The organism is Streptomyces sp. NPDC048270 (assembly GCF_040652335.1).
GTDB lineage: Bacteria > Actinomycetota > Actinomycetes > Streptomycetales > Streptomycetaceae > Streptomyces.
Window position 1 is genome coordinate 171,029 of record NZ_JBEZLV010000008.1, and the last position, 42,220, is coordinate 213,248.

The window sequence follows — 42,220 nt, forward strand, 5'->3', positions numbered from 1 at the left end:
GGTGAGCTCCTCGGTCCGGGCCCCGCCGCCGACCGTGTCCGCGGCTTCGAAGAGGGCCACCGAGAACCCCCGCCGGGCGAGTTCGACGGCGGCTGTCAGCCCGTTGGGCCCCGCCCCCACCACGACCGCATCGAGAATCGACGGCACTTGCGACTCCTTCGTCCGGCGGCGCCACCGCCCCCAGGATATTCCGGCTTGACGCGCCCCCGGTCACGGCACCGGGGCGGCTAGCCGCGCAGCAGGTCCCGGATGCGGACCGTCGTGGCCTCGTCGCGTCCCACGGCGAACGGCAGCGCGTTGTCCCGGTCCACCCGGAAGGGGACCCCCTCGACGGTGCTCTGCGTCCCCCCGGCCTCGGCGACCAGCAGCAGTCCGGCCGCGTGGTCCCAGGCCGAGGGCCAGGTGAAGGCAAGGGCGTCCATCTCGCCGCGGGCCACCTTCAGGTACTCCAGGCCGGCCGATCCGCAGGGCCTGGCGGCCACGCCGGGCACCTCCAGCCGGCCCAGGGTCCGCTTGTCCTCCTCGGAGGTGTACAGGGGGTGCGCCATGGCGACCCGCAGCTCCGCGCCCGCCTCGGGCGAGCCGCTGCGGATGCGCTCCCCGTTGACGAAGGCGCCCTGCCCGCGCACCGCGGTGGCCAGCTCCTCCAGCGCCGGGGCGAAGGTCCAGGAGGCGAGGATCTCCCCGCGGTGGGCCAGCGCCACCAGGGTGCAGAAGGCCGGGTCGCCGGAGACGAACTGGCGGGTGCCGTCGACCGGGTCCACGATCCACACCGGGGCGTCGGCGCGCAGCGCCCCGTACACCGTCGGGTCGGCGTGCACCGCCTCCTCGCCCACCACGGCCGAGCCGGGGAGCAGCCTCTGCAGCGAGGCGGTGAGGTGCTCCTCGGCCTTGCGGTCGGCCACCGTCACCAGGTCGTGCGGTCCGCTCTTCTCGTCGACCTCGTGGTCGGCGAGCTGCCGGAACCTCGGCATGATCTCGATCGCCGCCGCCTTGCGGACGGCCTCTTCCACGTCGGACAGGCCATGGGTAAGGAACTCATCGATCATGCGCCCATCACATCACGCCCGGACGGCAAACCCCACCGACAATTCCCGACGGACGGCTGGACTCCGGGTGTATCCGGGGTGAATCGCCCCGGCGCCGCCCACCGGAAGGACGCGCACGTCCCGGTGGGCGGCCCCGCCGGAGTCAGCCGACGGGGGACGGGCTGCGGGGGTCGGCCGGGCGGGGGACGAAGACCGGGGAGTCCGACTGGTAGAAGAGGTCGATGTCGGCCTCCTCGCCGCCGACGATCAGGGTGTCCCAGGCGCCGCTCTCCCGCAGGGTGCGCAGGGTGCCCGGGGCGATCGAGGCGAGGTGGGAGCGCAGTTCCCCGTCGCCGGGCAGGCCGGGCATACGGGGCGCCAGCCGTTCGCGGATCCCGGCCATCCGGTCCAGCAGTGCGTCCAGGTCGCTCCCGTCCGCGCCCCCGCCGGTCCGGGCACCGGCGCCGGCGTCCGCGCCCCCGCCGGTCTCGGCGCTGCGCGCGATGATGTCCTTGATGGCGCGGGTGACGCCCTGCTCGTCGGTGGTCACCATGGCGTTCCAGGCCCGGCTCTTGTGCCGGTACTGGAGCATGGACATGGCCGCCTCGTGCCGGATGAAGTCGGCGTCCCGCAGCGGCTTGCCCCGCCAGGCGCGGCTGAGCGAGCGCGCCAGCGACGTGGCCGAGGCGAGGCCGCTGTTGAGGCCGCGGCCCGGCCAGAAGTGGATGGCGTTGGCCGCGTCGCCCAGCAGGAAGCCGTAGGTGCCCGGGGCGGTCGCGGTCGGCCGGTGCAGCTGTGCGGTGAACCGCGGGCGCTGCACCATGTCCAACCGGAACGAGGTGATCGCGGACAGGTCCTCCTCGGCCACCCCGAACAGGCTGAGGCCCTGCCGGATCTCCTTCCACAGCGGCGAGCTGCGCAGCAGGGCGGGCAGGAAGAGGGTGCCGTGGGTGGGGCAGCGGAACTCGTTGTCCTCCTCCTGCCGGCTCATCAGGCAGGGGCGGGCGGCGATGCACTCCTCGAAGACGTGCCGGACCGGGTCGATCCCGATGACGCTCTTGGCCTCCTCCCGGGTGAGGCGCATGTTCAAGAAGCCCTCGCCGCGCAGCGAGTTGAGCAGGAAGCGGTTCTGCGACACGGTGAGCAGCACGCTCATCGGGTCCGGCAGCCCGGACTTGACGCGCAGCCCCAGCACGATGTCCTGGAGGTGCTCGCCGTCGAGGGAGTAGATCGAGGCGTCGGCCGTGCCGAACCGGTCGGCGTAGTGCTCCCGGGTGCGGGAGCGGCCGCCCTCGGCGACCACCAGGACGTGCTCCTGGGTGATCCGGTGCTGCTCCTGCGCCGCGTCGAAGCGCCGGGGGACGAGGCGGATCGACGGCTTGCGTCCCGCCAGGTCCAGCAGCCGGTCCTCGATGTGGGCGATGCGGATGTTGCGGGGCGGGCGGCCTTCGACCGAGTCCGGGCCGACGGGCCACATCTCGGAGTAGGCGCCGCCGTCGTCGAACAGGGCGGCGAGCACCTCCTCGGGCAGGGCGAGGTACTGCCGGCTCTGGACGGTCACCACCTGCTGGCGGCGGAAGTTCCCCTGGGTCTCGTCCTTCCAGACGACCGAGGAGCCCTTCCTGGTCCAGCGCCCGTCGTAGAGGGTGATGGCGGTCCGCCCGGGCAGCATCTCGTCGAGCGCCAGGGCGAAGGCGAGGCCCACCGGGCCGCCGCCGGTGATGGTGACCCGCAGCGTGCCGGGGTCGGCGGCGCTCGGCCGCGGCACGTCCAGGAGGGAGAGGTCGATGACCGTCTCCATGGCGTCCTGGGCCTCGTAGAGGAAGGTTTCGTCGCCGATCCGGATGCAGTCGTTCGGACGCAGCACATGCCGCGTGACGCGCTGGTCGTTGACGAAGGTGCCGTTGCGGCTGTCCCGGTCGTAGAGGACGAAACCGGCGTCCTCGCCCACGATCTCGGCGTGCAGCCTGGAGGCACTGGGGCTGACGATCACGACGCCGTTGTCGCTCTTGCGTCCGAAGCTGACGGGCTCGCCGCCCAGGACCACGCTCTGCCCGGTGAAGGGGCCCGTGCGTCCAACGATGACCGAAGGCACTCCACACTCCTTGAAAAAGACGCCTGCTGACTCCTCGTAGACAGCAACACGCCGACACGAAGGTGTTCGGTTCAACCATTTCGAAAATTTCCGGGCACCCCGTTGAACCGGGGTCCCCGGTCCGTACGTGATGTTCGCGTCGGCAGGCGACCAGAGGGAGAACCGCCCCCATGCACAACGAGGAATCCGAGACCGTGACGGACGCCGCGCTCACGGCCGCCACCGCGGGCACGGCCGCGACCGGCGTCACCGTGACGGCGGCCACCACCACCCCGGCCGCCCCGGATACGCCGGCCGGGGAACGGCTGGTCGCCGGGCGCTACCGGCTGCTGTCCCGGCTCGGCGAGGGCGGCATGGGCACCGTGTGGCGGGCCCGCGACGAGACCCTGCACCGCGAGGTCGCCGTCAAGGAGGTCCGGGTCCCGGCCCACCTGCGGTCCGCCGACGTCGCGCGGATGTACAGCAGGCTGGAGCGGGAGGCGTGGGCGGCGGCCCGGATACCCGACCGCAACGTGGTCGTCCTCCACGACGTGGTCATGGAGGACGACCGGCCCTGGATCGTCATGGAGCTGGTCCGCGGGCAGTCCCTGGCCGACCTACTGCGCGCCGAGGGGCCGCTGGCCCCGCGCCGCGCCGCGCACATCGGCGCGCAGGTGCTGAGCGCGCTGCGCGCCGCGCACGCCGTCGGGGTGGAGCACCGCGACGTGAAGCCGGCGAACGTGCTGCTCGCCGAGGACGGGCGGGTGGTGCTCAGCGACTTCGGGATCGCGATGGTCGAGGGCAGCACCTCGCTGACCATGACCGGCGAGGTGGTCGGCTCCCCCGAGTACCTGCCGCCGGAGCGGGCGCTGGGCCGCCCCTCGGGCCCCGGGTCGGACCTGTGGTCGCTCGGCGTGCTGCTGTACGCGGCCGTGGAGGGGGTCTCCCCGTTCCGGCAGGACACCGCGCTGAGCACCCTGCGGGCGGTCGTGGACGAGGAGCCGCCGGTACCGACCCGGGCCGGCGCGCTCGCCCCGGTCATCGCCGGACTGCTCCGCAAGGACCCGGCCGAGCGGACGCCCGCGGCCGAAGCCGCCGCGGCCCTGCGGGAGATCGCCCACGAACCGGACGCCCCCACCGCCGCCGCACGGGTCCTGCCCGCGCCCGGGGAACCGGCCGAGCCCGCCACGGCCCCGCCACCCGTCTCCGCGGCGGCTCCGGTTCCCGCGGCGGCTCCGGTTCCCGCTCCGGCACCGGCACCGGCCGCGGCCACCACCCCCGCGGAGCCGGCCGGGCCCGGCGAGCCCGCGGAGCCCGTCGAGCCGGCGCCCGCCCCGGCCGCCGCGCACGCACCGCCCGCGACCGCACCCGCACCCGTGTCCGCGCCCGCGGCACCCGCGGCCCCGCCCCTCAAACGCCGTACGGCGGCCTTCGCCGCGGCCGGCGCGGCCGCCTGCGTCCTGGTCGCCGCCGGGCTGGTCCACGCCCTCGGCGGGAACACCGCGGACGCCGCCCCCGGTTCGGGCGTTCGGATGTCGGTGGCGGGCGAGAACACCACCTACACCGGCAGCTGCCCGACCCCCGAGAGCCGGGCCCCGTCGTTCACCGCGACGTTCACCGCCTCGGAGCCGACCCTGATTTCCTACCGCTGGGTGTCCGGCGACGGCTCGGTGGTCGATCCGCACTGGCGCACCATGTCCATCGGGGACGAGGCCGAGCCCGCCGGCCACGACACCGTGCGGCTGACGACCTACGCGAAGGTCGGCACCCTGACCACCGGGATGGCCGTGGAACTCCAGAGTCCCACCCGCACCACCTCCAACCCGGTCCCCTTCTCCATCACCTGCACCGGCTGACCCCAGGCCGGGGCCGGTCCCGGCCGTCAGCCGTTGACCGCCGGGATGACGTGCTCGCCGTAGGCGTCGATCGTGGCCTCCTTCGCGTCGTGCATGTCGTAGACGGCGAACTGGTCGACGCCGAGGGCGCGCAGCGCCCGGAGCTTCTCGACATGGGCCTCGGGCGGACCCAGCAGGCAGAAGCGGTCGACGATCTCGTCGGGCACGAAGTCCGCCGACGGGTTCCCGGCGCGCCCGTGGTGGCTGTAGTCGTAGCCCTGGCGGGACTTGACGTACTCGGTCAGCTCGTCCGGGACCATCGAGGAGTGCTCGCCGTAGCGGGAGACCAGGTCGGCGACGTGGTTGCCGACCATGCCGCCGAACCACCGGCACTGGTCGCGGGCGTGCGCCAGGTCCTCGCCCACGTACGCGGGAGCCGCCACGCAGATGGTGATCTCCGCCGGGTCCCGGCCGGCCTCCACGGCGGCCTCGCGGACCGACTTGACCATCCACTCCGTGAGGTACGGGTCGGCGAGCTGGAGGATGAACCCGTCGGCCTTCTGCCCGGCCAGGGCCAGGGCCTTCGGCCCGTACGCGGCCATCCAGACGGGCAGCCTGCCGTCCCTGATCCAGGGGATCCGCAACGGCTTGCCGTCCACCTCGGCCTCGCGGCCCTCGGCGAGGTCGCGGATCACGCCGATGGCCTCGCCGAGCCGGGCCAGGGTGTTCGGCGCGCGCCCCGCGACCCGCATCGCCGAGTCCCCGCGGCCGATCCCGCACACGGTGCGGTTGCCGAACATGTCGTTGAGCGTGGCGAAGGTGGAGGCGGTGACCTCCCAGGTGCGGGTGCCCGGGTTGGTGACCATCGGGCCGACGTGCATCTCCTGGGTGTGCTCCAGGATCTGGCTGTAGATGACGAAGGGCTCCTGCCACAGCACGGCGGAGTCGAAGGTCCAGCCGTAGCGGAAGCCGTTGCGCTCGGCACGGCGCATGAGGCTGACGACCTGTGAGGCGGGCGGGTCGGTCTGCAGGACGAGGCCGAAGTCCATACGGGCGGCTCCTTACGGGCTTACAGGTACTGGCATGTGGAGCGGGGGATGAAGACGCCGTGGCCGGGCCGGCCGGCGTACTCGCGCCGGTCGATGACGAGTTCGCCGCGCGAGAGCACGGTGTCGACGCGTCCGGTGATCCGCCTGCCCTCGTACGCCGAGTAGTCCACGTTCATGTGGTGCGTCTCGGCGGAGATGACCTGCTCGGCGTGCGGATCGTAGAGGACGATGTCGGCGTCGGAGCCCGGCGCGATGGTGCCCTTCTGCGGATAGAGGCCGAACATCCGGGCCGGGGTCGCGCAGGCGATCTCGATCCAGCGGCGGCGGCTGATGTGCCCGTCCAGCACGGCCTGATGGAGGAGGTCCATCCGGTTCTCCACCCCCGGCAGCCCGTTCGGGATCTTGGAGAAGTCCCCTCGGCCCAGCTCCTTCTGGCCCCGGAAGCAGAAGGGGCAGTGGTCGGTGGAGACCACCTGGAGGTCGTTGGTCCGCAGCCCCCGCCACAGCGCCGCCTGGTGCTCGCGCGGCCTCAGCGGGGTGGAGCACACGTACTTGGCGCCCTGGAAGTCGGGCTCCGCGAGGTTGTCGGTGGACAGGAAGAGGTACTGCGGGCAGGTCTCCCCGAAGACGGGCAGGCCCTTGTCGCGGGCGGCGGCCAGCTCGGCCACCGCCTCCTCCGCCGAGACGTGGACCACGTACAGGGGCGAGCCGGCGACCCGGGCGAGCTGGATGGCCCGGTGGGTGGCCTCCGCCTCCAGGAGCACCTTGCGGACCTCGCCGTGGTGGCGGGGGTCGGTCTCCCCGCGGGCCAGCGCCTGCTCGACGAGCACGTCGATGGCGATGCCGTTCTCGGCGTGCATCATGATCAGCCCGCCGTTGCCGGAGGCCCGCTGCATGGCCCGCAGGATCTGCCCGTCGTCGCTGTAGAAGACGCCCGGGTAGGCCATGAACAGCTTGAACGAGGTGACCCCCTCCCCGACCAGGAGGTCCATCTCCTTGAGGGTGCCCTCGTTGACGTCCGAGAGGATCATGTGGAAGGCGTAGTCGACGGCGCACTTGCCGTCGGCCTTGTCGTACCAGGTGTCGAGGCCCTCGCGCAGGGAGTGGCCCACGCTCTGCACGGCGAAGTCGACGATGGTGGTGGTGCCGCCCCAGGCGGCGGCCCGGGTTCCGGTCTCGAAGGTGTCCGAGGCGGAGGTGCCGCCGAAGGGAAGCTCCATGTGGGTGTGCGCGTCGACCCCGCCCGGGATCACGTACTTCCCGCTCGCGTCGATCGTACGGTCGGCCGTCCAGGCCGCGGCGGCCGCCGAGCCGTGCGCGGCGAGGGCCGCCACCCGGCCGTCCTCGACGAGGACGTCCGCGTGCAGTTCGTCGGCGGCGGTGACGACGAGGCCGCCGCTGATCAGGGTGCGGATGCTCATGTACGTCCCCCTACTGGATGGTGCGCAATGCCTGTTCGAGGATCTCGGCGCCCTCTTCCGCCTCCGCGACGGTGAGGGAGAGCGGCGGGGCGATGCGCAGCACGCTGGTGTTGTGGCCGCCGCCCTTGCCGATGAGCAGACCGCCCTCGCGGGCGGCCTCCAGCACCGCCGCGGCGGCGTCCGGGTCGGCCTGGTCGGTGCCGGGCCTGGTCAGTTCCAGTCCGGCCATCAGGCCCCGGCCGCGGACCTCCCGTACGGCGGGCACGTGCGCGGCGATGGCGCGCAGCCGCTCCAGGAGGAGGCCGCCGACGCGGCGGGCGTTGCCCTGGAGGTCGTGCTCCAGCAGGTACGTGAGGTTGGCGAGGCCGGCCGCCATGGTGACCGGGGAACCGCCGAAGGTGGAGATGGAGTGGGAGTCCAGGCAGTTCATCACCTCGGGGCGGGCCACGACCCCGCCCACCGACATGCCGTTGCCGATGCCCTTGGCGAAGGTGAGGATGTCCGGCGGACCGTTCTGGCCGTGTGCCTGCCAGCCCCAGAAGTGCTCCCCGGTGCGGCCCCAGCCGGTCTGCACCTCGTCGCTGATCCACAGGATGCCGTGCCGGTCCAGGACCTCGCGGAAGGCCCCGTACAGGCCGTCGGGCGGGGAGGTGAACCCGCCGACGCCCTGGATCGGCTCGGCGATGAGCGCGGCCACTCCCCCGCGGGCCTGGCCGAGGACGTCCTCGAGGTCGGCGACGGCCGCGGCGGTGAAGGCGGTGTCGTCGAGGTCCGCGAAGGGGCCGCGGCTGCGGACGGCGCCGTGGACGTAGTACGTCTGGAGCGGCGAGAGGCTGGTCGGGGACCAGCCCCGGTTGCCCGTGATGGACACGGTGGAGAAGGACCGGCCGTGGTAGCTGTTGCGCATCGCCAGGATCTGGTTGGAGCGGCGGTACGTCGTCGCGAGCAGCAGCGCGGTGTCGTTGGCCTCGGTGCCCGAGGTGGTGAAGAAGACCCGGGCGTCGGGGATGCCGGAGAGCGCGGCGACCCGTTCGGCCAGCTCGATCATGGGGCGGTTCAGGTACAGGGTGGAGGAGTGGATGATCCGCCCGGCCTGCTCGGAGACCGCCTTGGTCACCTCGGGCAGGGCGTGGGCGGTCATCGTGGTGAGGATGCCGCCGAAGAAGTCGAGGTAGCGGTTGCCGTCGGCGTCCCAGACGTGGCGGCCCTCGCCGTGGGTGAGTTCGACCGGGCGGCCGTAGTAGAGCGCGAGCCAGTCGGGCAGGACGGCGGCGTGGCGGCTGTGCAGGGGCATCGGGTTGGTCACGGCTGTACGAGCCCTCCGTAGGCGTCGGGGCGGCGGTCGCGGTAGAAGGCCCACTGGTCGCGGACCTCCTTGATCAGGTCGAAGTCGAGGTCCCGTACGAGGAGTTCCTCCTCCTTGTCGCTGGCCGGCTCCCCGACGAACTGGCCGCGCGGGTCCACGAAGTAGCTGGTGCCGTAGAAGTCGTTGTCTCCGTACTCCTCCTGGCCGATGCGGTTGATCGCGGCGATGAAGTACTCGTTGGCGACGGCCGCGGCGGGCTGTTCCAGCTGCCAGAGGTAGGCGGAGAGGCCCCGGTGGGTGGCGGAGGGGTTGTAGACGAGCTGCGCTCCGGCCAGGCCCAGTTGGCGCCAGCCCTCCGGGAAGTGGCGGTCGTAGCAGATGTACACGCCGACGCGTCCGACGGCGGTGTCGAAGACCGGCCAGCCGAGGTTGCCCGGGCGGAAGTAGTACTTCTCCCAGAAGCCCTTGACCTGCGGGATGTGGTGTTTGCGGTACTTCCCGAGATAGCTGCCGTCGGCGTCGATGACGGCCGCGGTGTTGTAGTAGAAGCCCTCGCTCTCCAGCTCGAAGACCGGGACGACGATGACCATGCCGGTCTCGCGGGCGAGCTCCTGCATGCGGCGCACGGTCGGGCCGTCCGGGACGGCCTCGGCCCAGCGGTAGTGCTCGGGCTCCTGGACCTGGCAGAAGTAGGGGGCGTTGAACACCTCCTGGAAGCCGATGATCCGCGCACCCTGGGCGGCGGCCCGCCGGGCGTGCTCCTCGTGTTTGGCGATCATCGATTCGGTGTCTCCGGTCCAGGTGGCCTGGACCAGCGCGGCGCGGACGACTTGGGCCATGAGCTGCTCCTCGCGACGGGAACGCCTGGTTCTACGCACGTAGACGGTGTCCGTAGGGAGTAGAACGTAGGCCTCGTCACAGCGCGGGGCAAGACCGCGTTGCGCGGTTGGAGTAGTCGATCAAGTTACGTCGCCCCGCGGTCGTTTGCGGTCAGGCGGCGGGCGGTTTACGCCGTGGCGAGGCCGGCCACGCGGAGGGCGTGGACCAGGTCCCGATGGTGGGCCGCGGAGGTCTCCGCGGCGGCCTGGAGCAGCCGGGGGGTGAACCACCCCGGGTCCCGGCGGGCGAGGGCTGCGGCCTCCTCCGCGGTGCGGACCCGGACGAAGGCGCCGAGCAGGGTGTCGGCCTCGCGGGTCCGGCCGGAGGCGCCGAGGGCGAGCGCCGCGTCGGCGATCTCGGCGGTGGGGCGGGCCGCGCCCTGGCGCAGCAGCCGGTCGCTGTCGGCCTCCCGGCCGGCCGCGCCCAGGGCTGCCGCGGCCGCGGCGAGCCGGACCGGCGGCAGCGAGGCCGCCTCCCACAGCAGGGTGGCCCAGTCGGCCGCGAGCCCGGCGCGGGACAGCCGGTCGGCGAGGCCGGGCAGCCGGTCCGCGGGCCAGCCCGCGATCTCGCAGAGCAGCGCGTGGGCCTCGCCGCCGCGCCCCTGCGCGCGCAGGGCGGTCAACTCCCCGACCACCGCCCGCGCGTCCTCGGCCGGGGGCTGCGCGAACGGGTCCCCGGCCGACGGGGCCGCGACCGGGACGGGGGCTTCCGGCTCCGCCGTCCCCCACCCGAAGCGGGCCCCGCGCGGCGCGGGCACGCCGAAGCCCGCACCGTCCGCCGCGGCCGGCTCCCCCGGCGGCGGCACGAAGCCCTGCGCCCCGGCACCCGCCATCCCGGCATACCGCGCACCCCCGCCCCGCCGCCCCCGCAGCCACCGCCCCTCGGCCCGCTCCACGGCCCCCCGCCGCTGCGCCGCCCCACCGCCCCCGCCCCCGTCCGACGCCGGGGCCTCGGCGGGCGCCTCCACCCAGGCGCCGGCCGGCGCCGACATCGACGCCCCGGCGTGCGGCCGGTCCGCAGCCGCCGCGGACTGAACGCGCCCCGACGCCGACCCCTCGGACAGCTGCCCCGCAGAAGCCCCGGCTCGGTACCCACCCGAAGCCTCGGCGGGTCCGGTCCCCGAAGCCTGGGCGCGGACTAATGCCGAAGGCTCGGCGCGCGGTGTCCCCGGAGCGTGGGCGCGGGCCGACGCCGAAGCCTCGGCGGGCGGCCAGGCCGAAGCCTGGGCGCGGGACTGCGCCGGAGCCTCGGCGGGCGGCCACGCCGAAGCCTGGGCGCGGGACTCCGCCGGGGCCTCGGCGTGGGGCCCGGCCGAAGCCTGGGCGCGGGACTGCGCCGGGGCCTCGGCGGGCGGCCAGGCCGAAGCCTGGGCGCGGGACTGCGCCGGAGCCTCGGCGGGCGGCCACGCCGAAGCCTGGGCACGGGACTCCGCCGGGGCCTCGGCGTGGGGCCCGGCCGAAGCCTGGGCGCGGGACTGCGCCGGAGCCTTGGCCGCGGGCCACGCCGAAGCCTGCGCGTCGGGCCCACGGGCCGACAGGCGGGTCGCCAGGTCCGCGTGGCGGGCCGCGGCGCGGGCCGCGTCGTCCTGGCTCCAGGAGAGCTCCCGGGCGAGGGCGTCCGCCTCGGCCGGGCCGTCGGCGCCGCCGAGCCGGACCGTCAGGCCCCGCACCGCCTCCCGCGCGGCGGCCTGCTGCGCGGCAGCCTCCGCGCACTCGGCCCGGAGCCGCTCCGCACCGCCCGGCAGCCCGTCCCACGCGGCGACCGCCGACTCCCGCAGCCGGGCCGCGTACACGCCCTCCCGCGCCGCGAGCTCCTCGCCCCGCAGCGCCGCCAGGTCCCGCAGGAGGGACTCGACCACGTCCCACGGGGGTATCGCGGCCCCCTCGAGACAGGCCCGCACGCCGTCCGGATCCCGGCGCAGGAACTCCCCGTACCAGCCTGCCCCGGGATCCAGTCGCCAGGTCAACCCCCGCAGGTACTCGGCGAACTGACTGATCACCAGCGAAGTCGCGGTCTCCATGACCGCATTGCACCCCACCTGTGTTACGGGCGGGCTACGGGCACCTCAAAGCTTGACGGCGATCGCGGTGTGCGGCCGCCGCCCCCGCCGCGCCAGCATCGCCGGCACGTCCACCATCCAGAACTGCCAGGTGTACTTGCGCAGCATGAGCCCGCGCACCCGCTTCAGGCCCGCCTCGTCGAGCAGCCTGGCCTCGCCCTCGTGCACGGGCGCCCCTTCCACGACCCGTCCGCGCACGTCACAGGCGGTGACGGCGACCCGTCCGCTGTTGCGGATCCGCTTGACCTTCCACGAATCGCTGCGCGTCCACACGTACAGCTCCGCGCCGTCGGCCACCGCCCACACCGGTGTCGCCACGGGCGTGCCGTCCTTGCGGAAGGTGGTGAGACTGACGTAGCGCGCCTTGCCCAGCTCTGCGAGGTCCATGCCGGAACCCTAGGTCCTGCCCGGGGTGCGACCGCGCCGGGGTCCGGCCGCGGACGCCCGCCGGCTAGCGGCCGCGCGCGCTCGCGCCGGGCGCGCCCGACGGCGACGCCCGGTCGTCGGGCGCGGCGCAGGCTGCCAGCAGCAGGCCTCCCGCGAGGAGCGCGCCGAGGAGTCCGAAACCGAGTCGCTGGGATGCGTTCGTGGCTGACACGCCCTCACGCTTGCCCCGGACCCCGGCGCCCGCACCGCCCATGGGGCCGTTCGGCCGCCGGACACTCCCCCGAGGCGGGTGTTCTCAGGCCGGTACGGGCATGGGCGCGGGCGCGCAGCGGCGCAGCACCTCGTCCAGGGAGAGCCCGAGGACCTCGGCGAGGGCCGCCACCGTGAAGAAGGCGGGGGTCGGCGCCCGGCCGGTCTCGATCTTGCGGAGGGTCTCGGCCGAGAGCCCGGCTCCGGCCGCGATCTCGACCATGCTGCGCGCGCCGCGTGCTTCGCGCAGCAGTGCGCCCAGCCGCTCGCCGCGTTCGCGCTCTTCGGGGGTCAGGGGGGTGCGGACCATGCCCTCATCCTACCCCGCCCGCCAATAAGTATCCCGTTACAGTTATACCGGTATAGTTATTGGCATGGTGGAACTCAAGACGGACCAGTCGATCGACGAGATGCGCGCCGCCGGCCGCGTCGTCGCCCAAACCCTCGCGGCCGTGCGGGAGAGCGCCCGGGTCGGGCTCTCCCTGGCGGACCTGGACGCGGTGGCCCGCGCCGTGCTCCGGGAGGCCGGTGCGGCCTCCCCCTTCCTCGGCTACCGGCCGAAGTTCGCGCCGGTGCCCTTCCCCGCCGTGATCTGCGCCTCGGTCAACGACGCGATCGTGCACGGCATCCCCGGCCCGTACCGGCTGCGCGACGGGGACCTGGTCAGCATCGACTGCGGGGCCCGGCTCGGCGGCTGGGTCGGCGACGCGGCGGTGACCTTCACCGTCGGCCGGCCCCGACCCGCCGACCTGCGGCTCATCGAGACGGCTGAGGCGGCCCTGGCCGCCGGCATCGCGGCGGCCGTGCCCGGCAACCGGATCGGCGACATCGCCCACGCGGTGGGCACGGTCTGCCGCGCCGCCGGCTACGGCATCCCCGACGGTTTCGGGGGCCACGGCATCGGCCGCCGCATGCACGAGGACCCGGGCGTGCCCAACGAGGGCCCGCCGGGGCGCGGCATGAAGCTGCGCCCCGGCATGGTGCTCGCGATCGAGCCGATGCTGACCGCGGGCGGCACCGACGACTACACGTGCGACGGGGACGGCTGGACCCTGCGCACCGTCGACGGCAGCCGCGCCGCGCACGCGGAGCACACGGTCGCGATCACCGCCGACGGCCCGAGGATCCTCACCGCCGTCTGAGCGGTCGCGGTGCGTCCTTCGGCTCCTACGGCGTGCCGTGCGGGTGGACCACCATCGCCGAGCCGCCGCCCCGGCGGCTGGTCTCCGCCGCCGCCAGCCAGCGGCCGTCCGGCAGCCGCTGCACAGCGGTCGCGGCGCCGATCTCCGGGTTCTGCCGGAAGCCCTGGCCGAGCGCCTCCAGCTCCGCCCGGACCGGGCTGTTCCACAGTCCCGGCTCCAGCTCGGTGGTGGTCTGGTTGCGCTGGCTGGCGCGCGGCGCGGCGATCGCGTCGACCAGCGGCAGGCCCCGGTCCAGGTGGCCGGTCAGCGTCTGCAGGACGGTGGTGATGATGGTGGCGCCGCCCGGGGATCCCAGGGCGAGCACCGGCTTCCCGTGTTCGAGCACGATCGTCGGCGACATGGAGGACCGCGGCCGCTTGCCGGGACCGGGCAGGTTCGGGTCCGGGACACCGGGCGCTGCCGGGGCGAAGGAGAAGTCGGTCAGCTCGTTGTTGAGCAGGAAGCCGCGGCCCGGGACGGTGATCGCGCTGCCTCCGGTGGACTCGATGGTCAGGGTGTAGGACACCACGTTGCCCCAGCGGTCGGCGACCGTCAGATGGGTGGTGTTCTCCCCCTCGTAGGTGGTGGGCGCCGCCTGGCCGGTGGTGGCGCAGGGCTCCGGACGGCGCGGGTCCCCGGGGGCCAGCGGACTGGTCAGCGCCCGGTCGGGCTTGATCAGGCAGGCCCTCGAGTCGGCGAACCGCTGGGAGAGCAGTTCCCTCGTCGGCACGTCCTCGGCGGCCGGGTCGCCGACCCAGCGGCCCCGGTCGGCGAAGGAGATCCTCGAGGCCTCGATGAAGCGGTGCAGGTACTGGGCCTCGGAGAGCCGCGAGAGGTCGGTGCGTTCCAGGATGTTCAGCGCCTCGCCGACGGTGGTGCCGCCGGAGGAGGAGGGGGCCATGCTGTAGACGTCCAGGCCCCGGTAGCCGATCCGGGTCGGGTCCTGCCGCTTGGTCCCGTACGCGCGCAGGTCCGCGGTGGTCAGGTCGCCGGGCCTGACGTTGCGGGTGGCCGCCGGGTCCACCGGGGGCTTGCGGACGGTCCGCACGATGTCCTCGGCGATCGGGCCGCGGTAGAGCGCGCCGGTGCCCTTGCGGGCGAGCTCCGCGTACGTGGCGGCCAGGTCCGGGTTCTTGAAGGTGGAGCCGACCACCGGCAGGGCGCCGCCCGGCAGGAACAGCTCCCGGGTGTCGGGGAAGTCCCGGAACCGGGCCTCGTTGGCCTCGGTCTGGGCGCGGAAGGTGGCGTCGACGGTGAAACCGTCGCGGGCCAGCTTCTCGGCGGGCTTCAGCAGGTGGCGGAGCGGGCGGGTGCCCCAGGAATCGAGGGCGCTCTTCCAGGTGGCGGGGGTGCCGGGGACGCCGACCCCGCGGCCGCTGGTCTGGCCCTCGGCGAAGGGGATGGGCTGGCCGTTCTCCTGGAACAGCTCGGCGGTGGCCGTCGCGGGGGCGGTCTCGCGGCCGTCGATGGTGTGCACCCGGCGGGACGCGGCGTCGTAGTAGACGAAGTAGCCGCCTCCGCCGATGCCCGCCGAATAGGGCTCGGTGACCCCGAGCGCGGCGGCGGTGGCGACGGCCGCGTCCACGGCGTTGCCGCCGGAGCGCAGCACGGCGATCCCGGCCGCGGAGGCGTCGGCGTCGACGCTGGCGACGGCCCCGCCGTAGCCCGCGGCCACGGGCACCTTGGGCGGGGTCGCGGCGCCCGGCGGGGCGGCGGCCCCGGTCGAGACGAGTGCGGCTGCGAGGGCCAGGAGCGGTAACGGGCGGGCGAAACGGGGCATCCGAACCTCCATCGGCAACGTGCGCCGAGCCTAGCCGCCTCCCTGTCGCCCCGTCAGGGCATCACGCCGCGGCGGGCGCTGCGCGGGGGGCGCGGGGGCGGCGCTCCACGAGTGCGGACACCGGCCGGTGAACCCCGGGAGCGGATGCCCTAGCATCCCGCGCATGAACGATGACGTGCGCAACATCGTGCTCGGGGTGATAGCCACCGCGCTCAGTGGCGGGTTCGGCTGGTTCACCCGGACCTACCAGTGGCGCCGTGCGCTCCGCCGCAAGCAGGCCTTCTTCGGGCTGCCGACCGGCTCCGACTGCCTGTTCGTGGTCAACCGGCAGATGGGCGGTACCGATTCCTCGCTGCACCGCAACGACGCCTTCGCCCTGCTGGAGATCTCCGCCCTGATCAAGGACTGCGGGGCGAACGTGCAGATCGTCACGCACGACGCGGCCCGGCAGGGCTTCGGCGAGCGGGCCGAGTTCTGCGTCGGCGGGCCGGTGTCCAACAGCCGGACGACGGCGCACCGGTCCTCCATGCTCCCGGGGGTGCGGGTCGACGTGTCCGGCGAGCCGGGTCCGGACCGGGGTGCGATCAGCGTGGGCGGGGAGGTGTACCGCTGGGAGAAGGGAATGGCGGAGTACGTGCTGCTGGCGCGGCTCACCACGGGGCGGGGCACCCGTCCGGTGTTCCTGCTGTCGGGGCAGACCGCCAACAGCAACCAGGCCGCGGCCCGCTACCTCGCGCGGCACCACCGGGAGCTGGCCCGCAGGTACGGCGCCGAGTCCTTCTGCGTCCTGCTGAAGGTGGTCAACTCCGATGCCTACGGCCCCGATGTGACCGAGCTGGTGGCGGACGTCACCCGGGCCGCCCGGACACCCGCAGCGGCAGCCGTGTGATCCCGTTGATGAAGTTGGAGACCAGCCGCCGCGGCAGCCCCTCGAGTTCGGGCGCGGGCATGGCGGCGCACCACTCCTCGTAGAAGACGCGCAGCTGGAGCCGGGCGAAGTGGGCGCCCAGGCAGACGTGCGGGCCGTCGCCGAAGGAGACGTGCGGGTTGGGCGCCCGGCCCAGGTCCAGCGCCGCGGGGTCGGTGAAGACGCGCTCGTCGTGGTTGGCGGAGGCGTGGAAGACCACGACCTTGTCCCCGGCCCGGATCCGCTGCCCGGCCAGCTCGGTGTCGGCGGCGGCGGTCCGGCGGAAGCTGAGCACCGGCGGGTGCACGCGCAGGAGTTCGTCGACGGCGCGGTCCCGCGGGACGAGGCCCCCGGCGAGCGTCCGGTAGGCGTCCGGGTCGCGGGCCAGTGCGAGCAGGCCGCCGGGGGCCGCGGCGCGCACGGTGTCGTTGCCCGCGACGGTGAGCAGGAAGAAGAACATCTCCAGCTCGGCGGGGTCCAGGCCGGCGTGGGCGAGGGAGGTCATCACGTCCTCGCCGGGGTGCGCGCGCTTGTGGGCGGCCAGTTCGCGGGCGTAGCCGAACATCTCGCCGAGCAGCGCCGGGGAGCGCGGGTTGCGCGGCTTGCCGTCGGGGCCGAGCCGCGGCGCGGGCGCGTCCTCGGGATCCTGGTAGCCGATGATCCGTACGGTCCACTCCAGCAGTAGGGCCCGGTCGGCGGGCGGGACGCCCAGCAGGTCGGTCAGGTTGAGCAGCGCGTACTCGTCGGTGACGGTGCGCACCAGGTCGGCCGCCCCGTCCTCGGCCCCGTCCCGCGCGGCGGCGAGCAGGGTCCGGGCGCGTTCCCGTACCCGCCCGGCGAAGGCGTCGACGCGGGCGGGGGTGAAGGCCCGGGAGACCAGGCGCCGCAGCCGGCCGTGGTCCCCGCAGGCCTTGTCCGGGTCCTGGTTGAGCATGGTGCTGCGCAGGAAGGGCAGGTCGGCCGGGTCGGGGTCGCGGATCTGGGTGGCGCCGAGCCAGGAGGAGTACGTGCGGTGGTCGCGCAGGACGGCCACGACGTCGGCGTGCCGGGTGACCGCCCAGAAGCCGGGGCCCGCGGGCCAGCCCTCGATCTCGGGTTCCGCCTGCCAGGCCACCGGATGCCGCTCGCGCAGCAGCCGGTACCGGTCGTGGGGGATGCCCACGGCGTAGACGCGGGGGTCGAAGACGTCGGGAACGCCATCGGCAGGGTCCATGGGACCACGGTGGGGGCCTGGCGGGCCGCTACGCAAGGGGACGTTCGCCGATGCCCTCGCATCCGACGGGCTCGAGGTCGAGGGCGGGATCGGTCCCCTTGAGGGCGACCGTGAACCGGTCCTCCCGGCCGCCGGTGGACACCAGGGTGCACACCAGCTGGCGGCGGGCGGTCGGCGTCAGGTCCGCGGCCGGGAACGGCAGCTGGACGCGCATCACGTCCCGCTGCGGGAAGGAGACCGCCGGGGGCTCCAGCCGTATGCCGTGGGTGGAGGGCACCTGGGTGGTGAGGCCGGCCGCCAGCTCCCGCTCGCCGGGGCCGTCGAGCAGCCGGTTGAGCGCCTGGAGCGGGGCCAGCCCGGGTACGTCCCGCTGCGGGGAGGGTACGAGATGGCCGTCCGGCGCGACGAAGTAGAGCACGGCGGAGCCCGCGGGGACGGGCACGGTCACGGTGGCGGCGGAGCCGCTGTCGACCGGCCCGGTCGGCTTGATCCCGCATCCGGCCAGCAGCAGCGGGCCCAGCAGGACCGCCGCCGCGGCCGCCGACCGTCCCCGGGTCGTGCTCATGGGCGGGCCTCCAGGGGCATGTCGAGGGTGAAGACCGCTCCCCCGGCGGGCCCGTTGCCCGCGCGCAGGGTGCCGCCGTGCAGGCGTACGTTCTCCTGGGTGATGGCGAGTCCGAGGCCGCTGCCCGCGGAGCGGGTGCGGGCCGCGTCGGCCTTGAAGAAGCGGTCGAAGATGTGCGGGAGCACCTCCGGGGCGATACCGGGCCCGCTGTCGGCGACCTCGATGAGCAGCCGGTCGCCCTCGCCGTCCGGCCCGGGGCGGGTCCCCACCGTGATGCGCACGGGGGCGCCGCCGTGCCTGAGGGCGTTGCCGACGAGGTTGGCGAGGACCACGTCGAAGCGGCGCGGGTCGAGCCGGGCGCGGGTCTCGGGGGGCAGGTCGGTGACGGTGGCCACCCGGCCGTCGTCCCAGTGCCGGCGCTCCAGGGTCTTGCCGACGGCCTCCGCCAGGTCCACGTCGTCCAGGTTGAGCTCGGCGGCGCGGGCGTCGAAGCGGGATATCTCCATCAGGTCCTCGACGAGGACGGCGAGCTTGCCGGTCTCGGCGCTGACCAGCCGCAGGGCCTTCGCGGTGTCCGGGTCGAGGTGCTCGGCGTCCTCGTCGAGGACCTCGGTGACGGCGAGCATGCCGGCCAGCGGGGTGCGCAGTTCGTGCGAGACGTCGGCGGCGAACCGGCGGGCCCGGGCCTCCGCTTCCTGGAGCTCGGCCACGGACTGCTCGAGGGCGCGGGCCGTCTCGTTGAAGGTGCGGGCGAGTCCGGCGAGTTCGTCGGCGCCCCTGACCTCGATACGGGTGTCCAGGCGGCCCCGGCCGAGCCGCTGGGCGGCGCGCCGCATGTCCCGTACCGGGCGGAGCACGCTGCGCGCGGCGAGCAGGGCGGGGATCAGGGCGATGGCGAGGCCGGGGACGGCGCCCTGCTGGGCGGCGTCGACCATGGCCTTGACCGTGGCCTCTTCGGCGTCGAGCGGCATGGTGGCGAAGTAGACGATGCCGGTGGCCTGGCGGACCCCGCCCTGGTTGAACACCGCCGGCATGCCGACGACGAGGTACGGGTTGCCCGACCGGTCCTCGACCCGCTGGAAGGCGCCGTGCGGGTTGGCGGTCACCCGCCGGCGGAGCGCCTCGGTGACCACACCGGAGGTGGCCGGGGTGCCGTTGGAGGAGGCGCGCAGGGTGCCGTACTCGCCGAAGATCGTCCAGGGGTGCGGTTTGCCCCGCTTTGCGATGTCGCCGACGCTCAGCTGCAGTTGCTGCTGGTCCACGGGCAGCTCCAGCTGCTGCTGCTCGACCTGGTCGCGCAGGGTGGACACGGCGGTGTCCTGGGTCTGGGTCAGGATCGCGGTGCGCGCCTTCTGGTAGGTGAGGGCGGCGGTGGTGCCCGCGCAGATCGCGGCGACCAGCAGGAAGGCCGCGATCAGCCGGGTGCGGAGCCCGAGCGGCGCCGTGCGTCTCACGGCCGCCTACAGGGGGCCGAAGCGGTAGCCGAAGCCGCGCACGGTCTGGATGTAGCGGGGGCTGCGGGCCGGGTCCTCGATCTTGTGGCGCAGGCGGCGCACGCAGGCGTCCACCAGCCGGGCGTCGGCGTGGTAGCTGTGGTCCCAGACGTACTCGAGCAGCTGCTGGCGGGAGAAGACCTGCTCGGGCGAGGCCGACAGGTGCAGCAGGAGCTTCAGCTCGCTGGGGGCGAGGGGGACGCGCTCGCCGTTCTTGGCGACGGTGAGCCCGGAGCGGTCGATGGCCAGCTCGCCGTGCTGCTCGACCTCCGGGCGGCTGCCCGCCGGGACGCTGAGCCGGCGCAGTACGGCCTTCACCCGGGCCTCTATGACCTCGGTGCGGGCGGGTTTGACGATGTAGTCGTCGGCGCCGGCCTCGAGGCCGATGACTATGTCGAAGTCGTCGCCGCGCGCGGTGAGCATGATGATCGGCACCTGGCTGGTCTCGCGGATGCGGCGGCAGACCTGCACGCCGTTGATCCCCGGCAGCATCAGGTCGAGCAGTACCAGCTCGGGGCGGAAGCCCGCCATCAGGTCGAGCCCCTCCTCGCCGGTCTCGGCGGCGCTGACCTCGTGGCCGCGCCGGCGCAGGCCGAGGCCCACGCCCTCCCGGATGGATGGGTCGTCCTCGATCAGCAGTACGCGTGGCATCCGGTCAGTATCCCAAGCTGTTTCGGTGGCCCGCCTCGGGCTATCGGCCGGTCCTGCGCCGCAGGGAGGCCAGCTGGTCGGTGATCTCCGTCAGGCGCAGCGGCCCGGCGAGGAGGACGACGACGAGCAGCAGCACGGCGGTTCCCGCCCCGACCCCGGCGAAGTCGCCGAACCGGCCGGCGGCGCGGGCGGCCGCGTACCCGGCGGCGGCGGCCGGCACGCAGGCGGCCAGCAGCCGCAGGTGCGTGCGCAGGGCGGTGGCGCGCAGCTCGGCACGGGTGCCCGTACGCGGGCCCAGCCGCCGGGCGAGGACGTACGCGGTGACGGCGGCGCCCGCGGTGAAGGCGACCGAGGAGGCTCCCGCCATCCCGGTGACCGCCCAGCGCAGGGGCAGCAGGAGGTAGGCGGCGTAGGACAGTCCGGCGTTCAGCGCGACGATCACCAGGTTCAGGAAGAACGGGGTGCGGGTGTCGGAGAGGGCGTAGAAGCCGCGGGAGAGCACGTACTGCGCGGAGTAGGCGACCAGGCCGGGGGCGAAGGCGATCAGCATGCCCGCCATGGCCTCGACGTCGGCGGCGCCGGTGCGGCCGTACCCGTAGACGGCGCCGATCACCCAGGGCGCGAGGGCGGCGAAGAGTACGGCGGCGGGGACGACGAGGGCCGCGCTGGAGCGCAGCGCGTAGGAGACGTCCCGGCGGACGCCGGCGAGGTCGCCGTCGCTCGCGGCGGAGCTCATCCGCGGCATCAGGGCGGTGACGAGGGAGACGGTGATGATGCCCTGGGGGACGACCCACAGCTGGTAGGCGTTGCTGTAGGCGGCGTAGCCGGCGCCGCCGGCGAGGTCTCCGACGGTGGTGGAGAGCCGGGTCACGACCCAGTAGGCGATCTGGTTGGTGAACACGAGCAGGACCAGCCAGCCCGCGTTGCGCAGGGGGCGGGTGAGGCCGCTGCCGCGCCAGTCGAAGCGGGGGCGCCAGCGGAAGCGGGCGGCGCGCAGCGAGGGGACCAGGGCGAGGGCCTGGATGACGATGCCGGCGGTGGTGCCGAGGCCGAGCAGCCGGGTCTCGCCGGCGGTCAGGCCGTCGGCGGCGTCGTGGGAGACGTAGAGGAAGAGCCCGAAGACGCCGATGACCACGAAGTTGTTGAGGACCGGGGTCCACATCATCGCGCCGAACCGGCCGCGGGCGTTCAGCACCTGGCCGAGCAGGGTGAAGAGCCCGTAGAAGAGGATCTGCGGGAGGCAGAAGCGGGCCAGGGCGACGGTGGTGCTCTGCTGGGCGCCGGTGTACGAGGGGGTGTACGCGCCGATGATCAGCGGGGTGGCGAGTACGGCGACCGCGGTCAGCACCACGAGCGCCACGGTGCAGGCGGTCAGCAGCCGGTCCGTGTAGGCGGCTCCGCCGTCCCGGTGCTCCTTGGCGGCGCGGACCAGCTCGGGTACGAAGACGGCGTTGAGGGCGCCGCCGACGAGCAGCATGTACAGGATGTTCGGGACGGTGTTGGCGACGGCGTAGCTGTCGCCGAGCAGGCCGGCGCCCAGGGCCGCGACGACGACGGCGGAGCGGACGAAGCCGGTGGCGCGGGACACGATCGAGCCGGCCGCCATGAGCGCGCCGCTGCGCAGCACCGAGGAGTTCCCCGGGGCTGCGCCGCTGCCGGTCTCCCCGGCGGCCGGTCTGGTGTCGGTGGCCGTCACCGGCGGGCCAGGTAGGCCTGGAACGCCTTGTAGAGCGCCGTGTTGGCGTATCCGTCCATCGGGGTCTCCCACTCGCCGAGCGTCTCGACGACCTGTCCGCCGGTGCCGAGCTTCCAGCGCAGCAGCCCGAAAGAACGTTCGTCGGGGTCGAGGGTGGAGGGTACCCCGCGCATGTCGTACTCGTCCGCTCCGAGGGCGTGGGCGTCGCGCATCATGCGCCACTGCAGGGCGTTGCTGGGCCGTACTTCGCGGCGGTGGTCGGCCGAGGCGCCGGTCTGGTACCAGACCCGGGTGCCGGCGACGATCATCGTGTGCGCGGCGAGTACCTCGCCCTGGTGGATGCCCAGGTAGAGCCGCATGCGGCCGGGCTCCTCGGCGTTGAGCACCTCGTACTGCTGCTGGTAGTACGCCAGGGAGCGGCCGAGCCGGAAGCCGTCGCGCTCCTCGGTGATCCTCAGCAGCCGGTAGAACTCGGGCAGGTCGGCGGCGCTGCCGAGGACCGTCTCGACTCCGGCCTTGTCGGCCTTGCGCACGTTGCGGCGCCACTCCTGGTTCAGGCCGGACCACAGGTCGCCCGGGGTGCGGCCGGCGAGGGGGACCCGGAAGACGTGGCGGGGCTGGGCGTCCCCGTCGTCCTCGCCCCCGCAGCGCTTCCAGCCGCGGGTGCGCAGCCGGTCGGCGAGGGCGGCGCCGACCGGGTCCACCTCGGTGGCGAGGACGTCGGATATCTGCCGGCCGGGCCCGGTGGCGGACTTGACGGTGGCCGCGTCCCAGCGCCGGTAGGCGGGGGTGGGGCCGATGCGGACGGCGAAGGCACCGGCCGTCTTGAGGTGGCGCATGAGCGGGTTCAGCCAGCGGTCGATGTGCGGGTCGGCCCAGTCGGCGACCGGCCCCTCGGGCAGGTAGGCGAAGTATTTGCGGGTGCCGGGGAATTGGCGGTAGAGCACGAGTCCGGCACCGGCCATTCGACCGTCGGGGTAGTGCCATCCGACCCTTTCCGAGCGCCAAAGGTCCTTTACCTCGGCCCATGAGGGGTACTGGAGAAAGCTGGCGCGGCCGTGCCGGGAAAGGAACTGCCGGTATTCGTGGACGGACAGGGCGCGCACCCGGAGCTCCTGGTCCTGGTCCTGCTGGGTGGGGGTCACGAGCAGTGCACACACGGCTGACGGCCTTCCTCTTCGTCCGGCGAGCGGGATGCACAGGACTCTCACAGCTGTCCATGACCGAAGTGCGCGGCGATTGTGACCGGACGATGACCGTTTCGCTGCGGTCCATGTCACAACCGAAAGCAGGATCTTTTCGGCGGTTTTCGCAACCTACAGTCGTTCCGTTCGCATCTACATCTGCGAACGATCACCTTTTCCCGCTACTCGAAGGGACCCTTCGTTGAGCCGCATACGCCGTACCGCCATGGCGAGCACCGCACTTCTGGCCGCCGCGCTGACCGCATGCTCGGGCGGGAGCGGGAGCGGAGGCGACTCGACCGGCAAGGCCGAGCTGAAGCCGAAGGCGGACATGGCGGTCTCGGTGAACCTCACGGGCGATCAGGTGAAGGCGGGCCAGCCCGTCACGGTGACCATCGCCGAGGGGAAGCTGGCCCAGGTGAAGGTGACCGACGCCAAGGGCGCCGAGCTGCCGGGGAAGATATCCGACGACGGCAGGACCTGGACCTCGGAGCGCAACGCGGCGCCCGGCGCGGAGTACAAGGTCGAGGCGCAGAACACCGAGAGCCAGAGCGCCTCGACGCAGTTCAAGACCTCCGCCGCGGACAAGGTGAACAAGGTCTCGATCAACGTGCCCAAGGGCAGCACCGTCGGCGTGGCGATGCCGGTCTCGATCGTCTTCGACAACCCGGTGGCGAACAAGGCCGAGGTGGAGAAGCAGCTCAAGGTCACCACCTCGGACAACACCGAGGGCTCCTGGGGCTGGATCAAGGACTACTCCGGCAACGACCGCGTCGACTGGCGGCCCAAGGACTACTGGAAGTCCGGCACCGACGTGAAGGTCGAGATGAACCTGAACGGCGTGGACTCCGGCAAGGGCGGCGGCCTCTTCGCCAAGGACTACAACACCGAGTTCAAGATCGGCAAGGACCGGCGGATCGAGGTCAGCCTCGACACCAAGAAGATGTCGGTGACCGAGGACGGCCAGACGCAGAAGACGATCCCGGTCTCGGCCGGCACCCCCGGCGGCAAGAAGGCCTCCTGGTCCGGGAAGATGGTGATCATGACCAAGGAGGGCACCATCCGGATGGACTCCCAGACGGTGGGCCTCGACGACGCCTACGACAAGATGGTCGACTACTCGATGCGGCTCACCTGGTCGGGCATGTACGCGCACGCCGCCCCGTGGAACTCCGGCAACTTCGGCCGCGCCAACACCAGTTCCGGCTGCGTGGGGATGAGCGACTCCGATGCCAAGGACTTCTTCGCCAAGTCCCAGATCGGCGACCCGTTCGAGGTCGTCGGCGGCGGCTCGAAGGGCAACGCCGACATCGGCAACGGCTACGGCGAGTGGAACCTGACCTTCGACCAGTGGAAGGCCAAGAGCGCACTGACCGGCACCGCGCAGAACGGCTGACCCCTCCGGGGCGGCCATTACCCCCGCCACCCCGCCCATCGATCGTTACCAGCGCGTAACTTACCGACGGGTTACCTCCAGTAACCCCCTCCCGTTACCGTCGGGTCACTTTGACAACCCCGGCGCACGCGAGGAGCGATCGATGCAGCGCACCACCACCGCCGCAGCCGTGGCGGCCCTGTTGGCGGCAGCCGCCCTGGGCCTGGCCCCCCACCAGGCCCAGGCGGCTCCCGCCGGCACCGGGGCGGGCGCCTCCGCCGCCCCTTCGCAACTGAGCTTCCACGACATCCCCGGCTCCGGCGGCATCACCCTCAAGGGCAACGTCTTCTCCCCGTCGGCCGCCGAGGCCGGCCGGAAGTACCCGCTGATCGTGCTGCCCACCAGCTGGGGCATGCCGCAGATCGAATACATCGCGCAGGCCAAGAAGCTCGCCGACTCCGGCTACGTCGTGGTCGGTTACACCTCCCGCGGCTTCTGGCTCTCCGGCGGGCAGATCGAGGTGGCCGGCCCCCCGGACGTCGCGGACGTCTCGGCCGTCATCGACTGGGCGCTGGCCCACACCGCCGCCGACCCGGACCGCATCGGCCTCGGCGGGGTCTCGTACGGCGCGGGCATCAGCCTGCTGGCCTCCGCGAACGACCCCCGCGTCAAGGCGGTGGTCTCGATGAGCGGCTGGGCCGATCTGATCGACTCGATCTACTCGGGGCGCACCCAGCACCTGCAGGCCGCCGTCATGCTCGGCGCCGCCGGCTCCCTCACCGGCCGGCCCGGCCCCGAACTCCAGCAGGTCCTCGGCAACTTCCTCGGCTCCCGCCTGGACAAGGAGCAGGAGATGATCGAGTGGGGGAAGAAGCGCTCGGTCGCCTTCTCGGTGGACAGGCTCAACGCCAACGGAACGGCCGTCTTCCTCGGGAACGCCTGGGGCGACACCCTCTTCCCGCCGAACCAGTACACGAAGTTCTTCGAGCGGCTGACCGGGCCCAAGCGCCTGGAGCTGCGGCCCGGCGACCACGCCACCGCCGAGGCGACCGGCCTGTTCGGCCTGCCCAACGACACCTGGACCAACGCCCGGCGCTGGTTCGACCGCCACCTCAAGGGCGAGCGCAACGGCGTGGACGCGGAGGCGCCGGTCCAGCTGAAGTCCCGCAGCGACAACGGGTACGAGGGCTACCCCGACTGGAAGTCCGTCGGCGCCGGCGGCAGCGAGAGGCTCGCCCTGAACGACAGCGAGCACCTCTTCGCCAACGTCGACTCCGGGGCCAACGGCGGCATCCTGCTGCTGTCCAACGTCCTGGACCAGATCGCCAGAACACCGCCGATGGCCTCGATCCCCCTCCTCCCCCGCTCCTTCGCCGCCGTCTGGCAGTCCGAGCGGTACGACGAGGACCGCCGCATCCGCGGAGCCGTGAAACTGCACACCACGCTCACTCCCACCAAGGGCGACGGCACCTTCGTCGCCTACCTCTACGACGTCGGCCCGCTCGGCATCGGCAAGCTGGTCAGCAACGCCCCGTACACCTTCCACGGCAAGACCCCCGGGCAGGCCTTCGGCGTGGACCTGGAACTGTTCTCCACCGCCTACGACGTGCCCGGGGGCCACCGGCTCGCCCTTGTCATCGACACGGTCGACCCGCTCTACATCGAGCACAACCCCACCGGTGCACAGCTGACCTTCTCCTCGCCCGCCACCGATCCCAGTTACGTCTCGGTGCCGCTGCGCGAGCAGTGATCCACGGCTGCTGCCGGACGGGGGGCTCCCCCTCGGGGCTACTCCCGTCCCGGCAGCACCACTCCCGGCTCGGGCGGCCCCACGTCCACCGCCCTGGTCTTGACGTTGCGCCGCTCCCGCCGGGCCACCCAGGTGGCGAACCAGGAGAGCAGCATGCACATCCCGATGTAGATCGGGGAGATGATCATCACGACGGGGATGAAGGGCAGGTCGTAGTCGAGGTTCGAGGCGATCAGCTTGCCCGCGTGCAGGAACTCCTCATAGGTGATCAGGTAGCCCAGCGAGGTGTCCTTCAGCGCCACCACCAGCTGGCTGATGATGGTGGGCAGCATCGCCCGCACCGCCTGCGGCGCGAGGATGTAGCCCATCACCTGTGTCTTGCGCATGCCCAGCGCGTACGCCGCCTCGCGCTGCCCCCTTTCCACCGCGTTGATGCCCGTACGGAAGACCTCGGCGAGCACCGAGCCGTTGTACAGGGTCAGTCCCGCCACCAGCGCCGGCAGCGGCTGGACCTTGAGCGCCACGAAGATGAAGAAGATCATCACCAGCACCGGCATGGCCCGGAAGAACTCCACGCACAGGGTCGCCAGCCAGCGCACCGGCCGGTGGACCGAGAGCCTGCCGGTGGCCAGCACCGCGCCGAGCAGCAGGGAGAGCACCGCGGCGTAGGCGAACGCCTTGAGGGTGTTCCACAGCCCCTTGAGCAGCAGCTCCTGGATGCCCTCGTAGGCGAAGGGACGCCACTTGGCGGTGGTGAACTGGTGGGTGTCGAAGAGCAGGTAGAGGATCCAGCCGGCCAGGGCGAGGATCGCGGCGGTCGAGGCGATCCCGTAGAAGAGGTGGCGGCGCTGGGCGCGCGGGCCCGGGATGTCGTAGAGGGCGGTGGACTCCAGGTCGCCGTGGAGCGCGTGCGCGGTCATCGGGCGACTCCGTAGCGCTTCTCCAGCACGTTGAAGACCGCGCTGATGGACAGGGTGATGATCAGGTAGCCCACGGCGATCCAGACGAAGGTCCAGATGATGCTGTAGCCCAGCTCGTTGAGGGTCTTGTAGGTGCCCAGCAGCTCGGTGACGCTGAACGCGCCCGCGATCGCGGAGTTCTTGGCGAGCGCGATCAGCGTGGAGCCGATGGGCGGGATGACGGAGCGGAAGGCCTGCGGCAGGATCACCGAGCCCAGCGTGTGGCCGAAGGTCATGCCGAGGCTGCGGGCCGCCTCGCCCTGCCCCTTGGGCACGGTGTTGATGCCCGAGCGCAGCACCTCGCAGATGAAGGCGGAGGTGTAGCAGCCCAGCGCCAGGACGGCGAAGAGCTGGAAGGGCAGGACGAGCCCGAAGCGGGGCAGGCCCAGCAGTACGGCGAAGAAGAGCAGGGTGAGCGGGGTGTTGCGCAGCACCGTGACCCAGACCGTGCCGAAGACCCGGAAGGAGCCGACGGGGGCCACCCGGAACGAGGCCATGACGAAGCCCAGGACCAGGGCGAGCAGGGAGGCGTAGACGGTCAGCTCGACGGTGCCGAGGAAGCCCTTTCCGTAGAGCGAGAAGTTCTCGGTGAGTACGTCCATGGCGGTGCCCTCTCCTTCAGCTCGCCGGGTAGCGGTCGATGGGGGGCGGCGTCGGGGCGGGCACGCCGGACAGGCCGAGCGTCGCCTCGTACGCCTTCTTCCAGTTGCCGTTCTCCTCCTGTGCCTCCAGGGCGTCGTCGAGGGCGAAGCGCAGGGCGTTGTCGCTGCGCGGGACGCCGATGCCGTAGGGCTCCTTGGAGAACGGCTCGCCGACCACCTTGAGCTCCTCGGGGACCTTGGCCGCGTAGCCGAGGAGGATGGAGTCGTCGGTGGAGACGGCGTCGACCTGGTAGGTGAGCAGGTTGTCCACGCAGGCCGAGTAGGTGTCGTAGGCGACGAGGACCGCCTTCGGGAACTCCTTCTGGAGCCGCTGGTAGGGGGTGGATCCGGCGGCCGAGCAGACCTTCTTGCCGGCGAGGTCCTGGGGGCCTTTGATGTCGTCGTCGTTCCTGCGGACCAGCAGGGACTGCCCGGCCATGAAGTAGGGGCCCGCGAAGCCGACCTGCTTCTTGCGGTTGTCGTTGATCGTGTAGGTGCCGACGTAGTAGTCGATCTGGCCGTTCTGCAGGGCCGTCTCGCGGTTGGCGGAGGCGATCGTCCTGAACTCGATGGTCTTCGGGTCGAAGCCGAGGGAGGCCGAGAGCATCTTGGCGATCTCGATGTCGAAGCCGGAGTACCGGCCGCCGGAGGGGTCCTTCTCCCCCAGGTACGGCTGGTCCTCCTTGACGCCGACCACCAGGTGGCCGCGGCGCTTGGCCTTCTCCCAGGTGCGCGAGGCGGGCAGCTGGAACCCGGTGTCGACCTGGTAGACGGGCAGGTCCTCGGGCTGCGGCCCCTTGACCGGGGGACTGCCGGACTTGCCGCAGCCGGCGGCGGCCACGGTGAGCAGGAGGACGGCGAGGGCGCGGATCGCGATCATCGTCGGCCCCCTCAGTGCTTCAGGATCTTGGAGAGGAAGTCCTGGGCCCGGGCGCTCTCGGGGGCGGTGAAGAACTCCTCCGGGGTGCGGTTCTCGATGATCCTGCCGTCGGCCATGAACACTACGCTGTTGGCGGCGGAGCGGGCGAAGCCCATCTCGTGGGTGACCACGACCATGGTCATGCCCTCGGAGGCGAGCTGCTGCATGACCTCCAGCACCTCGTTGATCATCTCCGGGTCGAGCGCGGAGGTGGGCTCGTCGAAGAGCAGGGCCTTGGGGTTCATCGCGAGGGCGCGGGCGATGGCCACGCGCTGCTGCTGCCCGCCGGAGAGCTGGGCGGGGTACTTGGCGGCCTGGTCGGCGAGGCCCACGCGCTCCAGCAGCTCCCGGGAGCGCTTGTCCGCCTCGTCCCTCTTGCGGCCGCGGACCTTCATCTGGGCGAGCGAGACGTTGGCGAGGACCGTCTTGTGCGCGAAGAGGTTGAAGGACTGGAAGACCATCCCGACCTCGGCGCGGAGCTGGGCCAGTTCCTTGCCCTCGTCGGGCAGCGGCTGCCCGTCGATCAGGATCGTGCCCGATTCGATGGTCTCCAGCCGGTTGATCGCCCGGCACAGGGTCGATTTCCCGGAGCCGGAGGGGCCGATGATCACCACCACCTCCCCGCGGCCGACGGTGAGGTTGATGTCCTGCAGGACGTGGAGCGTCCCGTAGTGCTTGTTGACGTCCCGCAGCTCGATCAACGGATCGACGGCCATGCGCTGCCCTGCCCACTTGTCGGTGTCGAGGTCTGCGCAAACTATCCAGCCCGGGAAGGGCACTTCGCCTCGACACGCCTAAAGGGGCATAAACGTCGCATAAACCTCCGCCTCGGTCAGCTTTCGGAGGCCTCGGCGTACGCCTGGCTGAGCTCGGGGGATCCGGTCATCGCCCAGGACACCCCGGACTCGATCACGTTCAGCTCGCGGCCGGAGGCCAGCCGGATCACCGGCTGGCCGTTGGGCCACACCTGCCAGCCCGTCCCCGGGATGGTGCGGACGATCACGGTGCCGAGGTAGAAGCCCGCGTCGTTGCCGAGCCACGGCACGATCTCGGGATCCCGTCGCCAGCGGGGCATCAGCTGGTCGAGCGCCTCCAACGAGGCCGGGCTCTCGTCGAGTTCCAGTCCGGCCGACCTGGCCTGGACGCGCAGCATCTCGCACTCCGAGAACAACTCGGCGATGCCCTCGGGATCATCGGCCAGGGCGGCGGCAAGACCCGCGGTCCGTTCCGTTTCGTGCCGGTTCAGCCAGTTGTCCAGGAAAGGGATGTTCATACCGCCCAGCGTCGCACCAGGATCCGCCGCTGGCCACAGGGCGCGCCTGGATCCGCGGGCCCGGATCGGGTCCCGCGGTCCCGCGGCTCCCCACCTGCCCTACCGGTCGAGGTCCAGGTCGACGACGACCGGCGCGTGGTCGGACGCCCCCTTGCCCTTGCGCTCCTCGCGGTCGACATAGGCGTCGGTGACGGCCTTGCCGAAGGACGCGTTCCCGTACACCAGGTCGATGCGCATGCCCCGGTTCTTGGGGAAGGCGAGCTGGCGGTAGTCCCAGTACGTGTAGGGCCGGTCGTACTTGAGGGGGCGCGGCAGCACGTCGGAGAGCCCGGCCGCGCGCAGCGCCTCCAGGGCGGCCCGCTCGGCCGGGGTGACGTGGGTGAGGCCCTCGAAGACCGCCGGGTCGTACACGTCCTCGTCGGTCGGCGCCACATTGAAGTCGCCGAGCACCGCGAAGGGGCGGGGTCCGGCCGCGTCCTCGGCGACGGCCGCGGTCAGGGAGCGGAACCAGCTCAGCTTGTAGCCGTAGTGGTCGTGCTCGACCTCGCGGCCGTTGGGCACGTAGACCGACCAGAGGCGGACCCCGCCGCAGGTGGCGGAGATCGCACGGGGCTCCTGGACGCCCTCGTAGTCGGGCCCGCCGGGCAGGCCCGTGACCACGTCGTCCAGGCCCACCCTGGAGACGAGGGCGACGCCGTTCCACCGGCCGGTGGCGTTGACGGCCGACTCGTAGCCGAGCTCGCGCAGCTCCGCGTGCGGGAACTGCTCCGCGGAGCACTTGGTCTCCTGGACGCACAGGACGTCCGTGCCGGAGCTCTCCAGCCAGGCGAGCAGGCGCGGCAGCCGGGCGGTGATGGAGTTGACGTTGAACGTGGCGATACGCATGCGTCCCAACCTACCGCCCGGCACCGACAGTCACAGGTCGGTGGCGTCTCCGGCGGAGAGCCGGCCGTGATCGGTGCCGCCCAGGGTGCCCAGGGCCATGTCGTAGACGGGCCGGGCGATGTCGGAGAGGTAGGCGTCGTGGATGTCGATGGCCCGCCGCGGTTTGACCTCGCGCAGGTAGTCGATCACCTCGGCCACCTTGTTCCAGGGGGCGTGCACCGGGACCATCAGCGTGTCCACGGGCGTCTCGGGCACGGTCAGGGCGTCCCCGGGGTGGAAGAGCGAACCGTCGACGAGGTAGCCGACGTTGGTGATCCGCGGCATGTCGGGGTGGATCACGGCGTGCAGCTCGCCGTGCACCTGGACGTCGAACCCGGCGGCGCTGAAGGTGTCGCCGTGGCCCACGGTGTGCACCCGCCCCGGGTAGGCCGGCGCCAGGCGGTCGGCGACGCTGCGCAGGGTCCACAGCGCGGCGGCCGGGTCGGCGTCGAGTGCGGCGCGCAGCCGTCCCTCGTCGAAGTGGTCGGGGTGCTCGTGCGTGACCAGCAGGGCCTCGGCCCCGAGGCCCGCGTCCGGTTCGCTGAAGGCGCCCGGGTCGATGACGAGCGTGCGCCCGTCCTTCTCCAGCTGGACACAGGAATGCAGCCGCTTGGTGAGCTTCATGATCCCAGGCTAGCCGGGGACCGGCCCCGGTCAGGGGGTGGTGGTGGAGACCACGTAGACCTTGGAGACCTTCGGGTCGGTGAGGTCGACCGTGATGTCGCGGGTGGGCCGCGGGTCGGCCTGTTCGAGGGTGGTGCCGAGCCAGTCGGTGCTCTGCGTCCAGTCCCACCCCGCGACCGAGGTGTCGTGGGCGGAGATGGACACCCCGGGCGTCAGCTCCTCCCGGCTGGTGCCGACCGAGGCCAGGAACGCGTCCAGCTCGGGCGGGGTCACGGCGAACTGCGTGAACAGCCGGCTCGTGCGCCAGTTGTTGGTCTCCAGGAACCCGACCCGCCAGGCCTTGGGCGGGATGGGCACCTCGTAGATGCTGCGCTGCACCCGGGAGGGCCAGCCCGGACGCACCTTGGACGCGCCGACCTTGGCCGCCTTGTCCCGGCCGCTCTCGCGGCTCTGCTGGGTGGAGATCGCCAGGTAGCCCGCGGGTACGCCGACCAGCAGCAGGATGATGATCGCGGTGATCCAGCGGCGCTTGACGACGTGCCTGCGGTCCTCGGCGGTGGGCGGCGGGCCGCCCCCCTCGGGGGACGGGGCCTGGCGGGGCAGGGAGGGCGGGGTCACGGCTGCTCGGTGTCCTTGGGGTCGGTCGCAGCCGCGGGGCCGGCGGGGTCGCGCCGGCCGAGCTGCTGCGCGTAGCGCTCGTACCGTTCGTAGCGCTCGACGCGGCGGCGGGTGGCGCGCCGGAAGCGGCGGGCGACGAGCCGGGCCAGGTCGGCGGCGCCGACCATGCCGGCCTCGGGGCCGAGCTGGGCCTTGGCGATCCGCGCCTCGGGCCGGTAGCCGCGGCCGGTCAGGTGGCGGCGGAACGCGTCCCGGGCGGGGCCGATCAGCAGGTCGTCGGCCGCGCTGACGCCGCCGCCGATGACGAAGCAGGAGGGGTCGAGGGCCGCGGCCAGGTTGGCGATGCCCACGCCGAGCCACTGGCCGATGTCCTGGAGGAGTTCGACGCACATGGCGTCGCCCTCGCGGGCCAGCTCGGTGATCAGCGGGCCGGTGATCTCGGCGACGTTCCCGCCGACCCTGGCGATGATGTTGTAGGCGACCGGCGAGTCGGCGGCGGCCAGCTCACGGGCCTCGCGGACCAGCGCGTTGCCCGAGCTGTACTGCTCCCAGCAGCCGCGGTTGCCGCAGGGGCAGCGGTGCCCGCCGGGAACGACCTGCATGTGGCCGAACTCGCCGGCGACCCCGTACCGGCCGCGCTTGACCTGGCCGCCCTCGAGGATGGCCCCGCCGATGCCGGTGCCGAGGGTGATCATGACGAGGTGGTCCTCGCCGCGCCCGGCCCCGAAGCGCCATTCCGCCCAGGCGGCGGTGTTGGCATCGTTGTCGACCATGACCGGGACCGCGAGGCGGGACTGGAGCGCGTCGCGCAGCGGCTCGTCGCGCCAGGCCAGGTGGGGGGCGAACAGGACGCGGGAGCGGTCGGCGTCCACCCAGCCGGCCGCCCCGATGCCCACGGCGTGCACGTCGTGCCGGTCGGAGAGGTCCAGCACCAGCTCGACGATGGTGTCCTCGACGACCTTGGGGCTCTTGGACTTGTCCGGGGTCTCGGTGCGGATCTTCTCCAGGATGACGCCGTCGGCGTCGACCACCCCGGCCATCACCTTGGTGCCGCCGATGTCGATGCCGACGGTCGGGACCCGCGGGGCGGTCAGGTGCGACCGGCGCTCACGGGTCCCGATGGTCCGCAGGACGGTGCCTCGCGCCGCCCCCCGGTGGGCGAGCGGGAAGTCCCGGTACGTGCTCATCGAGTCGTGTCGTCCCTGTCGGCGTCGGAAGGATCGGAAGCGGTGGAGGCGGCGGAAGCGGAACCGGATGCGGTGTCCGGACCCGATTCTGCCACCCGCTCCAGCTCGTGGCTCAGTTCGTCGAGCTCGGAGCCGCCCGCCATCTGGCGGGTGAGCTCGTCCAGGGTGATCGAGTCGCGGGTGTGGCTGCCCGCCATGGTGCCGCGCTTGAGCAGCACGAACCGGTCGCCGACCAGGTGGGCGTGGTGCGGGTTGTGGGTGATCAGCACCACCCCGAGGCCCGCGTCGCGGGCGGCGGCGACGTACTTGAGGACCACGCCGGACTGCTTCACGCCGAGGGCGGCCGTGGGCTCGTCCAGCACGAGGACCTTCGCCCCGAAGTAGACCGCCCGGGCGATGGCCACGCACTGCCGCTCGCCGCCGGACAGGGTGCCGATGGGCTGGTCTACGTCGCGCAGGTCGATGCCCATGCGCAGCAGCTCGGCGCGGGTGGTCTCGCGCATGAACGGTACGTCGAGGCGGCGGAAGGGGCCGCGGCCCCTGGTCGGCTCGGAGCCGAGGAAGAAGTTGCGCCACACCGGCATCAGCGGGACGACGGCGAGGTCCTGGTAGACCGTGGCGATCCCGCGGTCGAGGGCGGCCCGGGGGTTGGCCAGTACGGTCTCCTCGCCCTCGATCTCGAAGGAGCCGGCGTCGTGCTGGTGCAGGCCCGCAATGATCTTGATGAGGGTGGACTTGCCGGCGCCGTTGTCGCCCAGCACGCAGGTGATCTCGCTGGCCGAGACCTCCAGGGAGACCCCTTCGAGGGCGCGGATGTTGCCGTAGTACTTGCTGACGCCGGTCAGCTTCACCAGGGAGGTGGCTTCGGTCACGGTCGCTCCGGTCACGGTCACTTCGCCTCCGCCCGCTTGCGGACCCATGCGTTGAGCAGCGTCGCGAGCAGCAGCATCGCGCCGAGGAAGAACTTGAACCAGTCCGGGTTCCACTGGGCGTAGACGATGCCGTTGCTGGTCATGCCGAAGATGAAGGCGCCGACCGCCGAGCCGATGGCGGAGCCGTAGCCGCCGGTCATCAGGCAGCCGCCGATGACGGCCGCGATGATGTAGAGGAACTCGTTGCCGACGCCCTCGCCCGACTGGACCACGTCGAACGAGAACAGGATGTGCTGCCCGGAGATCCAGGCGCACAGGGCGACGCCCATGTAGAGGCCGATCCGGGTCTTCACGACGGGGACGCCGGTGGCGCGGGCCGCGTCGGCCCCGCCGCCCACCGCGAAGATCCAGTTGCCGGCGCGGGTGCGCAGCAGGATCCAGGTGGCCACGGCTACCAGGACCAGCCACCACAGGATGGTGACCTTCAGGGTGACCGAGCCGATGTTCCACTGCGAGGCGAACAGGGCGCGCGCGGAGGAGAAGCCCTCCATGTCGGCGATGCTCTTCGTGGAGACCGAGCCGCTGATCAGCTTGGTGAAGCCGAGGTTCAGGCCGGTCAGCATCAGGAACGTGCCGAGCGTGATGATGAAGCTGGGCAGTCTGGTCCGGGTCAGCATGAAGCCGTTGAAGAAGCCCACGGCCAGGGTGACCAGCAGCGACACCAGGACGCCGACCCAGACGTTGGCGGTCATCTGGTAGCTGAACATCGAGCTCAGCAGCGCCGAGGTGGTGACCATGACACCGGCGGAGAGGTCGAACTCGCCGCCGATCATCAGCAGCGCCACCGGGACGGCCATGATCCCGATCGTGGAGGCGGAGTACAGGACCGTGCTGAGGCTGGAGGCCCGCAGGAAGCTGTCGGCGGCGAAGGAGAAGAAGACGAAGACGGCGGCGGCGCCGACGACGGCTCCGAGCTCCGGGCGGCCCAGCAGCCTGCGGACCACCGAGGTGGGCGCGAGCCGCTCGTCCACCGTGGCGGACGCGCTCATCGGCTGCCCCGCTTGATGAACTCCTCCAGCTTGGCGGCCTCGGCGCCGGTGACGATCTGCGGCCCGGTGAGCACCGGACGGCCGCCGCCGAGGGTGTCCGCGTTGTAGCGGTAGAGCCAGAGCAGGTCGACCGCCTCGTAGCCCTGGAGGTAGGGCTGCTGGTCGACGGCGAACCCGAGGGCCCCGGACTTCAGGTCGCGGGCGACGGACTCGTTGAGGTCGAAGGTGTCCACCTCCGCCTTGCTGGAGGCCGCCTCCTTGGCCTTGACCGCGGTGGGCGCGAAGGGGGCGCCGAGCGTGAGGATCGAGTCGACGGACGGGTCCGCCTGGAGCTTCGCCTGGATGGCGGCCTGGACGGAGGGCATGTTGGTGCCCTCGACGTAGAGGTTCTCCATGGTGCCGGAGAAGGTCTTCTTCGCCCCGGCGCAGCGCTGCTCGTGCCCCACGTTGCCCTGCTCGTGCAGGACGCAGACGGCCTTCTTGCGGCCGCGCTTGCCCAGCTCGGTGCCGACCGCCTCGCCCGCGATCGTCTCGTCCTGGCCGATGTGGGTCAGCGCCCCGTACTCGGCGGACTGGGCGGAGCCGGAGTTGACCGTGACCACCGGGATGCCCGCCTTGACGGCCTTGCCGATGACGTCCTTGAGGGCCTCCGGCTTGGCCAGGCTCACGATGATCCCGTCGACCTTCTGGTCGATGGCGTTCTGCACGAACTGCGCCTGCTGCTGTGCCTGGTCGTCGTGGGCGTAGACGAAGTTGATGTTGTCCTTCGCCGCGGCCTCCTTGGCGCCCTTCTGGACGATGTCCCAGAAGGTGTCCCCGTCGCCCGCGTGCGTGACCATCGCGAAGGTCCAGCGCGGGGTGGAGACGGCCGGCCGGCCCGCCTCGGCGGCCTTCGCCCGCTCCTCGGCGCGCTTGCCGCCCGTGCTGCTGCAGCCCGCGAGCGAGGCTCCCAGCACCGCCGCGAGCACGGCGCCCACGACGCGTACCCCTGTCCGAACCCTAGCCACGTCGCCGTGCCCTTCCCTCGTCACCAATTCGGTCATTCCGGTTCCAGCCGCTCAGTATCCGCCACAGTGGACCATGCAGGCTCATCGGGGCAGGCCCGGGCAGATTGACAGGTCCCCCGTACGGGGTCAGGTTGAGTGCATGCGCATCGGGCTCATCGGGACGGGCCGGATCGGGTCCTTCCACGCGGCGGCGCTGGCCCGCCAGGCCGACGCGGGCTCGCTCCTGCTCGCCGACGCCGAACCCGCGCGGGCGGCCCGGCTGGCCGACCGGCTCGGGGCCACCGCCGCGCCCACCGTGGAGCAGGTCTTCACCTGGGGCGTGGACGCGGTGGTCGTGGCCTGCGCCACGGCGGGGCACGCGGAGCTGGTCGTACGGGCGGTGCGCGGCGGGCTGCCGGTGTTCTGCGAGAAGCCGCTGGCCCCGGACCTGGCCCGGACCCTGGCCGTGCTGCGCGAGGTGGAGGCGGCCGGCGGGGTGCTCCAGGTGGGTTTCATGCGCCGCTTCGACGCGGGCTACCGCACGGCCCGGGACCTGGTCCGCTCGGGCGCCCTGGGCCGGCTGCACACCGTACGGACGATGACGGCCGACCCGGTTCCGCCACCGGCCGCGTACCTGCCGACCTCGGGCGGGCTGTACCGGGACTGCCTGGTGCACGACTTCGACATGGTCCGCTGGGTCACCGGGCACGAGGTGAGCGAGGTGTACGCGGCCGGTTCGGACGCGGGCCCGGCGCGGTTCCGGGAGGCGGGCGACATCGACACCGCCGCGGCGGTGCTCACGCTGGACGACGGGACGCTGGTCACGGCGACCGGTACGCGGTGCAACGGCGCCGGGTACGACGTGCGGATGGAGCTGGCCGGGGAGCTGGACCAGGTCTCCGCCGGGCTGGACGACCGCACGCCGATCGCCTCGACCGAGCCCCAGGGCCCGCCCCCGGCGAGCAAACCGTGGACCGGGTTCCTGGAGCGCTTCTCCCCCGCGTACGAGGCGGAGCTGGCGGCCTTCGTGCGCCTGGTCCGCGGCGAGGGCCCCAACCCGTGCGACGGCCGGGAGGCACTCGCCGCGTTCCGGGTCGCGGAGGCGTGCGAGCTCTCGCGCCGCGAGGGGCGCCGGGTCCGGCCGGCGGAGCTCCCGGATCTGTGAGCGGGTGGCCATCGGGCCACCTTAGGGCCCCCGTTCGATGCGGATGGGGAGCGGATTCGGACAATCAGCCGACGGCGCGCCGTCCCCACGCCGTCCCGGCGAGCACGAGGGCGGCGCCCGCGAGGCCGACCGGGCCGAGGTGCTCGCCGCCGATGGCGATGCCGGCGGCGGCCGCCCACAGCGGCTCGGTGCCGAGCAGCAGGCTGACGCGGGAGGGCGAGGTGCGGCGGACGGCCCACATCTGCACGAAGAAGGCGAAGAGCGTGCACAGGACGGAGAGGAACACCAGCCCGGCCCACTCGGCGGCCCCGAAGCCGGCGGCCACGGCCCAGGGGCTGTCCCCGGTGCCGGGTACCCCCGCCAGGACCGCGAAGACGAGCAGGGCGCCGCCGAGCTGGACGGTGGTGAGGGAGAGCGCGTCGGCGTCCTGGACGGCCTTGATACGGGCCGTGAGCAGGACGTGCAGGGTCCGGGCGAGGGCGGCGGCCAGCATGAGCAGATCGCCGAGGCCGGGTGCGGTGAACCCGCCTCCCTGGGTGAGCAGGACGACGCCGGCGACGGAGAGCGCGGCGGCGGCCAGGAACGGGACCGAGGGCGTCCGCCTGCGCACGGCCGCCTCGGCGAGCGGGGTGAAGATCATGGTCAGGCTGATGATCAGCCCGGCGTTGGTGGCGGAGGTGTGCACGACCCCGTAGGTCTCCAGCAGGAAGATCCCGCCGAGTACGAGGCCCAGCAGCCCGGCGCCGCGCAGCTGGGCGGGGGTGAGCGCGCGCAGCCGGCGCCGGCCCGCGAGGGCCAGCACGGGCAGCACGATCCCGAAGCGCAGGACGAGCACGCCGATCACGGTCTGGGCGGTGGTGATGCCCTTGGCGGCGAGGTAGCTGCCGCCCCAGACGACGGCGACGGCCAGGACGGGCAGGTCGGCGAGCCGGGCGGCGCGGCCGGGCGGGTGGCCGGGGGCGCCTGCGGGGGCGCCGGCAGGGGCGCCGGGGACGGCTTCCAGGGCGGGCGGGGGCGAGGTCACGGGGCTGTCTCCAACGGTCCGGGAGGAGTGGAGACTTCGGCGGCTCGCACGCGTGCGGGCTCACCGTACCGGAGACGATCATGCCGGTCGAGCCCTTTGCGGACCTGTCCGACCGGGCCTCCTCGAGGGCCTCCTGCTGCTCGTGGCCCCCCGCATCCGCCCGGTCGGCCTGATCCGCCGGCCCGAGCACGAGTCCCCGGACCTGCTCGTCCTGCGCGAGGGCCGCGCGGTCCGGCCGGCGCGGGACCCGCGCCGGCGGCGGCCTACTCCCCGATGGTCCCGAAGGCGGCCCGCCCGTTGGTCCGGTAGGTGTGGACGGCGATGCCCGAGGAGGTCGTACGGGAGCCCGTCAGCTCGAAGGCGGTCGGCAGCCCGCCGGTCGGGAACAGCCGCCGCCCCGCGCCCAGGAACACCGGGAAGACCAGCAGGTTCAGCTCCTCCACGAGGTCCCGCGCCAGCAGCCACTGCGCGAGCTGTCCGCTGCCGTGCACCTGGAGCTCCCCCTCCAGCCCGTCCTTGACCCGGACGACCTCGCTCTGCAGCTGCTCCCCGTCGAGCACGGTGGCCGGCCCCCAGGCCGGCTCCTCGAGGGTGGTCGAGGCCACGTACTTCGGCAGCCGGTTCAGGTGGGCCGCGACCGGGTCTGCGGGGTCGTCGTGCCGGGGCCAGTACGAGGCGAAGATCTCGTAGGTCTTCCGCCCGAGCAGGAAGGCCCCGGCCCGGTCGAAGACCTCGGTGACGAACTCCCCCATGCCCTCGTCGGCGTAGGGCACCACCCAGCCGCCGTACGCGAACCCGCCGCTGGTGTCCTCCTCGGGCCCGCCGGGCGCCTGCATCACGCCGTCGACGGACAGGAAGGTGGTGAGGGTCAGCTTGCCCATGGCTCTGCTCTCCTGGCTCGATCGTCCTTACGCGGGTTCAGACTCGCGGGCCGCCGGATTCTCATCGCCCCGCCACGCGGGAGCCCGCGGCCGGCTCCCACGATCGCCCGCCCGCGCCGGCGGCACGCCTACCCGGAGCCGCCGGGGTTCAGCAGCTCGTCGCCGAGCGGAGTGCGGCGGTAGAGCACGTGGCGGCCGTCGCGGGCGCGGGTGACCAGGCCGGTGCTGTGGAGGACCGCCAGGTGCTGGGAGACGGCGCTCGGGGTGACCTGGAGGCGGCGGGCGATCTCGATGGTGGGCAGGGGGCCGTCGAGGAGGGCGAGGAGCGTGGCCTTGGGCGAGCCGAGCAGGGTGCGGAGCGCGGTGGCGTCGGGAGGGCGCGGCGCGGACCACAGGGTGGCCACGCCCCTGCTGGGGTAGGCCAGGGCGGGCGGCTGGTCGGCGGTGACGGGTGGGGCGGGCTTGTGGGCGAAGACGGAGGGGACCAGGAGCAGTCCGCGGCCGGCGGCGGGGATGTGGAAGTCGCCGAGGACGTTGTCGATGTGCAGGGTTCCGTCCTTCCAGTGCAGGTTGGGGTGCATGTCGGCGAACAGCCGCCGGGCGCCGCCGACGGCCAGCTGCCGGGCCCGGTAGGTCATATCGGCTTCGAGGACGAGCCGCATCGCCGGCCAGGCGGGCTTGATCGCGAGGGTCCAGTACGCGTGGAGCAGCCCGCAGACGGCGTCGCGCAGGGCGATGACCGCGCCGTCGGCTCCGGCGGTCGCCGCGTGCAGCGGCGCGGGCAGCGGGTCGGGGGCGTGCGCGTCGAGCAGGTCGCGGCGGACGATGCCTGCCGGGGTGCGGCGTACGACGGCCAGTTCCTCGGCGAAGGTGGCGGAGAACCGCCGGGGGCGGGGGCTCAGGAAGTCGGGCAGCGTACGGCGCCTCGCGACCAGCGAGGTGAGGAGTTCCACGTCGAGCGCCCCGATCCCGGGCACCACCGAGCGGCGCCAGGGGGCGTGGACCGCGGACAGGCCCGGCTCGCGCAGGACGCGCAGGCTCAGCACGGTGTCCTGGAGCGGGGACAGGGCGAAGCGGGTGTCCGCGAGGTCGTCGGCATCGAGCCCGAAGCTGATCATTAAGCCCGAGGCTACATCCATTGGCGGGGGTGGCCCGGTGGGCTGGACTTCCGGGCATGACGGAGAAAGCAGTCCCGGCGGCCGGGAGTTGGAGCGAACCGCCGCCGCCGGCCCCGACGCCGGGGCCCGCCCGCGCGGCAACGGCGCCCCCGACAGACCGGTCAGCCCCGGCAGGCCCGACACCGCCGGCCCGGGCGACACGGCCGACTCCGGCAGACGCGCCGGCCCGGGCAGACCGTACAGCCCAGGCGACCCCGGCAGGGCGGGCGGGCCGGGCAGCGGCGACCCTCCAGACGGCACCGGCAGCCACGGCGACCCCGGCAGACCTCACAGACCCGGCCCCGGCGGGCCCGGCGCGCCCAGCGGACCCCGCAGACCCGGCAGACCCGGCAGGCCCCGCACCGGCGGCCCCGGCGGACCGGGTGCGACGGACGGCCCCGGCAGGCCCGGCGCGCCCAGCGGACCCCGCAGACCCGGCAGGCCCCGCACCGGCGGACCGGGTGCGACGGACGGCCCCGGCGGGCCCGGTGCGCCCCGTGGCGGCGTCGGCGGCGGTCGTGCTCGATCGGCGGCTGATCGCGCTTCTCGCGCTGACCTGCGCGGTCGCCGTCGGCAACATCTACTTCCCGCAGGCCGTCAGTCCGATCGTCGCCGCCGCCCTGGGCACCTCGCCCGACAAGGCGGCCGTCGTGGTCACCGCCACGCAGATCGGCTACACCGCGGGCATCTTCCTGCTGGTCCCCCTCGGCGACCGGATCCCCTACCGCCGGCTCCTCGTCACCCTGCTCGCGGTGAGCGGCGCGGCCCTGCTCGCCGCCGCCCTGGCCCGCAGCCTGGCCCAACTCGTCGCCGCCAGCGTCCTCGTGGGCGTGACCACCACGTCCGCCCAGCTCATCGGCCCCATGACGGTCGGCCTGGTCGCGGAGGGCAGGCGCGGCGCGGTGATGGGGACCCTGCTCAGCGGCTCCATCGGCGGCATGCTCCTGGCCCGCACCTTCAGCGGTGCGCTCGGTGAGCGGCTCGGGTGGCGGGCCCCCTATCTGGTGGCCGGGCTCGTGGTGCTGTGCCTCGCGGTGGTGCTGGCCCGTGCGCTGCCCGTCACCGCGGCCGCCCCCGCCACCGCCCCGCCCCGGGTGCCCCTGCGCTCGCTGCCGGTCCAGCCGCTGCGGCTGCTGCGCGCCGAGGCCGGACTGCGCCGCTCCGCCTCCTACCAGGCGGCCCTGTTCGGCGGGTTCTCCGCCGTCTGGACCTGCCTGGCCCTGCTCCTGACCGGCCCGCTCTACGGTTTCGGCCCGCAGGCGCTCGGGATCGTGGCGCTCACCGGGGCGGTCACCATGGCGTGCACCCCGATGGCCGGCCGGATCGTGGACCGCCACGGCTCCGACCCCGTCAACCTGGCCTGCTTCCTCGGCACGCTCGCGGCCGCGGCCGTCCTCGCCGTCGGCGCCCGGGGCGGCGGCGCGGGGCTCGTCGCGCTCATCCTCGGCACCCTGCTCCTGGACACCGCCATGCAGTGCGGCATGATCGCCAACCAGGCCCGCTTCTACGCGCTGCGCGACGACTCCCGCAGCGCGCTGAACACGGCCTACATGACCTGCGTCTACCTCGGCGGCAGCGCCGGATCCTGGCTCGGCCTCCAGCTCTACCGGCACGGCGGCTGGCTGGGAGTCTGCGTACTGCTGGCTCTGCTGACGGCTCCCGGCGTCGATTGCGCCCGCCGGGTACGGGCCGCGAAACGCCGGGGCTGACGCCCGTCGGCACGCCGCCGCCGCCGCGAACCCGCTGAGGGGCGTGTGCCGGACCGCACGGGGCGGTGCGGCAAACGCGCAGCGCGCCCCGGGGGTCGTGGAGTTCGGTGATCTCGTCGCCGCGCACGGTTCAGCTGTTGTAGCCGCCGA

Annotated in this window: 40 protein-coding genes (1 of these 40 only partly in view); 7 read left to right on the top strand and 33 right to left on the bottom strand. The window is 73.0% G+C overall.

Annotated elements, in window-relative coordinates; translation table 11 throughout:
* The 3 genes from AB0D66_RS10495 to AB0D66_RS10505 form a co-directional block, all read right to left on the bottom strand.
* Positions 1-147, bottom strand: partial view of an NAD(P)/FAD-dependent oxidoreductase gene (locus tag AB0D66_RS10495; RefSeq protein ID WP_362299712.1) — the 5' end (the start) only. It extends 1,272 nt beyond the left edge of the window; only the first 147 of its 1,419 coding nucleotides appear in the window; it begins with the start codon at positions 145-147; its stop codon lies off the left edge, out of view.
* A gap of 80 nt (positions 148-227) precedes the next feature.
* Positions 228-1,049 carry an inositol monophosphatase family protein gene (locus tag AB0D66_RS10500; RefSeq protein ID WP_362299717.1) on the bottom strand — a complete coding sequence of 274 codons (822 nt, stop codon included), beginning with the start codon at positions 1,047-1,049 and terminating at the stop codon, positions 228-230.
* 142 nt (positions 1,050-1,191) lie between these two features.
* Positions 1,192-3,123: an FHA domain-containing protein gene (locus tag AB0D66_RS10505; RefSeq protein ID WP_362299719.1), complete on the bottom strand. Its 1,932-nt coding sequence runs from the start codon at positions 3,121-3,123 to the stop codon at positions 1,192-1,194.
* A gap of 170 nt (positions 3,124-3,293) precedes the next feature.
* Here AB0D66_RS10505 and AB0D66_RS10510 point away from each other — a divergent pair, with 170 nt between their 5' ends.
* Positions 3,294-4,958, top strand: a complete 1,665-nt coding sequence (locus tag AB0D66_RS10510; RefSeq protein WP_362299721.1) for a serine/threonine-protein kinase — start codon at positions 3,294-3,296, stop codon at positions 4,956-4,958.
* A 26-nt stretch (positions 4,959-4,984) separates the two neighbouring features.
* On the opposite strand, the gene AB0D66_RS10515 is transcribed toward AB0D66_RS10510, so the two are convergent.
* From AB0D66_RS10515 to AB0D66_RS10550, 8 genes are all read right to left on the bottom strand, one after another.
* Complete coding sequence (locus AB0D66_RS10515; protein WP_362299724.1) at positions 4,985-5,986, bottom strand: TIGR03842 family LLM class F420-dependent oxidoreductase; 1,002 nt, start codon at positions 5,984-5,986, stop codon at positions 4,985-4,987.
* Positions 5,987-6,006: 20 nt separating this feature from the next.
* Positions 6,007-7,407 carry a dihydropyrimidinase gene (gene hydA, locus AB0D66_RS10520; protein ID WP_362299727.1) on the bottom strand — a complete coding sequence of 467 codons (1,401 nt, stop codon included), beginning with the start codon at positions 7,405-7,407 and terminating at the stop codon, positions 6,007-6,009.
* A gap of 10 nt (positions 7,408-7,417) precedes the next feature.
* Positions 7,418-8,701: an aspartate aminotransferase family protein gene (locus AB0D66_RS10525; protein WP_362299841.1), complete on the bottom strand. Its 1,284-nt coding sequence runs from the start codon at positions 8,699-8,701 to the stop codon at positions 7,418-7,420.
* Between the two features lie 8 nt (positions 8,702-8,709).
* On the bottom strand, positions 8,710-9,552 hold the full coding sequence (locus AB0D66_RS10530) for a nitrilase-related carbon-nitrogen hydrolase (RefSeq protein ID WP_362299730.1): 843 nt from the start codon (positions 9,550-9,552) through the stop codon (positions 8,710-8,712).
* Positions 9,553-9,719: 167 nt separating this feature from the next.
* Positions 9,720-11,612, bottom strand: coding sequence for a hypothetical protein (locus AB0D66_RS10535; RefSeq protein WP_362299732.1), 1,893 nt, complete (start codon positions 11,610-11,612; stop codon positions 9,720-9,722).
* 45 nt (positions 11,613-11,657) lie between these two features.
* Positions 11,658-12,038 carry a PPOX class F420-dependent oxidoreductase gene (locus AB0D66_RS10540; RefSeq protein WP_362299735.1) on the bottom strand — a complete coding sequence of 127 codons (381 nt, stop codon included), beginning with the start codon at positions 12,036-12,038 and terminating at the stop codon, positions 11,658-11,660.
* A 64-nt stretch (positions 12,039-12,102) separates the two neighbouring features.
* Positions 12,103-12,249, bottom strand: coding sequence for a hypothetical protein (locus AB0D66_RS10545; protein ID WP_362299738.1), 147 nt, complete (start codon positions 12,247-12,249; stop codon positions 12,103-12,105).
* 84 nt (positions 12,250-12,333) lie between these two features.
* Positions 12,334-12,597, bottom strand: coding sequence for a helix-turn-helix transcriptional regulator (locus AB0D66_RS10550; RefSeq protein ID WP_362299741.1), 264 nt, complete (start codon positions 12,595-12,597; stop codon positions 12,334-12,336).
* Between the two features lie 64 nt (positions 12,598-12,661).
* Between AB0D66_RS10550 and map the strand changes: the two genes are divergently transcribed.
* Entirely contained in the window at positions 12,662-13,429 is a 768-nt protein-coding gene (gene map / locus AB0D66_RS10555) for a type I methionyl aminopeptidase (protein ID WP_362299744.1), read from the top strand.
* A 25-nt stretch (positions 13,430-13,454) separates the two neighbouring features.
* Here the strand turns inward: map and ggt are convergent, their stop codons facing one another.
* A complete protein-coding gene (gene ggt / locus AB0D66_RS10560; protein WP_362299844.1) occupies positions 13,455-15,260 on the bottom strand; it encodes a gamma-glutamyltransferase in 1,806 nt (601 codons plus the stop codon).
* 151 nt (positions 15,261-15,411) lie between these two features.
* Here ggt and AB0D66_RS10565 point away from each other — a divergent pair, with 151 nt between their 5' ends.
* Positions 15,412-16,137: a hypothetical protein gene (locus AB0D66_RS10565; protein ID WP_362299746.1), complete on the top strand. Its 726-nt coding sequence runs from the start codon at positions 15,412-15,414 to the stop codon at positions 16,135-16,137.
* On the opposite strand, the gene AB0D66_RS10570 is transcribed toward AB0D66_RS10565, so the two are convergent.
* The 6 genes from AB0D66_RS10570 to AB0D66_RS10595 are packed head-to-tail and all read right to left on the bottom strand — an operon-like array spanning position 16,097 to position 22,933.
* A complete protein-coding gene (locus AB0D66_RS10570) occupies positions 16,097-17,368 on the bottom strand; it encodes a cytochrome P450 (RefSeq protein ID WP_362299749.1) in 1,272 nt (423 codons plus the stop codon). The genes AB0D66_RS10565 and AB0D66_RS10570 overlap by 41 nt on opposite strands.
* A gap of 28 nt (positions 17,369-17,396) precedes the next feature.
* Positions 17,397-17,933: a hypothetical protein gene (locus AB0D66_RS10575; protein WP_362299752.1), complete on the bottom strand. Its 537-nt coding sequence runs from the start codon at positions 17,931-17,933 to the stop codon at positions 17,397-17,399.
* The gene (locus AB0D66_RS10580) at positions 17,930-19,387 is read right to left on the bottom strand and encodes a HAMP domain-containing sensor histidine kinase (RefSeq protein WP_362299755.1); all 1,458 of its coding nucleotides are present in this window, start codon (positions 19,385-19,387) and stop codon (positions 17,930-17,932) included. The genes AB0D66_RS10575 and AB0D66_RS10580 overlap by 4 nt, the downstream gene beginning before the upstream one ends.
* Before the next feature lie 6 nt (positions 19,388-19,393).
* Positions 19,394-20,077: a response regulator transcription factor gene (locus AB0D66_RS10585; protein ID WP_362299758.1), complete on the bottom strand. Its 684-nt coding sequence runs from the start codon at positions 20,075-20,077 to the stop codon at positions 19,394-19,396.
* 40 nt (positions 20,078-20,117) lie between these two features.
* The gene (gene murJ / locus AB0D66_RS10590) at positions 20,118-21,773 is read right to left on the bottom strand and encodes a murein biosynthesis integral membrane protein MurJ (protein ID WP_362299761.1); all 1,656 of its coding nucleotides are present in this window, start codon (positions 21,771-21,773) and stop codon (positions 20,118-20,120) included.
* Complete coding sequence (locus AB0D66_RS10595; RefSeq protein WP_362299764.1) at positions 21,770-22,933, bottom strand: peptidoglycan bridge formation glycyltransferase FemA/FemB family protein; 1,164 nt, start codon at positions 22,931-22,933, stop codon at positions 21,770-21,772. Before AB0D66_RS10595 ends, murJ begins: the two co-directional genes overlap by 4 nt.
* Before the next feature lie 250 nt (positions 22,934-23,183).
* Between AB0D66_RS10595 and AB0D66_RS10600 the strand changes: the two genes are divergently transcribed.
* Together AB0D66_RS10600 and AB0D66_RS10605 are read left to right on the top strand one after the other, a co-directional pair.
* On the top strand, positions 23,184-24,353 hold the full coding sequence (locus AB0D66_RS10600; protein WP_362299847.1) for an Ig-like domain-containing protein: 1,170 nt from the start codon (positions 23,184-23,186) through the stop codon (positions 24,351-24,353).
* A 142-nt stretch (positions 24,354-24,495) separates the two neighbouring features.
* A complete protein-coding gene (locus AB0D66_RS10605) occupies positions 24,496-26,082 on the top strand; it encodes a CocE/NonD family hydrolase (protein ID WP_362299767.1) in 1,587 nt (528 codons plus the stop codon).
* 38 nt (positions 26,083-26,120) lie between these two features.
* Here AB0D66_RS10605 and AB0D66_RS10610 read toward each other — a convergent pair whose 3' ends face one another.
* From AB0D66_RS10610 to AB0D66_RS10665, 12 genes are all read right to left on the bottom strand, one after another.
* Entirely contained in the window at positions 26,121-27,002 is an 882-nt protein-coding gene (locus AB0D66_RS10610) for an amino acid ABC transporter permease (protein WP_362299770.1), read from the bottom strand.
* Positions 26,999-27,643 carry an amino acid ABC transporter permease gene (locus AB0D66_RS10615; RefSeq protein ID WP_362299773.1) on the bottom strand — a complete coding sequence of 215 codons (645 nt, stop codon included), beginning with the start codon at positions 27,641-27,643 and terminating at the stop codon, positions 26,999-27,001. The genes AB0D66_RS10610 and AB0D66_RS10615 overlap by 4 nt, the downstream gene beginning before the upstream one ends.
* A 16-nt stretch (positions 27,644-27,659) precedes the next feature.
* Positions 27,660-28,562, bottom strand: coding sequence for a glutamate ABC transporter substrate-binding protein (locus tag AB0D66_RS10620; RefSeq protein ID WP_362299776.1), 903 nt, complete (start codon positions 28,560-28,562; stop codon positions 27,660-27,662).
* A gap of 11 nt (positions 28,563-28,573) precedes the next feature.
* Entirely contained in the window at positions 28,574-29,317 is a 744-nt protein-coding gene (locus tag AB0D66_RS10625; RefSeq protein WP_362299778.1) for an amino acid ABC transporter ATP-binding protein, read from the bottom strand.
* A gap of 116 nt (positions 29,318-29,433) precedes the next feature.
* Entirely contained in the window at positions 29,434-29,874 is a 441-nt protein-coding gene (locus AB0D66_RS10630) for a DUF6278 family protein (RefSeq protein WP_362299780.1), read from the bottom strand.
* A 99-nt stretch (positions 29,875-29,973) separates the two neighbouring features.
* On the bottom strand, positions 29,974-30,759 hold the full coding sequence (locus AB0D66_RS10635; protein WP_362299783.1) for an exodeoxyribonuclease III: 786 nt from the start codon (positions 30,757-30,759) through the stop codon (positions 29,974-29,976).
* A 30-nt stretch (positions 30,760-30,789) separates the two neighbouring features.
* Positions 30,790-31,422, bottom strand: a complete 633-nt coding sequence (locus AB0D66_RS10640; RefSeq protein WP_362299785.1) for an MBL fold metallo-hydrolase — start codon at positions 31,420-31,422, stop codon at positions 30,790-30,792.
* 30 nt (positions 31,423-31,452) lie between these two features.
* Positions 31,453-32,040, bottom strand: coding sequence for a hypothetical protein (locus AB0D66_RS10645; protein ID WP_362299788.1), 588 nt, complete (start codon positions 32,038-32,040; stop codon positions 31,453-31,455).
* Entirely contained in the window at positions 32,037-33,227 is a 1,191-nt protein-coding gene (locus AB0D66_RS10650; RefSeq protein WP_362299791.1) for an ROK family glucokinase, read from the bottom strand. Before AB0D66_RS10650 ends, AB0D66_RS10645 begins: the two co-directional genes overlap by 4 nt.
* Positions 33,224-34,147 carry an ATP-binding cassette domain-containing protein gene (locus AB0D66_RS10655; protein WP_362299794.1) on the bottom strand — a complete coding sequence of 308 codons (924 nt, stop codon included), beginning with the start codon at positions 34,145-34,147 and terminating at the stop codon, positions 33,224-33,226. Before AB0D66_RS10655 ends, AB0D66_RS10650 begins: the two co-directional genes overlap by 4 nt.
* Positions 34,117-35,148, bottom strand: a complete 1,032-nt coding sequence (locus AB0D66_RS10660) for an ABC transporter permease (protein WP_362299797.1) — start codon at positions 35,146-35,148, stop codon at positions 34,117-34,119. The genes AB0D66_RS10655 and AB0D66_RS10660 overlap by 31 nt, the downstream gene beginning before the upstream one ends.
* Positions 35,145-36,125 carry a sugar ABC transporter substrate-binding protein gene (locus AB0D66_RS10665; protein WP_362299799.1) on the bottom strand — a complete coding sequence of 327 codons (981 nt, stop codon included), beginning with the start codon at positions 36,123-36,125 and terminating at the stop codon, positions 35,145-35,147. Before AB0D66_RS10665 ends, AB0D66_RS10660 begins: the two co-directional genes overlap by 4 nt.
* A 169-nt stretch (positions 36,126-36,294) precedes the next feature.
* Here AB0D66_RS10665 and AB0D66_RS10670 point away from each other — a divergent pair, with 169 nt between their 5' ends.
* On the top strand, positions 36,295-37,299 hold the full coding sequence (locus AB0D66_RS10670; protein ID WP_362299802.1) for a Gfo/Idh/MocA family oxidoreductase: 1,005 nt from the start codon (positions 36,295-36,297) through the stop codon (positions 37,297-37,299).
* Between the two features lie 64 nt (positions 37,300-37,363).
* Here AB0D66_RS10670 and AB0D66_RS10675 read toward each other — a convergent pair whose 3' ends face one another.
* From AB0D66_RS10675 to AB0D66_RS10685, 3 genes are all read right to left on the bottom strand, one after another.
* Positions 37,364-38,218, bottom strand: coding sequence for a DMT family transporter (locus AB0D66_RS10675; protein WP_362299850.1), 855 nt, complete (start codon positions 38,216-38,218; stop codon positions 37,364-37,366).
* A gap of 368 nt (positions 38,219-38,586) precedes the next feature.
* Positions 38,587-39,204 carry a dihydrofolate reductase family protein gene (locus AB0D66_RS10680; RefSeq protein ID WP_362299805.1) on the bottom strand — a complete coding sequence of 206 codons (618 nt, stop codon included), beginning with the start codon at positions 39,202-39,204 and terminating at the stop codon, positions 38,587-38,589.
* Between the two features lie 128 nt (positions 39,205-39,332).
* Positions 39,333-40,322, bottom strand: coding sequence for an ArsR family transcriptional regulator (locus AB0D66_RS10685; RefSeq protein WP_362299808.1), 990 nt, complete (start codon positions 40,320-40,322; stop codon positions 39,333-39,335).
* Positions 40,323-40,858: 536 nt separating this feature from the next.
* Here AB0D66_RS10685 and AB0D66_RS10690 point away from each other — a divergent pair.
* Complete coding sequence (locus AB0D66_RS10690; RefSeq protein ID WP_362299811.1) at positions 40,859-42,070, top strand: MFS transporter; 1,212 nt, start codon at positions 40,859-40,861, stop codon at positions 42,068-42,070.
* Positions 42,071-42,220 lie beyond the last annotated feature (150 nt).

Coding starts and splice junctions, on each gene's coding strand:
- AB0D66_RS10500 (WP_362299717.1), bottom strand. CDS start 1,049: ATGATCGATGAGTTCCTTACCCATGGCCTGTCCGACGTGGAAGAGGCC.
- AB0D66_RS10510 (WP_362299721.1), top strand. CDS start 3,294: ATGCACAACGAGGAATCCGAGACCGTGACGGACGCCGCGCTCACGGCC.
- AB0D66_RS10515 (WP_362299724.1), bottom strand. CDS start 5,986: ATGGACTTCGGCCTCGTCCTGCAGACCGACCCGCCCGCCTCACAGGTC.
- hydA (WP_362299727.1), bottom strand. CDS start 7,407: ATGAGCATCCGCACCCTGATCAGCGGCGGCCTCGTCGTCACCGCCGCC.
- AB0D66_RS10525 (WP_362299841.1), bottom strand. CDS start 8,701: ATGCCCCTGCACAGCCGCCACGCCGCCGTCCTGCCCGACTGGCTCGCG.
- AB0D66_RS10530 (WP_362299730.1), bottom strand. CDS start 9,552: ATGGCCCAAGTCGTCCGCGCCGCGCTGGTCCAGGCCACCTGGACCGGA.
- AB0D66_RS10535 (WP_362299732.1), bottom strand. CDS start 11,612: ATGGAGACCGCGACTTCGCTGGTGATCAGTCAGTTCGCCGAGTACCTG.
- AB0D66_RS10540 (WP_362299735.1), bottom strand. CDS start 12,038: ATGGACCTCGCAGAGCTGGGCAAGGCGCGCTACGTCAGTCTCACCACC.
- AB0D66_RS10550 (WP_362299741.1), bottom strand. CDS start 12,597: ATGGTCCGCACCCCCCTGACCCCCGAAGAGCGCGAACGCGGCGAGCGG.
- map (WP_362299744.1), top strand. CDS start 12,662: ATGGTGGAACTCAAGACGGACCAGTCGATCGACGAGATGCGCGCCGCC.
- ggt (WP_362299844.1), bottom strand. CDS start 15,260: ATGGAGGTTCGGATGCCCCGTTTCGCCCGCCCGTTACCGCTCCTGGCC.
- AB0D66_RS10565 (WP_362299746.1), top strand. CDS start 15,412: ATGAACGATGACGTGCGCAACATCGTGCTCGGGGTGATAGCCACCGCG.
- AB0D66_RS10570 (WP_362299749.1), bottom strand. CDS start 17,368: ATGGACCCTGCCGATGGCGTTCCCGACGTCTTCGACCCCCGCGTCTAC.
- AB0D66_RS10575 (WP_362299752.1), bottom strand. CDS start 17,933: ATGAGCACGACCCGGGGACGGTCGGCGGCCGCGGCGGCGGTCCTGCTG.
- AB0D66_RS10585 (WP_362299758.1), bottom strand. CDS start 20,077: ATGCCACGCGTACTGCTGATCGAGGACGACCCATCCATCCGGGAGGGC.
- AB0D66_RS10600 (WP_362299847.1), top strand. CDS start 23,184: ATGGCGAGCACCGCACTTCTGGCCGCCGCGCTGACCGCATGCTCGGGC.
- AB0D66_RS10605 (WP_362299767.1), top strand. CDS start 24,496: ATGCAGCGCACCACCACCGCCGCAGCCGTGGCGGCCCTGTTGGCGGCA.
- AB0D66_RS10610 (WP_362299770.1), bottom strand. CDS start 27,002: ATGACCGCGCACGCGCTCCACGGCGACCTGGAGTCCACCGCCCTCTAC.
- AB0D66_RS10615 (WP_362299773.1), bottom strand. CDS start 27,643: ATGGACGTACTCACCGAGAACTTCTCGCTCTACGGAAAGGGCTTCCTC.
- AB0D66_RS10620 (WP_362299776.1), bottom strand. CDS start 28,562: ATGATCGCGATCCGCGCCCTCGCCGTCCTCCTGCTCACCGTGGCCGCC.
- AB0D66_RS10625 (WP_362299778.1), bottom strand. CDS start 29,317: ATGGCCGTCGATCCGTTGATCGAGCTGCGGGACGTCAACAAGCACTAC.
- AB0D66_RS10630 (WP_362299780.1), bottom strand. CDS start 29,874: ATGAACATCCCTTTCCTGGACAACTGGCTGAACCGGCACGAAACGGAA.
- AB0D66_RS10635 (WP_362299783.1), bottom strand. CDS start 30,759: ATGCGTATCGCCACGTTCAACGTCAACTCCATCACCGCCCGGCTGCCG.
- AB0D66_RS10640 (WP_362299785.1), bottom strand. CDS start 31,422: ATGAAGCTCACCAAGCGGCTGCATTCCTGTGTCCAGCTGGAGAAGGAC.
- AB0D66_RS10650 (WP_362299791.1), bottom strand. CDS start 33,227: ATGAGCACGTACCGGGACTTCCCGCTCGCCCACCGGGGGGCGGCGCGA.
- AB0D66_RS10655 (WP_362299794.1), bottom strand. CDS start 34,147: ATGGGTCCGCAAGCGGGCGGAGGCGAAGTGACCGTGACCGGAGCGACC.
- AB0D66_RS10660 (WP_362299797.1), bottom strand. CDS start 35,148: ATGAGCGCGTCCGCCACGGTGGACGAGCGGCTCGCGCCCACCTCGGTG.
- AB0D66_RS10670 (WP_362299802.1), top strand. CDS start 36,295: ATGCGCATCGGGCTCATCGGGACGGGCCGGATCGGGTCCTTCCACGCG.
- AB0D66_RS10680 (WP_362299805.1), bottom strand. CDS start 39,204: ATGGGCAAGCTGACCCTCACCACCTTCCTGTCCGTCGACGGCGTGATG.
- AB0D66_RS10685 (WP_362299808.1), bottom strand. CDS start 40,322: ATGATCAGCTTCGGGCTCGATGCCGACGACCTCGCGGACACCCGCTTC.